This window comes from Streptomyces cahuitamycinicus (assembly GCF_002891435.1).
GTDB classification, from domain to species: Bacteria; Actinomycetota; Actinomycetes; order Streptomycetales; family Streptomycetaceae; genus Streptomyces; species Streptomyces cahuitamycinicus.
Genome location: NZ_POUC01000023.1, coordinates 1 through 40,612 on the forward strand (window position 1 = coordinate 1; position 40,612 = coordinate 40,612).

Here is a 40,612-nt window from a genome sequence, read left to right on the forward strand (position 1 = left end):
GGCGGGGGTGAAGACGTCGTCGCGGTCGTAGTCGTCGTCCTGGCCGTAGGCGGCGTCGCGGCGGTAGGCGCCGGCCTCGTCGTCGTGAGCGCCCTCGGCCTCCAGGCCGGAGACCTCCAGGGTCGGTTCCTGGCGGCCGCGCTCACCGCGACGGCGCTTGCTGCCGCCCAGCGCGGGAGCGTTCATCGCCCAGCCGGCCGCGAAGCCGCTGCGGAACGACAGGGTGACGTAGGTCTGCCCGACCGCGAAGGCGGCCGCGCCCAGTCCGATCACGACGACCGACGGGATCAGGACACCGACGACGACACCGAGGAACCCGACGAAGGCCAGCAGCCGCCAGCGCAGCCGCGCCTTGTACTGCAGCAGCACCTCGCCCAGCAGCCACAGCGCGACGATGCCGAACGCGATGTAGAGGACCGCCCAGCCCATGTACGCCCCTCTCCCAGTGGCCGCTACGCAGTGTGTCGTATACCGGCGCGAACGGTCTAGGCCTGCGCTGAGTGGTGCAGGCCAAGGTTTTCGTAGATTTCCAGTGTCGCGGTGGAGTTGTTGAGCGTGATGAAGTGCAAGCCGGGCACCCCCTCGGCGAGCAGCCGCGCACAGAACTCCGTGGCGAATTCGATACCAATGGAGCGTACAGCGGCCGGATCGTCTTGTGCTGTGAGGATCCGCTCTTTCAGGGCGGCCGGGAACGCGGCGTTGGTGAGCGAGCCGATCCGCTCCAGCGTCTTAACGCTCGCGATCGGCATGACCTCGGGGATGATCGGGGTGTCACAGCCGGCGGCCGAGACCCGGTCGCGCAGCCGGAGGTAGTCCTCCGGCTGGAAGAACATCTGCGTGATGGCGTAGTCAGCGCCCGCCCGGCACTTGTCGATGAAGTGGCGGACGTCGGTGTCCCAGTCGAGGGAGCGCGGGTGCATCGCCGGGAAGGCGGCGACGCCCACGCAGAAGTCGCCGGACGCCTTGATCAGCTCGACGAGTTCGGCGGCGTAGGCGAGGCCCCGGGGGTGGGGCACCCAGTCGCCCATGGGGTCGCCGGGCGGGTCGCCGCGCAGGGCGAGCATGTTGCGGATCCCGGCGTCGGCGTACTGGCCGATGATGTTGCGCAGATCGGCCACCGAATGGTCGACCGCGGTGAGGTGGGCGATCGGGGTGAGGGTGGTGTCGGAGGCGATCGCCTCGGTCGCCTTGACCGTGCCCGCGCGGGTGGAACCGCCCGCGCCGTAGGTCACGGAGACGAAGTCGGGCGCCACCGCCTCGACCCGGCGCAGCGCGTTCCACAGGTTCCGCTCGCCCTTCGGGGTCTTGGGGGCGTAGAACTCGAAGGAGTACGTCGTCTTGCCGGCCGCGAGCATGTCGCGGACGGTGCGAGCGTGGTCCGACCTGATGGATGCGGTGCCGAGGGCCATACCGGCAGGTTAGCCAGGGGAGGTCGGTCCCCCAACCGTGGACCGGGATTTGACCGGATTGTCCCCTTGTTGTCCATCCCTTGGACAACGGTCTCGGCTAGACCTCCCGCAGCCGCTTCGCGAACTCGGCCGCCGCGGCCCCCGGGTCGTCGGCCTCGGTGATCGCCCGTACGACGACGACGCGCCGGGCGCCCGCCTCCAGGACCTGGTCGAGATTGCCGAGGTCGATGCCGCCGATGGCGAACCAGGGGCGGTCGGTGCCGAGGGCGGCGGTGTACCGGACGAGGTCCAGGCCGGGCGCGTGGCGGCCGGGCTTGGTGGGGGTCGGCCAGCACGGCCCGGTGCAGAAGTAGTCCACGCCCTGCTGGACGGCGGCCGCGGCGGCCTCGGACTCGGCGTGGGTGGAGCGGCCGATGACGACGTCGTCGCCGAGGAGCGCGCGGGCCGCGGGGACCGGGAGGTCGCCCTGGCCGAGGTGCAGGACGTCGGAGCCGGCGGCGTGCGCGACATCCGCCCGGTCGTTGACCGCGAGCAGCTTGCCGTGCCGGGCACAGGCGTCGGCGAAGACGGCCAGGTGCTCCAGCTCCTCACCGGCCTCCATGCCCTTGTCACGCAACTGCACGATGTCGACCCCGCCGGTCAGTACGGCGTCGAGGAACGCCCCGAGGTCGCCCTGCCGCTTGCGCGCGTCGGTGCAGAGGTAGACCCGGGCGTCGGCGAGCCGGGCCCGGGCGGCGGCGGTGCCGGTCATGCGTGTCCCCCTGGGTGTCGTGGTGTGCGGGCCGGTGGGCCCGCATGTGCGTCGGCGGCGTGCGGGAGCGCCCGCGGAGGCCGGCGGCGCGCGGCGCGGGAGCGGCCCTGTCCCGCCGCGAACGCCTCGGGCACCCTACGCCTGCCTACGGTTCCCGCCAGGTCTCCGGTGGCAGTGGTCCCGCGGCTCCCCCGGGAGCGTGCACCGCCCTGACAAGCGCGGACCACGCCTACGGCGGCGCGCACCACCCTGACAGGCGCGATCCACCCCGGGCCGTGGCCCCTCGGGCCACGGCCCCCACTCGGGCGGTTGTTCAGGTCCGGCCCCGCTCACACGGCACCGGACGGTTGGCCGGTCGAGGCCGGGTCAGACCGCAAGCGCCTGGGCGCGGCGCTTCACCTCCGTGCCGCGGTTCTCACTGAGCGCCTGCGCGGGGGTGCCGGGCAGGCTGGGGTCGGGGGTGAAGAGCCACTCCAGCATCTCTTCGTCCGTGAAGCCGTCGTCCCGCAGGAGCGTCAGGGTCCCGGACAGGCCCTTGACGACCTTGTCCCCGTCGATGAAGGCGGCGGGGACGTGCAGCGCGCGGTTCTCACCGCGGCGTACGGCGATGAGCTGGCCGTCCTTGACCAGCTGCCGCACACGCGTCACCTCGACGCCGAACTGTTCGGCGATGTCGGGGAGGGTGAGCCAGGCGGGGACGAGAGCATCGATCTTTGCGTCAATCTCGGTCACGGAAACCAGCCTGCCATCTGCCACTGACAGTCGGAAGCCGACCCGGTCCACGAGAGCGGACGCGCCGGACCCGGAAGCGCCGCCCGGGTGGCTCCACGAGGGCGCCTGAGCTCAGGCCGTCGCCGCCTTCATGGGCCTGGCCGGATCCGCCAGCAGCACCGGATTCATCGCGGTACCCGACTCGATCAGGCGGCGGCCCTGCGCCAGGTCCCGGGGCCGGCCCACCGCCAGCAGCGCGACCAGGCGCTCACCGCGCAGCCAGCAGACCGTCCAGGCCGGTCCTGTGGGATCGCCCCGCCACAGGATCGTGTCCGCGGCCGCGTGGTGCCCGGCGTACTGGACGAACCGCCCGAACTGCTCGGACCAGAAGTACGGCACCGGGTCGTACACCGCCGGGGTCTCCCCCGTGGCCCGGCCGACGATGTTCACGGCGACCGTGCGCGGCCCCTGGAGGGCGTTGTCCCAGTGGTGGACCAGCAGGCGCTCGCCGTAGCGCCCCGAGGGGAAGGAGGCGCAGTCGCCGACGGCGTACACGTCCGGCACGGACGTGCGCAGATGCTCGTCGGCCACGATCTCGCCGTGCGCACCGAGCTCGATCCCGGAGCCGGCCAGCCAGGCCGTCGCGGGGCGGGCCCCGATGCCGACGACGACCGCGCCCGCGGGCAGCCGCGATCCGTCGTCCAGGAGTACCGCGCCCGGCTCGACGCGTTCCACGCGCGCCTGCGTCCGCAGGAGCACGCCCGCGTCGGCGTACCAGCCGGTCATCGGGGTGGCGACTTCGGCGGGCAGCGCTGCGGCGAGCGGCCGTTCCGCGGCCTCCACGACGGTCACCGCGCAGCCCGCCTCGCGCGCGGCCGTGGCGAACTCCGCGCCGATCCAGCCCGCGCCGACGACCACGATGTCGTGCCGCCGGGCGAGCACCGGCCGCAGCCGCTCGGCGTCGTCCAGGGTGCGCAGCAGATGCACGCCGGGCACGCCCTCCGCGCCGGGCAGCCGGATCGGTTCGGCGCCGGTCGCGACGACCAGGACGTCGTACGGCACGGGCCCGTCCGCGGTGTCGAGCTCGTGGTCGCCCGGGCGCAGGCCCAGCACCTCGCAGCCAAGCCGCAGTTCGACGCCGAGGGCTTCGAAGTCGATGTCGAAGGCGGAGCCCTCGGACTTGCCGAGCAGCACGGCCTTGGACAACGGGGGCCGGTCGTAGGGCTGGTGAGGCTCGGCGCCGAGCAGGATCACTTCGCCGGGGAAGCCCCGCTCGCGCAGGGCGACGGCGGTCTGCACCCCGGCCATGCCCGCACCCGCCACCACGACGCGCCGCGGCGCGGACGAACCTGGTTCCTGCGTCTGCTCGCTCACCTGATCACCATAGACACCTGACGAATTGTCAGTCAGTCCTCATACGCCGTGACCTGCTCCACAACGCTCGTGCCGCCGCCCTGCCCGGACTCCCACTCCCAGGTCTCCTCCAGTCGCACCCGCCCGTCGGGCAGCTCCACGACCGCCGACACGCAGTGCCCCGAGGAGGTGGTCCCGTCCCGCTTCAGCTGGACGTACCGGAAGTCCAGCCGGTCACCTTCACGGGTACCCACGAGGTGCCCGCGTACGACATCGCCGCCCGCGTACTCGGCCCAGATCTCGCCCTCCCGCTCGTGGTACGTGAAGCGGGTGCGGGTGCCCACCTGGCCCGGTGCCTGGTCGGCGACCGGGGCGAGGACGAGACCGTCGAGGGATCGGGGCATGGACGGAGGCTCCCTTACTGCGGCACGGGGCATCGGGCTAGGGTGGCCAACGTAAAGCACTCGCGGGAGCCCGGACGCACCGGGCTGAGAGGGAGGCTGGCGGCCTCCGACCGTACGAACCTGATCCGGGTCATGCCGGCGAAGGGAGGGGCTGGACGCCCATGTCGCCCACGTCCACATCGTCAGACGTCCTGGTCGTCGGGGGCGGGATCATCGGCCTGGTCACGGCCTGGCGGGCCGCGCAGCGCGGGTTCGCCACGGCCGTCGTGGATCCCGAGCCGGGCGGCGGGGCCGCGCAGGTCGCGGCCGGCATGCTGGCCGCCGTCACGGAACTGCACTACGGCGAGCAGACCCTGCTCGGCCTGAACCTCGCCTCCGCCCGGCGCTACCCGGACTTCGCCGCCGAGCTCACCGAGCTGACCGGCCAGGACCTCGGCTACCGCCGCTGCGGCACGCTCGCCGTCGCGCTGGACGCCGACGACCGGGCCCATCTGCGCGAACTGCACGCCCTGCAGCAGCAGTCGGGCCTGGAGTCGCAGTGGCTGTCCGGGCGCGAGTGCCGGCGCCTGGAGCCGATGCTCGCGCCGGGCGTGCGCGGCGGGCTGCGGGTCGACGGCGACCACCAGATCGACCCCCGGCGGCTGGCCGGTGCCCTGGTCGCCGCGTGCGAGCGGGCGGGCGTGGTCTTCCACCGGGTGTGGGCGCAGCGGCTGACCGTCGTACGGGACCGGGTCACGGGTGTCGTCCTGGCCGACGGGACCGCGGTGGCCGCCGGGCAGGTGGTGCTCGCCGGAGGCAGCCTCAGCGGGCGGCTCGACGGTGTCCCGGAGGACGTGCTGCCTCCCGTGCGGCCGGTGAAGGGGCAGGTCGTACGGCTGACGATGCCGCCGCGGCACGAGCCGTTCCTGAGCCGTACCGTGCGCGCGGTCGTGCGCGGCAGCCACGTCTACCTGGTGCCGCGCGAGAGCGGCGAACTCGTCGTCGGGGCCACGAGCGAGGAGCTCGGCTGGGACACCACCGTGACCGCGGGCGGTGTGTACGAGCTGCTGCGGGACGCGCACGAACTGGTGCCGGGCATCACCGAGCTGGCGCTCACCGAGACCCGGGCCGGGCTGCGGCCCGGCTCCCCCGACAACGCGCCCCTGCTCGGCCCGACCGGCCTGGAGGGCCTGCTGCTGGCCACCGGGCACTACCGCAACGGCGTCCTGCTCACGCCGGTGACCGGCGACGCCCTGGCGTACGCCCTGGCCACGGGCGAACTCCCGGAGGAGGCCCGGCCCTTCACCCCGAAGCGCTTCAGCACCACCGCACTCACGGAGCAGCCCGCATGAACATCTCCGTCAACGGGGAGCCCCGGGACGTCCGGCCCGGCACCGCTCTCGACACCGTCGTGAGGTCGCTCACGGCCTCGCCCTCGGGGGTGGCCGCCGCCCTCAACGAAACCGTCGTCCCGCGCACGCGGTGGTCCGCCACCCCCCTCTCCGAGGGAGACCGCGTGGAAGTCCTCACAGCCGTCCAGGGAGGCTGACCATGGCCGACGATCCGTTTGTCCTCGGCGGTACGTCCATCACGTCCCGTCTGATCATGGGCACGGGCGGGGCGCCCAGCCTCGACGTGCTGGAGCGGTCGCTGGTCGCGTCCGGGACGGAGCTGACGACGGTCGCCATGCGCCGGGTGAACGCCTCGGTGCACGGCTCGGTGCTGTCCGTCCTCGACCGTCTTGGCATCCGGGTGCTGCCCAACACGGCGGGCTGCTTCACCGCCGGCGAGGCCGTCCTCACGGCCCGCCTCGCGCGCGAGGCCCTCGGCACCGACCTGATCAAACTGGAGGTCATCGCCGACGAGCGCACGCTGCTGCCCGACCCCATCGAGACGCTGGAGGCGGCCGAGACGCTGGTCGACGACGGGTTCACGGTGCTGCCGTACACCAACGACGACCCGGTGCTGGCGCGGAAGCTGGAGGACGCGGGCTGCGCGGCGATCATGCCGCTGGGTTCGCCGATCGGCTCCGGCCTGGGGATCCGCAACCCGCACAACTTCCAGCTGATCGTCGAGCACGCGCGCGTGCCGGTGATCCTGGACGCCGGTGCCGGTACGGCGTCGGACGCTGCGCTGGCGATGGAGCTGGGGTGTGCGGGTGTGATGCTCGCCTCGGCGGTGACGCGGGCGCAGGAGCCCGTGCTGATGGCCGAGGCCATGCGGCACGCGGTGGAGGCGGGGCGGCTGGCGTACCGGGCCGGGCGTATCCCACGGCGGCATTTCGCGGAGGCGTCGTCCCCGACGGAGGGAATGGCCGCCCTGGACCCGGAGCGGCCCGCTTTCCGATAAGGCGCGGGACACACGTCACAGGTCGGCTGCAGTCCCGCCGCGAAATCAGGCGGGGCGACGGGGCTGTCGGTCGTGGCTCGTACACTCGCCTGCGTGGACACGACCCTTCAGGACCCCTTGGTCGGGCAGGTGCTCGACGGCCGGTATCGCATCGACGCGCGGATCGCGGTCGGCGGGATGGCCACGGTCTACCGGGCCGTGGACACCCGGCTCGACCGGGTCCTCGCGCTCAAGGTGATGCACCCCTCGCTCGCGGTCGACGCCTCGTTCGTCGAGCGGTTCATCCGCGAGGCGAAGTCCGTGGCCCGGCTGGCCCATCCGAACGTGGTGCAGGTCTTCGACCAGGGCACCGACGGCTCGTACGTGTACCTGGCGATGGAGTACGTGGCGGGCTGCACCCTGCGCGACGTGCTGCGCGAGCGCGGTGCCCTCCAGCCGCGCGCCGCCCTGGACATCCTGGAGCCGGTGCTGGCCGCGCTGGGCGCCGCCCACCGCGCCGGGTTCGTGCACCGCGACATGAAGCCCGAGAACGTCCTCATAGGGGACGACGGCCGGGTCAAGGTCGCCGACTTCGGTCTGGTCCGGGCGGTGGACACGGTGACGAACACCACCGGCACCGTCCTCGGCACGGTCTCGTACCTCGCCCCGGAGCAGATAGAGAACGGCACCGCCGATCCCCGCGTCGACGTGTACGCGTGCGGCGTGATGCTGTACGAGATGCTGACCGGCGACAGGCCGCACGACGGGGACTCCCCCGCCGTCATCCTGTACAAGCACCTCCACGAGGACGTCCCGCCGCCCTCGGCGTCGGTGCCGGGGCTGGCGTACGAGCTGGACGAGCTGGTCGCCTCGGCGACCGCTCGCAACCCCGAGTTGCGCCCGTACGACGCCGTGGCGCTGCTGGCGCAGACGCGTCAGTCGCGCGAGAGGCTCGGCGCGGACCAGCTGGACGCGCTGCCTCCGCAGGCGGTCACCCTGGAGCACGACAACGCCGACGACCGTACGAGTGTGATCCCGCGCTCGCTGACGGTGCCGCGCCTGCTGCCCGTCGACGAGGACGCCGAGCCGGAGGTGCTCCGCACCAGCCTGCTGGAGACACCGCCTCCCCCACCACCCGGGCGGCGCCTGCCGCGGCGCGGCGTCGTCTCGATCGTCGTCACCCTGCTGCTGGTCCTCGGCGTCGGCGCGGGCCTCTGGTACGTCAACTCCGGCCAGTTCACCAAGGTTCCGCCGTTGCTGTCGAAGACCGAGGAGCAGGCCAAGGACCAGCTGGAGGAAGCCGGGCTCAAGGTCGGCGAGGTCAACCACGCCCACAGCGACACCGTCAAGCGCGGCACGATCCTGGGCATGTACCCCGAGCCGGGTGCTCGTATCCGCCTCCACGGCTCCGTGTCGTTCACCATCTCGGACGGCCCTGAGACCGTGCGAGTGCCCGCCCTCGCGGGCCGGGAGCTGGAGGAGGCGCGGTACCGGCTGGGGGAGGACGAGCTGGTGCCCGGCATGGTCACCCGGGAGTTCAGCGAGGAGGTGCCGCGGGGCTCGGTGATCTCCGCGCGCCCGGCGGACGGCACCAAGGTGCGTACGGGTACGGCTGTCGCTCTGGTCGTCAGCAGGGGTGCCCGCATCGACCTCCCCGACGTCACCGGTGACGACGAGGCCGACGCCCGGGCCGAGCTGAAGGAAGCCGGCCTCAAGGTGAAGATCGCCACCGAGCGGGTCAACTCCTCCGAGTACGACAAGGGCCAGGTCGTCCGGCAGGCGCCGAAGTCCGGCGGCCCGGCGGCCGAGGGCGACACCGTGACGCTGACGCTGTCGAAGGGCCCCGAGATGGTCGAGGTCCCTGACGTGGTCGGCGACAGCGTCGAGGACGCCACGCGGGCGCTGGAGGGCGCCGGGTTCCAGGTCGACGAGGACCGCGGTCTGCTCGGCCTGTTCGGCGACGAGGTCAAGAGCCAGTCCGTCGACGGCGGCGCGACGGCGCCCAAGGGCTCGACGATCACCATCAAGATCAGGTGAGAGGCGCGGGCGGCGGCCCGTGGACGGGGCAGGGCCGGACGCATGACACCCTGAACGGGTGAACAGTCAGCTGTCCGGCCCCTCCCGCAACCCCGTGGGCGGCCACGTCCCCGTGGCCGGCGGGCTCCATTCCGTAGGCCTGTCGTACGCCCGTGACCTGAGGGCGGAGGCCGTCCAGGTCTTCGTCGCCAACCCGCGCGGCTGGGCCACGCCGACCGGAAACCCGAAACAGGACGAGGCGTTCCGCGCCGCGTGCGCGGCCGAGTCGGTCCCGGCCTATGTGCACGCCCCCTACCTGATCAACTTCGGCTCGCACACCGAGGCGACCGTGGAGCGGTCGGTGGAGTCGCTGCGGCATTCGCTGCGGCGCGGGCGCGAGATCGGGGCGCTCGGCGTGGTCGTGCACACGGGCAGCGCGACCGGTGGCCGGGAGCGGTCCGTGGCGCTGAAGCAGGTACGGGAGCACCTGCTGCCGCTGCTGGACGAGCTGACCCACGACGACGACCCGTTCCTGCTGCTGGAGTCGACGGCCGGGCAGGGCGCCTCGCTGTGCTCGCGGACCTGGGACTTCGGCCCGTACTTCGAGGCGCTGGACGCCCACCCGATGCTCGGCGTGTGCCTGGACACCTGTCACATCTTCGCCGCCGGGCACGACCTGACCGGCCCGAGCGGCATGCAGCAGACGTTGGACCTGCTGGTGGACACGGTCGGCGAGGGCCGGCTGAAGCTGATCCACGCCAACGACTCCAAGGACGTGGTGGGCGCCCACAAGGACCGGCACGAGAACATCGGTGTCGGCCACATCGGCGAGGACCCGTTCCGTGCCCTGATGACCCACCCCGCGACCGAGGGTGTGCCGCTGATCATCGAGACGCCGGGCGGCAAGCAGGGGCATGCGGCCGACGTGGAGCGGCTGAAGAAGCTGCGCGAGGGCTGAGCGCGACGGCGACGACCGGGCCCGTCAGAGGCCGGGGCCGTCCCCGGGCTCCTCCTGGTACGAGTAACGCTGCTCCTGCCAGGGATCGCCGACGTTGTGGTAGCCGCGCTCCTCCCAGAAGCCCCGCCGGTCGGCGGTCATGTACTCCACGCCGCGCACCCACTTGGGGCCCTTCCAGGCGTAGAGGTGGGGCACGATCAGGCGCAGGGGGAAGCCGTGTTCGGCGGTGAGCAGTTCGCCGTCCTTGTGGGTGGCGAAGAGGACCTGTTCGTCGGCGAAGTCGGACAGCCGCAGGTTGGAGCTGAATCCGTACTCGGCCCACACCATCACATGGGTGACGTCGGCGGCGGGCGGGGCGAGGTCGAGGAGCGTGCGCGCGGGGATGCCGCCCCACTCGGCGCCCAGCATGCTGAACTTCGTCACGCAGTGCAGATCGGCCACCACGGTGGTGTGGGGCAGGGCCGTGAGCTCCTCGTGGGTCCAGCAGTGCTTGCCGCCGCCGGCGGTGGCGCCGAAGACCCGGAACTCCCAGCGCTCGGGCCGGAACTTGGGGACGGGCCCGTAGTGCGTGACCGGCCAGCCGCGTTGCAGCCGCTGTCCCGGGGGCAGCTCCGGCTGCGTCGCTCCTGCTGGATCGCGCCCTTCTCCCGATTGGTGTTCCAGCGGCTGACCCATGACTCCATCCTGACAGACCTCGGGTGATGCCCCTGACCGGGCCCACCGCGAAAAAGGACAAACTCAACTAAGCATGCCCTTACTTAGTAAGTGGAGACTTACTGGACGATCTTCTTCACCAGTGGAATCATGCGGCGCAACCTGCCAGTTCCACCGCGTGGAAGGAGCCTCTGCGATGCAGGGCGACCCCGAGGTCCTCGAATTCCTCAACGAGCAGCTGACCGGCGAGCTGACGGCGATCAACCAGTACTGGCTGCATTACCGGATCCAGGACAACAAGGGCTGGACCAAGCTCGCCAAGTACACGCGTGAAGAGTCCATCGATGAGATGAAGCACGCGGACAAGATCACCGAACGCATTCTCATGCTGGACGGCCTGCCCAATTACCAGCGGCTCTTCCATGTACGGGTCGGCCAGACGGTCACCGAGATGTTCCAGGCGGACCGGCAGGTCGAGGTCGAGGCCATCGACCGGCTCAGGCGCGGCATCGAGGTGATGCGCAGCAAGGGCGACGTCACGTCCGCGAACCTCTTCGAGTCGATCCTGGAGGACGAGGAGCACCACATCGACTACCTGGACACGCAGCTGGAGCTGATCGACAAGCTCGGCGAGGCGCTGTACCTCGCGCAGCAGATCGAGCAGCCCAGCTAGAAGCGCTGTCCGGACAGCCCGGCCCTGCCGTCAGGCGGCGTCTTCCAGCTCCGTGAGCACCTGCTCGCCCCGGTCGGCCAGTTCGCGGCGCGGGCAGGCTCCCCTGCCGAGGATGGCCTGGATACGGCGCACACAGGACCCGCAGTCCGTGCCCGCCTTGCAGGCGGAGGCTATCTGGCGGGGAGTGCAGGCGCCGCCGTCCGCGTGCTGCTTGACCTGCTGCTCGGTGATCCCGAAGCAACTGCAGATGTACACGCGGTTCACCTCCGACGGGTCGTTGTCAGGTGTGCCGTCCCCGTTGACCGGTGAGGCTAACCTAACCTTACCCGTCGGGTCCGGAGCGCAAAAGTGGAGAGGGGCGCGGATCGTGTGATCCGCGCCCCAGTCCATGCCCCGGTAACAGGCGGCCCCGTCACTGGCCCCTGTACGTCACTGGTCCCTGTACATCTCGGCCACGAGGAACGCCAGGTCCAGCGACTGGCTGCGGTTGAGCCGCGGGTCGCAGGCCGTCTCGTAGCGCTGGTGCAGATCGTCGACGAAGATCTCGTCGCCGCCGCCCACGCACTCGGTGACGTCGTCGCCGGTGAGCTCCACGTGGATGCCACCCGGATGGGTGCCGAGGGCCTTGTGGACCTCGAAGAAGCCCTTGACCTCGTCGAGCACGTCGTCGAAGCGGCGGGTCTTGTGCCCGGAGGCCGCCTCGTAGGTGTTGCCGTGCATCGGGTCGGTGATCCAGGCGACGGTGGCACCCGAGGCGGTGACCTTCTCCACCAGCTCGGGGAGCTTGTCGCGGACCTTGTCGGCGCCCATGCGGACGATGAACGTCAGCCGGCCCGGCTCCCGCTCCGGGTCGAGGCGCTCGATGTACTGCAGAGCGTCCTCGGCGGTGGTCGTCGGACCCAGCTTGATGCCGACGGGGTTGCGAATCTTCGAGGCGAACTCGATGTGCGCGTGGTCCAGCTGCCGGGTGCGCTCACCGATCCACACCATGTGGCCGGAGACGTCGTACAGCTGCCCGGTGCGCGAGTCGACCCTGGTCAGCGCGGACTCGTAGTCGAGCAGCAGCGCCTCGTGCGAGGCGTAGAACTCGACCGTCTTGAACTCCTCCGGGTCGGTCCCGCAGGCGTGCATGAAGTTCAGCGCGTTGTCGATCTCGCGCGCCAGCTGCTCGTAGCGCTGCCCCGACGGGGACGACTTCACGAAGTCCTGGTTCCAGGCGTGCACCTGGCGCAGGTCGGCGTAGCCGCCGGTGGTGAAGGCGCGCACGAGGTTCAGCGTGGAGGCGGACGCGTGGTACATCCGCTTCAGCCGCTCGGGGTCCGGGATACGCGCGGCCTCGGTGAAGTCGAAGCCGTTGACGGAGTCGCCGCGGTAGGTCGGCAGCGTCACGCCGTCGCGGGTCTCGGTCGGCTTGGAGCGCGGCTTGGAGTACTGGCCGGCGATACGGCCGACCTTCACGACCGGCACGGACGCGGCGTACGTGAGCACGGCGCCCATCTGGAGCAGCGTCTTCAGCTTGTTGCGGATGTGGTCTGCGGACACCGCGTCGAAGGCCTCGGCGCAGTCGCCGCCCTGGAGGAGGAACGCCTCTCCCTTGGCGACGGCCGCCATCCGGGCGCGCAGCTGGTCGCACTCGCCCGCGAAGACGAGCGGCGGATACGACTCGAGGTCCGCGATCACTGCGCGCAGAGCCTCGGTGTCGGGGTACTCGGGCTGCTGCGCCGCGGGCAGGTCTCGCCAGGTGTTGCCAGCGGAGGCGCTGGTCTTAGCGTTCACGGTCACGACCTCAACATTACGGGGTCGTGTGGGACGTCCTGACTCATGACCAGCAATTGAGACACCCCGAACACTCCTCGGTCATGGGGTAGGGTGCGTCGCATGTTCGCGCACTCGACCCAGACCTGGTGGTGGACCGCTCATCCGGCGGCCCGCTGACTGCGCGTACACAAGACTTCGCGAAGGCCGCCCGAGGGGCGGCCTTCGGTGTTTCCCGGGGTCCGTTCCTCTCTCACCGAGATGGAGCACGGACCCATGAACCTGCTCGGCTTGCTGGACGACCCCCGTCCGTTCGCCCTGCTGCGCCGCCGCACCCCGGGCCACGACCACGAGCTGGTCGAGGTCCTCATCGGCCCGGTCACGCCGCACGACCGCCTCGCCGACCTCCCCGACCGGAGCCTCGCGCTGGTGCCCTTCCGGCAGATCCGCGAGCGCGGCTTCGACGTCCGCGACGACGGCACGCCCCTGCTGGCGCTCACGCCCCAGGAGTCGTACGACGTCCCGCTGGCCGACGCCCTGAAGCAGCTCCCGGCGCACGACGTGCGCGTCGGGAACGGCGGCTTCGACGTCGCCGACGACGAGTACGAGCAGATCGTCGGACAGGTACTGCGGGAGGAGATCGGGCGGGGCGAGGGCGCGAACTTCGTGATCCGGCGGACGTACGAGGGAGAGATCCCCGGGTTCGGGCGGGCCGACGCGCTGGCCCTGTTCCGCCGGCTGCTGGAGGGCGAGCGGGGGGCGTACTGGACGTTCGTGGTGCACACCGGGGAGCGCACGCTGGTCGGGGCCAGCCCCGAGGTGCACGTGCGGATGTCCGGCGGCACGGTCGTCATGAACCCGATCAGCGGCACCTACCGCTACCCCGCCGAGGGGCCCACGCCCGAGCACCTGCTCGGCTTCCTCGCCGACGGCAAGGAGATCGAGGAGCTGTCGATGGTCGTCGACGAGGAGCTCAAGATGATGTGCACCGTCGGCGACATGGGCGGGGTCGTGATCGGGCCCCGGCTGAAGGAGATGGCGCACCTCGCCCACACCGAGTACGAGCTGCGCGGGAAGTCCTCCCTGGACGTGCGGGACGTGCTGAGGGAGACGATGTTCGCGGCGACCGTCACCGGCTCGCCCGTGCAGAACGCCTGCCGGGTCATCGAACGGCACGAGGCCGGGGGGCGGGGCTACTACGCGGGCGCGCTGGCCCTGATCGGCGGGGACTCCGGCGGCGCCCAGACCCTCGACTCCCCGATCCTGATCCGCACCGCCGACATCTCCTCCGACGGGCGGCTGCGCGTTCCGGTCGGCGCCACGCTGGTGCGCGGGTCCGACCCGCGGAGCGAGGTCGCGGAGACCCATGCGAAGGCGGCGGGTGTCCTGGCGGCCCTGGGGGTTCGGCCCGGAAGGCCGCGTGAGGAGTCCGTGCGGCCGCGGCTGGCCGACGACCCCAGGGTGCGTGCGGTGCTCGACGGACGCCGCTCCTCGCTCGCGCCCTTCTGGCTGCGGATGCAGGAGCGCTCCGCGGAACTGACCGGACATGCCCTGGTCGTCGACGGCGAGGACACCTTCACTGCGATGCTCGCGCACGTGCTGCGCGCCGGCGGCCTGGAGGTGAGCGTGCGGCGGTACGACGAGCCGGGGCTGCGGGAGGCGGTGCTCGCACATGAGGGGCCCGTCGTGCTCGGGCCCGGTCCGGGCGACCCGTCCGACCTCGCCGACCCCAAGATGCGCTTCCTGCGCGGCCTCACCGCCGAGGTGATCCGGAGCGAACGGCAGGGCGTGCTGGGGGTGTGCCTCGGGCACGAGCTGATCGCGGCCGAGCTGGGGCTGGACATCGTGCGGAAGGAAGTGCCGTACCAGGGGGCGCAGACGGAGATCGAGCTGTTCGGGCGGCGGGAGACCGTCGGCTTCTACAACAGCTTCGTGGCGCGCTGCGGCGACGAGGAGGCGGCCGGACTGTCGGCGCGCGGGGTCGAGGTCGCACGCGCCGCCAACGGGGAGGTGCACGCGTTGCGCGCTCGCGGGTTCGCGGGAGTGCAGTTCCACCCCGAGTCGGTGCTGACGCTGAACGGCGCGGCGGTGGTGCGAGAGCTGGTGGCGCAGGTGCGGGGCACGGGCGCGCCCTCGGTCTGACCCGGTCCGGTCGGGGCCGCCCGGCCCCGACCGGCACCGGGGGCCAGGCGGTCGGCCGAAGAACCCCCCGACCGCCCGACCCACACCGGGCACCGGGCACCGGGCCGCCAGCCCAAGAACAGACCGACCGCCCGACCCGCTTCTGGCGCCGGGCCGTCAGCCGAAGAACACCCCGACCTCCTCGTACAGCGCCGGATCCACCGTCTTCAGACGGGACGTGGCGTCCGCGATGGGGACGCGGACGATATCGGTGCCGCGCAGGGCGACCATCCGGCCGAAGTCGCGGTCGCGGACGCAGTCGATGGCGTGCAGCCCGAAGCGGGTGGCGAGCCAGCGGTCGAAGGGGCTGGGGGTGCCGCCGCGCTGGACATGGCCGAGGACCGTGGTGCGGGCCTCGTTGCCGGTGCGCTTCTCGATCTCTTTGGCGAGCCACTCGCCGACCCCGGACAGCCGGACGTGCCCGAAGGAGTCCAGTGACCGGTCCTTGAGGACCATGTCGCCGTCCCTCGGCATCGCCCCCTCGGCGACGACCACGATCGGCGCGTACGACGCCCGGAACCGGGAGGTCACCCAGGCGCACACCTGCTCGACGTCGAAGCGCTGTTCGGGGATGAGGATGACGTTGGCGCCGCCGGCCAGGCCTGAGTGGAGCGCGATCCAGCCGGCGTGCCGGCCCATCACCTCGACGACCAGGACGCGCATATGGGACTCGGCGGTGGTGTGCAGCCGGTCGATGGCCTCGGTGGCGATGCCGACGGCGGTGTCGAAGCCGAAGGTGTAGTCGGTGGCGGACAGGTCGTTGTCGATCGTCTTCGGCACGCCCACACAGGGCACGCCGTGCTCGTCGGAGAGGCGGGCGGCCACGCCGAGGGTGTCCTCGCCGCCGATGGTGATCAGCGCCTCGACCTCCAGCTCGGCGAGAGTCCGCTTGATCCGGCGGATGCCGTCCGTCACCTTCAGCGGGTTGGTCCGCGAGGAGCCGAGGATGGTGCCGCCGCGGGGCAGGATGCCGCGCACGGCGGGGATGTCGAGACGGACGGTGGCGTTCTCCAGGGGCCCTCGCCAGCCGTCCCGGAAGCCGGTGAAGTCATAGCCGTACTCCTGCACGCCCTTGCGGACGATGGCCCGGATGACGGCGTTGAGGCCGGGGCAGTCGCCGCCTCCGGTCAGTACTCCGACGCGCATGGAACAGTCCCTTCGCCGCAGGTGCCTGACGAAGGGTCAGTGTGACGGGCGCCTCACTCGTCGTCGAGGCCGCGCTCTATCGCGTACCTGACCAGTTCCACGCGGTTGTGCAGCTGGAGCTTGCCGAGGGTGTTCTGGACGTGGTTCTGGACCGTGCGGTGGGAGATGACCAGGCGTTCGGCGATCTGCTTGTAGCTCAGGCCCTTGGCGACCAGCCGCAGCACCTCGGTCTCGCGGTCGGTGAGCCGGGGCGCCTTGGGTTCGTCGGTGTCGGGGGCCGGGGCCGGTTCGGAGGCCAGGCGGCGGTACTCGCCGAGGACCAGCCCGGCGAGGCCGGGGGTGAAGACCGGGTCGCCGACGGCCGTGCGGCGGACCGCGTCCTGGAGCTCGCCCGTGGAGGCCGACTTCAGCAGATAGCCGGTCGCGCCGGACTTCACGGCCTCCAGGACGTCGGCGTGCTCACCGCTCGCGGACAGCACGAGAACGCGCAGCGCGGGGTTGTCGCCGACGACCTCCTTGCAGACCTGGACTCCGGGCTTGCCGGGCAGGTTCAGGTCGAGCACGAGGACGTCGGGCGCGGCGGCCTTGGCCCGCCGTACGGCCTGGTCGCCGTCGCCCGCGGTGGCGACCACCTCGAAGCCCGACTCGGCCAGGTCGCGGGCGACGGCGTCGCGCCACATGGGGTGGTCGTCGACGACCATGACTGTGATCGGGTCCCGCCGGTCCCCGGTGGTGTCCGTCATCGCTGCTCCGCCTTCCCCCGTGTGTTCGTCTGTTCCTTCGGTACCTTCATCTCGACCTCCGTGCCCTGTCCCGGCACCGAGACGAGCTCCGCGCTGCCGCCGAGGTCGCTCAGCCGGCCGCGGATGGACAGGGCGACGCCGAGCCGCCCCTCGCCCTCGGCCTGGACGAGCCGCCCCTCCGGGATGCCGGGGCCGTCGTCCCGCACGGTGACGATCACCTCGTCCGGCTCGTCCTCCACCAGGATCCACGCGCGGGCGTCCTCCCCGGCATGCCGGCGGACATTGTCCAGGGCGGCCCCGACCGCCGCGGCCACCTCCCGGGCGGCGGCCGGCGCCAGCGGCACGGGCGCGCCGGGCTCGGCGAGACTGACCCTGGCCCCGGCGTAGGGCGCGAGCAGGGCGCGCAGGTCGACGGGGCCGCTCGGCTCGGGCTCCTCGTCGACGGCCCGGACGACCGCGCCCTCGGTGGTGTCCTCCGAGATCCGGGAGACGGGCACGAGACCGCCCGAGACCAGGGTGCGCAGCGCCACCTCCTGCTCACCGGCCATCCGGCCCAGTTCGGCCGCCTCTCCCCCGAGTACGGCCCCGCGGCGCTGCACCATCGCCAGCACCTGGAGCACGCTGTCGTGGATGTCCCGGGCGAGGCGCTCCCGCTCCCTCGTGGCGGCCTCGATCTCCAGGGCGCGGGCGAGGGTGCGCTCGGAGGCGCGGGCGACCTCGACGACGTAGCCGATGGCGATGGAGGCGATGCAGACCAGGATGACGTTGTGGACGGTGTCACGGGCCGGGCTGCCGCGCTCGATCAGGTTGGCGACGGCCACGAGGCCGGAGGCGAGGGCCGCCCAGCGCCAGCCGCCCTTGATGGCGAAGGCGAGAACGGCGCCGGCCGTCCATATCGACGGAAGCGTCGGGCCGCCCGACTGGATCCGCTCGTGGGCGTCGGCGACGGGCGTGAGCAGGATGCCCACGACGGCGATGGTGAGGTCGGCGGCGAGGAACCGCTTGGTGCAGCGGGCGGCGTTCGCGACCCGGGGCAGCGTGGCCAGGGTCCAGGTGCCCAGCACGGCGTAGTAGGCGACGGCGATCCAGGGGCGGGGGAACTCGTCGTGGGCGGTGGCGAACAGGCCGACCGCGTACAGCATCGTCAGCACCCGGTAGGCGGTGAGGGCACGCCACAGCGGCTGCTCGACCGACATCCTCATGACTCGCTCACGCCTGGCCATCTCCCCCGCCCCCCGACCGAAGCCCCGGCTAGGGCTCGGTCCGCCGCCGCTCCGCCTGCGCTTCCTTCTCCTACGCTTCCTTCTCCTGCGCTTCCTGCGCCTGCTTTTCCTGCTCCTGCTTTTCCTTCTCAGCGCGTTCCTTCTCGGCCCGCACGAGAGCGGCCTTGGCCGCCTTCTCGGCTTCCTTCTCCGCCTTCGCCGCTTCCGTGAGCTGCCGCTTCATGGCCGTGGCGTACATGTCGACGTACTCCTGGCCGGAGAGGTTCATGATCTCGTACATGACCTCGTCGGTCACCGCGCGCAGCACGAAGCGGTCGTGCTCCATGCCCTGGTAGCGGCTGAAGTCCAGGGGCTTGCCTATCCGGATGCCGGGCCGCATCAGCTTCGGCATGACCTTCCCGGGTGGCTGGATCTTCTCCGTGTCGATCATCGCGACGGGGATGACCGGCGCGCCGCTCGCGAGCGCCACGCGCGCGAGGCCGCCCGGCTTGCCCCGGTAGAGCCGTCCGTCGGGCGAGCGCGTGCCCTCCGGGTAGATCCCGAACAGCTCACCGCGCTCCAGCACGTCGATGCCGCTCTTGATGGCCGCCTCACCCGCGCCACGCGCACCGGAACGGTCCACGGGCAGCTGCCCGACCCCCTTGAAGAAGGCGGCCGTCATCCGGCCCTTCACGCCGGGCGTGGTGAAGTACTCGGCCTTCGCGATGAAGGTGACCTTGCGGTCGAGGACGGCGGGCAGGAAGAAGGAGTCGGAGAACGACAGGTGATTGCTCGCCAGGATCGCAGCGCCCTCGGCGGGTACGTTCTCCAGGCCCTCCACCCAGGGTCTGAAGGCGAGCTTCAGCGGACCCCCGATGGTGACCTTCATCGCGCCGTACAACAACCGAGTGCCTCCTGTATGTGTCGGTCAGACCCTAACCCGGAGCGCTGTCAAAGGCGCCGACGGCCCTGGTCGGTGTCAGTGCGGTCGCGTACGGTGAAGGTCCCGCGCACGACGCGCGAACCCCTTCCATGACGTTCCGTGACATTTCGTGATCGTGCCAGTCCCTTCCCACGACCAGGAGGCCGAAGGTGCCGGTCCTAGCCGGAGCCGAGCCGTTCCACCACGAGGGCGGAGAGGTCGCCGTCCTCCTCTGCCACGGCTTCACCGGATCACCGCAGTCGCTGCGCCCCTGGGCGGAGCACCTCGCCGAGCACGGCCTGACCGTCTCCCTGCCGCTGCTGCCCGGGCACGGTACGCGCTGGGAGGACCTGCGGATCACCGGCTGGCAGGACTGGTACGCGGAGGTGGACCGCGCGCTGCGTCTGCTGTGCGAGCGCCACGAGACGGTCTTCGTGGCCGGTCTGTCCATGGGCGGCGCGCTGGCCCTGCGGCTGGCCGCCAAGCACGGCGACGCCGTGCGCGGTGTCATGTTGGTCAATCCCGCGAACAAGGTGCACGGCCTGGCCGCGCACGCCCTGCCGGTGGTGCGTCACCTCGTCCCCGCGACGAAGGGCATCGCCAGCGACATCGCCAAGCCGGACGGCAGGGAGCTCGGCTACGACCGGGTGCCGCTGCACGCGGCGCACTCGCTGCGGCAGTTCTTCCAGGCCACCGACCGCGAGCTGCCACAGGTCACGCAGCCGGTGCTGCTGATGCGCAGTCCGCAGGACCATGTGGTGCCGCCCGCCGACTCCGCCCGGATCCTGAGCCGCATCTCCTCGACGGACGTGAAAGAGGTCATCCTGGAACAGAGCTACCACGTCGCCACGTTGGACCATGACGCGGACCGTATTCACGAGGAGAGCCTCGCGTTCATCGGCCGCATCTCGTCCGCCCTCGGCAAGGAGCCCGGGCTCGGCAAGGAAGGGACGACCGCAGGTGGCTGAGCACGACTCCGACCGTGAGGGCCGGGAGCCGGAGGAGAAGGGCGTCCCCTTCGACGAGGAGGCCGCCTGGGCGGCGATCGTCGCCGGGTACGGCGAGGAGCCGCCGGACCCGCCGGGCGCCAAGCCGTTCAAGTCGATCGAGGACCTGGCCCTGCCGGCGGCCGGGACCAACGACGCCGGGCTCGACGGCGACCGGGGCGACACGGCCGTGAAGTCCGGGGACACCGTCAAGCCGGCCGAGCCGCAGAAGGCCGGGGAGCCCGGGGAGCCCGGAGACAAGGGCGTGAAGCCGCTGGGCGGCTCCGTCTCGTTCGCACCCGGCGTCGGCCCGCGCGACTACACCACGCCCGAGCCCGCCGAGGACGACTTCGACGAGGACGACGAGGGCCACTTCGTGCCCCCGGAGCCGCCTCCGCTGCCCACCGCCGACCCCACGGCCAAGTTCGCCTGGCTCGGCGTGCTCGGCGGGCCGGTGCTGCTCCTGCTGGCCGTGCTGCTCGGCTGGGACATGACCTGGTGGCTGGCCACGCTGGGGATCGGCGGCTTCGTCGGCGGATTCGCGACGCTGGTGATGCGCATGCGTACGGACGACGAGGAGGACGACGACCCGGGGCGGGGCGCGGTCGTCTAGGCGGCGGGGACCCTGAGGGCGGCCAGGACCGGAAGGTGGTCCGTGGCCGCCCTCAGGTCTGCGTCGGACACTCCCGGCTGCCCGACCGGCACGCCGCAGCCCAGCACCTCGATGCCCTTCGTCGTGAAGATCGCGTCGATGCGCTGGTAGGGGTCGGCGGGTGTCCAGGTGTGCTCGCCGCCCCAGGGGGCCGCGGCCCGGCAGTCCGTCAGTCTGCCGGCCAGCCGTCGGAAGGCCGGGCCGTCGGGGCGTTCGTTGAGGTCGCCGCCGGCGATCATGTGCTGCACACTCATTCCGGCGAGCCGGTCCAGCAGCATGCCGGACTGCTCGTAGCGCTCGTCCTTCTGGAGGGACAGGTGGCAGCTGAGCACGCCGAGGCGGGCGCCGGCGATGCGGACGACCGCGGTGGCGAAGCCGCGGCGGTGCAGGCCGGGGGTGGGGGGCAGGAGGATGTCCTCCGTGCGTTCGACGCCCACCCGGAGCGAGCTGAGGATCGCCGGGCCCGTGGTGGTGGCGCCGCCGGTGACGGTCACCAGGTCGGAGGCGAGGGCCAGGCGGGCGAGTTTCTTGCGCCAGCGGAAGAAGCGGGGGGCTTCCTGGATCAGGACCAGGTCGGGCTCGCAGGCCTTGATGACGCGGGCCAGGGCGGCGGTGTCGTCGCGCATGGAGCGGATGTTGTAGCTGAGGACCCTGATGACCGCGGAACCATCGGGTTCCGTACGGGAGTTGGGGAGCAGCGGCATGTGATCAATTTACGCCCAAAGGGGCGGGGCGCGGGGATGGTGCGCGAGTGCCGGTCGCACGTGCTCGATCGCGCAGTTCCCCGCGCCCCCGGGGCGCGCACCCTGACGGCGCTTACATGATCGGGTCGGGCTCGCGGGCCAGGTCGGCCGCTCCGACCAGGCCCGCCTTGTTGCCCAGTTCCGCCGCGCGGACCTCGGCCACCGGGCGCCAGTTGCCGCCGACCAGCCAGCGCTTGTAGGACTTGCGGATCGGGCCCAGAACCAGTTCGCCCTCGTCGGAGAGGCCGCCGCCGACGATGAACGCGGAGGGGTCGAAGAGGGAGGCCAGGTCGGCGAGGCCCGCACCGACCCAGCGGGCCAGTTCGCGGTAGGAGTCGACGGCGACCCGGTCGCCCTGGCGGGCGGCCATGGAGATGTGCTTGCCCTCGATGCCCTCGGGCGTGCCGTTGCCGAGGCCGAGCAGGATCTCGGCGTTCTCGGGGGTGGCGTTGGCGCGCTGCTTGGCGTACCTCACCAGTGCCCGGCCCGACGCGTACTGCTCCCAGCAGCCCTGGGAGCCGCAGCCGCACAGCAGGCCGTCCGGCACCATGCGGATGTGCCCGAACTCGGCGGCCACACCGAAGTGCCCGCGGCGCAGCTTGTTGCCGATGATGATGCCGCCGCCGAGGCCGGTGCCGAGGGTGATGCAGATGACGTTGCGGTGGCCCTTGCCGGCACCGAACTTGTACTCGCCCCACGCCGCCGCGTTGGCGTCGTTCTCCACGACCACCGGGAGGCTTACGCGGGCCTCGACCTTCTCCTTGAGCGGCTCGTTGCGCCAGTGGATGTTGGGCGCGAAGTAGACCTCGGAGCGCTGCCGGTTCACGTAGCCGGCGGCACCGATGCCCACGCCGACGATGTCGTGACCGACGCGTGCGCCGTCCACCGCCGAGGCGATGGCGTCCACGATGCCCTCAGCCGTGCCCGGGGTCGGCACCTTGTGGGTCGAGAGGATGTTGCCTTCCTCATCGACCACGCCGGCCGCGATCTTCGTGCCGCCGATGTCGACGCCGATGGTGAGTCCCATGAATCCCTCAGTTTCGGTCGAGCCCCGCTACGGATAACGGTACCCGAGGCCCTGCCGTCGGGTCGGCGTCGTCCGCACGGTGGGCACCCCCGGGCGCCGCACCGGGACCCCGCTCGGCCGGGGCCGGGGACTCAGTCCAGGTCGATGCGCTCCCCGGGACCGGCGTCGTCGTCGCCGTCCCGGCGTCCGCCCTGCTCACGGGGGTCGTCCTGATCGTCGCGGCCGGTCCAGCGGCGCTCTTGGGCCTGGACGGCGGAACGGTAGGCGGCGAGGAGTTCGTTACCGGCCGCCGCCAGGTGGTCGAAGACGTCCGGGTTGCGCTCGATGACGGGTTCCACGGCGTCCTTGGCCTGCTGGACGACCTGCCGTACGACCTGTTGCGCCGCGGGCCCCGCGACCGCGCCGAGCAACGGGGACTGCACGCCGGACAGCTTCTCCGCGAGGGTGTCGACGAGCTTCTTCAGCTCGTCGGCCGCGGAGCCCGGGGGCGTGCCGTACTGGGTGCGGCGGCGGGCCTTCTCGGCCTGGAGGTCCTCGGCGCACGCGGTCGCCCAGGCGTCGGCGTCGCTCGCCCGTACCTCGTCCGCGGCCTCTTCGCGGGCGGCGCCGGACGGGGGGAGCTCTTCGCTCATGACGGACTCCTGACTACGGTTCGTCCCTACGACGTTACCCGAACGGGCGTACCGCGTTCACGGGCCGGGGCCACCCGTTTTCCCCCGGTCCGGTACCCGCTGCCTCACGGGTTCCGCGGCCACAGCCCGGGGTCGGGTACGAAGCGGATCCGCAGCTCGCCCTCGTGCAGGGCGGCTCCGTCGACGGTGCAGCGGCGCAGTGCGGAGGGCAGCGGGACGATCCGGCGGAACCGCCCCGCCGTGACGACGAGTTCGTCGCCGCGTCGGACGAGGTCCAGTTCCTCGCGTATGGCGCCGGGCAGCGGGATCTGCCAGACGAGGACGCCGTCGTCGGCGAGCCGGTCGGTCACGGGCCAGTCGGCCGCGGGGGGCGCCGGCTGGACGCCGGGCACGGTGAGCGCGGTGAGGTCGTCGGTGCCGCGCGGGTCGTGTCCGAGGTGGGGGGCGGTGCGGACGTCGTACGACTCCCGCCAGTCCTCCAGCGTCTTGCGCTGCTGGGCGACGGGGCCGGCGAGCCAGGTGTCCGGGGACGCCTCGGGCAGGACGCGGTTGGCGATCACGACGTCGGTGCGCAGACCGCGCAGGGCGAGGCCGAGGGCGGCGGTGCGCAGCGCCTCGGCACCGGCCGGGCCGGGCTCGGCGACCAGGCGTACGACGGTGTCGCGGTCGGCGACGACGGCTTCGACGGCGGCCAGTTCCAGGTCCCAGCGGCCGGCCGTCTCGTAGAGCCACTCGGCGGGCATGGGGACGCCGGCGAGGCGGCCCAGGACGGGGCGCAGGGCGCGGGCGGCCTGCCGTTCGGCCGGGAGCAGCCGGCGCAGGTAGCGGCGGAGTTCCTCGGGCAGGGCGAGGAGGGCGAGGGCCTGCGGGGCCGGGGGGAGGTCGACGACGAGGGTGTCGTACTTCTCCGACAGCGCGGCGTCGCGCAGGGCGCGCAGCAGGGCGAGTTCCCCGGCGCCGGGCAGGGGTGTGAGTTCCTCGGGGTCGAGGCGGGAGGCGCCGAGGAGGTCGAGGGCGGTGGAGGCGCGCTCCTGGAGTGCGGTGAGGTCCCTGCGGAAGTCCTGGGCGGCGTCGGGCCTCCAGGCGGTGAGCCGGGGTGCCGCCTGGACCGGGGCCGGGCCGGTCCGCACGCCCAGTGCGGCACCGAGGGTGTCCGTGCGGTCGGTGCCGAGGACGAGGGTGCGGGTACCCCCGGCCGCCGCGGCCAGGGCGGTCGCGGCCGCGAGGGTGGTACGGCCGCTGCCGCCGGGGCCGGTGATCAGGATGGTGCGCATGGGGTTGAACGGTAACCGAGACGCCCCTCAAGGGGCGCCGAACCGTGCACGCCCCTCAAGGCGGGCGGAGCCGTGGACGCCCTCAAGGGGCGCGGAGCCGTGTTGGACGGGTTGCTCCGCCGCGTGGGCGCGCGACCAGCCGCGCGGGGCCCGCTCCCGGCACCGCGGGCACCCCTTGCGTCGCGGCTCTACTTGCCAGATTCCACGCGCTTCTTCAGCCCCGCGAGCGCCCGGTCGATGATGACCTTCTCCGCCTTGCGCTTGATCATGCCGAGCATGGGGATCTTGACGTCCACGGTCAGTACGTACGTGACCTCCGTACCGCCAGCGCCGGACGGCTTGAGGATGTACGAGCCGTCGAGGGAGCGCAGCATCTGGGACTTCACCAGCGTCCAGGACACCTCGTTCTCGCCGGTCCAGGTGTACCCGAGGATCTGGTCGTCCTTGATCGCGCCCGCGTCCATGACGAGGCGGACCTGCTCGGCGCGGCCCTGGGCGTCGGTCTTGAGGACCTCCGCCTCCTTCACCTCGCCGGTCCAGTCCGGGTAGCGGCCGAAGTCGGAGATGACCGCCATGACGTCGGCCGGGGCGGCCTCGATGGTGATGCTCGAGCTGGTGTGTTCCGCCATCGCCGTGGCTCCTCCAGATACGGGCCGGTAAGACGTCGTCCTGCGCACGTGTGTGCAGCGTGAAGGCTACCGCGCACGGGGCCCGCGGATCTCACCCGACCTGGGACGTCCTCACCACTCCAGCGCCCACGGGGTCCCGGTCGAGGCGAAGTGGCCCACGTTCACACACTCGGTCGCGCCGATCCGCATCCTTCTCACCAGCGGCTGGTGGATGTGCCCGAAGAGGGAGTACCGGGGCCGGGTGCGGCGGATGGCGTCCAGCAGGGCCCGGCTGCCGCGCTCGAAACGGCGGGCGACGGTGTCGTAGACCAGCTCGGGGACCTCGGGCGGGATGTGCGTGCAGAGCACGTCGACCTCGCCGATCGCCTCGATCTTCGCCGCGTACTCCTCGTCACTGATCTCGTACGGCGTCCGCATGGGTGTGCGCAGGCCGCCGCCGACGAAGCCGAAGACCCGGCCGCCGATCTCGACGCGCTCGCCGTCGAGGACGGTCGTCCCGGGGCCCGCGTACTCCCGCCACAGGGCCGGCATGTCGACGTTGCCGTAGGTGGCGTACGTAGGAGAGGGGAACGCGGCGAACAGCTCGGCGTACTGCTTGCGCACCGCCTCCTCGACCACCGTGGCGCGGTTCTCCTTGAGGCCGGCCCACAATTCCGCCCCGAACACCCGGGCCTCCTCGAAGCGGCGGGCGGTGCGCAGCGCGACGATGCGGTCGGCGTTCTCGACGCCGAACAGGTCGGGGAAGATCCCGCGCGAGTGGTCGGCGTAGTCGAGGAAGAGGACGAGGTCGCCCAGGCAGATCAGGGCGTCGGCGCCCTCGCCGGCCCTGGCCAGGTCGCGGGCGTTGCCGTGGACGTCGCTGACCACGTGGACGCGCGTCCGGTGGTTTCCGGCTGGTGTGGGTGCCATGACGATCAAGCGTAGGTCGAGCGTGGCCCTTGTGAACAGTGGCGGTCCTACCTGCGGTTACTGGCCAGTCAGTTTGCTCGTGGACTACTGTGCGCGATGGAATACCCAACTGTGTGACGCAGCGAACATCTCGACGCGACCCCCTGTCGCAGAAGCCATACCGGCGGGTAACGTCCGGGCAGTCCAGTCGTGCTCTGCATTTCAACAAGTGAATGCCGGAGCACCTCCCCGAGCCTTGGACCGCACCGTCGCAGCACACACCGTCGTGGCGCCGGCGCCCTATGAGGAGCAGCAGTCTTGCGCGAGTTCAGCCTTCCGGCTTTGTACGAGGTCCCTGCGGACGGAAATCTGACCGACATCGTCCGCAGAAACGCCGCGCAGCACCCGGACGTCGCCGTCATCGCCCGCAAGATCGGCGGCAGCTGGCAGGACGTCACGGCCACCACCTTCCTCGCCGAGGTGCACACGGCGGCGAAGGGACTGATCGCCGCCGGCGTCCAGCCGGGCGACCGGGTGGGGCTGATGTCCCGCACCCGTTACGAGTGGACGCTGCTGGACTTCGCCATCTGGAGCGCGGGCGCGGTGACCGTGCCGGTGTACGAGACCAGTTCGCCGGAGCAGGTGCAGTGGATCCTCGGCGACTCGGGCGCGACCGCCTGCGTCGTGGAGTCGCAGGCCCACTCGGCAGCGATCGAGTCGATCCGCGACGGACTGCCGGCGCTCAAGCACGTGTGGCAGATCGACGGCGGCGGCCTGGACGAACTGGGCCGGCTCGGCCAGGACGTCACGGACGAGACGGTCGAGGAGCGCAGCTCGATCGCCAAGGCCGACGACCCGGCGACCATCGTCTACACCTCCGGCACCACCGGCCGCCCCAAGGGCTGTGTGCTCACCCACCGCAGCTTCTTCGCCGAGTGCGGCAACATCGTCGAGCGGCTGCGTCCGCTGTTCCGCACCGGGGAGTGCTCGGTGCTGCTCTTCCTGCCGCTCGCGCACGTCTTCGGCCGGCTGGTTCAGATCGCCCCGATGATGGCGCCGATCAAGCTGGGCACGGTCCCGGACATCAAGGACCTCACCGACGAGCTGGCCGCGTTCCGCCCGACGCTGATCCTCGGTGTGCCGCGCGTCTTCGAGAAGGTCTACAACTCGGCGCGCGCCAAGGCCCAGGCCGACGGCAAGGGCAAGATCTTCGACAAGGCCGCCGACACCGCGATCGCCTACAGCAAGGCGCTGGACACCCCCTCGGGTCCGTCGTTCGGTCTGAAGATCAAGCACAAGACGTTCGACAAGCTCGTCTACAGCAAGCTCCGGGCGGTCCTCGGCGGCCGGGGCGAGTACGCCATCTCCGGCGGCGCCCCGCTCGGCGAGCGCCTCGGGCACTTCTTCCGCGGCATCGGCTTCACGGTCCTGGAGGGCTACGGCCTGACGGAGTCCTGCGCGGCCACCGCGTTCAACCCGTGGGACCGGCAGAAGATCGGCACGGTCGGGCAGCCCCTGCCCGGTTCGGTGGTGCGGATCGCCGACGACGGCGAGGTGCTGCTGCACGGTGAGCACCTGTTCAAGGAGTACTGGAACAACCCCGGCGCGACCGCGGAGGCGCTGGCGGACGGCTGGTTCCACACCGGTGACATCGGCACCCTCGACGAGGACGGCTACCTCCGGATCACCGGCCGCAAGAAGGAGATCATCGTCACCGCCGGCGGCAAGAACGTCGCCCCGGCCGTGATCGAGGACCGTATCCGGGCGCACGCGCTGGTCGCGGAGTGCATGGTGGTGGGTGACGGGCGGCCGTTCGTGGGCGCGCTGATCACCATCGACGAGGAGTTCCTCGGCCGTTGGTGCTCCGACCACGGCAAGCCGGCGGGTTCCACCGCGGCGTCGCTGAGCGAGGACCCGGACCTGCTGGCCGCGATCCAGGCGGCGATCGACGACGGCAACGCCGCGGTGTCGAAGGCGGAATCGGTGCGGAAGTTCCGCATTCTGTCCTCCCAGTTCACGGAGGAGTCGGGCCACCTGACGCCCTCGCTGAAGCTGAAGCGGAACGTGGTGGCGAAGGACTACGCGCACGAGGTCGAGGAGATCTACGCCAAGTAGTACGCGAACGGCGTCATGGCGCGGTGTCCTCGGCGAGGACCCGCGCCATCGTGCGTTCGGCGAGCGCGGTGATGGTCACGAAGGGGTTGACCCCGAGCGACCCGGGCACGAGCGAGCCGTCGGTGACGTACAGCCGGGAGTATCCCTTGACCCGCCCGTAGTCGTCCGTCGCCCGGCCCAGCACGCAACCGCCCAGCGGGTGGTAGGTGAAGTCGTCGGCGAAGACCTTGCTCTTCGAGCCGAACAGGTCGTACCGGTAGATCGTCGCGTTGGCCGCGTTGATCCGGTCGAACAGTTTCCTGGCCATGGCGACGGAGACCGCGGAGTGGGCGGCCGTCCAGCCGAGCCGGAGCCGGTGCGAGCCGGTGTCGTAGGAGAAGGACGCCCGTTCCGGGTTCCTGGTGATCGCCAGGTAGAGGCTCACCCAGTGCTCCAGGCCCGTCGGCAGCGGGGCGATCTCGGCGAACACCGGGTTGGCGGTGTTCGCCCAGTCGTCGATGCCCATGACCGGCATGGTCGACTGGTTCGCGCCGACCGTGTCCCACAGGTGGTTGGCCCGGCCGAGCATCACGTTGCCGTTGGTTCCCCAGCCGGCCCCGACACTGCCGTCGAGCGCGGGCAGGGTGCCCGTCTCCCGGGCTCGCAGCAGCAGTTCGGTGGTGCCGAGGCTGCCGCCGCCGAGGAAGAGGTACGTGCAGCCGTACTCCTTGGTCTCGACGACGCGGCCGGTCTCGTCGATGCGGTCGGCGGTCAGGACGTAGGTGCCGTCCGGCGCGCGGCTGATCGCGCGCACCTTCTCCAGGGTGTGGACGGTGACCTCGCCGGTGCCGAGCGCGGTGGCGAGGTACGTCTTGTCGAGGCTGCGCTTGCCGTGGTTGTTGCCGTAGATGACCTCGCCACCGAGCGCCGACTTCGGGGCGGTGCCGGCCGCCTCGCGCCGCATGTGGCCGAAGTCGTAGACGCTGGGCACGAAGGTGGTCCGCAGGCCGGCCTTCTCGGCGTGCTTGCGGGAGACGCGGGTGAAGCGGTACCACTCCGTCGACTCGAACCACGCCGGGTCGACGGTGTTCACTCCCAGGGCGGCCCGGGCGCGCGGGAAGTACGTGCCGTACATCTCGTCGGCGTCGACCGTCGGGAACTGTTCGGCGAAGTACGGCCGGGGCGGGGTGACCGCCATGCTTCCGTTGACCAGGGAGCCGCCGCCGACGCCCCGGCCGACGTACACGGACATGTGGTCGAAGTGCACGCGGTCCAGGACGCCGGGGTAGCGGCCGATGTCCCGGTTGACGACGTCCAGCCAGAGAAAGGTGCCGAGGGGGGCCTCGGTGCGGTCGCGGAACCACATGGAGCGGTGGTCGGGTGCGCTGGTGGTGCAGAAGATCTCGCCGTCCGGGCCGGTGGTGTTCCAGAGGCGGCCCATCTCCAGGACGATCGTGCGGATGCCGGCCTGGCCGAGGCGAAGAGCGGCCACGGCGCCGCCGTAGCCGGAGCCGACGACGATGGCGGGGGCGGTGTCGACTGCGTCGGGCTGGGCGGCTCGGGCGCTTTCGAGGCCGATGCGGGTGAAGCCGAGGGTGGCCGCGGTCTGCAGGGCTGCCATGCCCAGGATGCGACGTCTTGTCAGGTGACGATGCGTCAGGTTAGATGTCATGGGCGCAGCATCGGCGGATTTTTGGGTTCCGCCTAGTGGGGGTGCCGCTTGATCGTTTGACGGCGAGTGCGGGTCGTTCGTGGTTGATCGCGCACTTCCCCGCGCCCCAAGAAGGCAAACCGCACTACAGCAAGCTTTCGAGGTGCTCCGCCAGCAGGTCCCAGCGCCACTTCTCCTCGACCCACTCCCTGCCCCGCTCCCCCATCCTGCGGCGCAGCTCGGCGTCGCCGAGGAGGACGGTGATGCGGTCGGCCGCTTCCTCCGGTGAGCCGCCCCTCACCACCCAGCCCGTCTCGCCGTCCAGCACCGCGTCCGGGGCGCCGCCCGAGTCACCGGCCACGACCGGCAGGCCCGTCGCGGAGGCCTCCAGGTAGACGATGCCGAGGCCCTCGACGTCCAGGCCGCCGCGCCGGGTGCGGCAGGGCATCGCGAAGACGTCGCCGGCGCCGTAGTGGGCGGGCAGCTCGGACCAGGGCACGGCGCCGGTGAACCGTACGGCGGGGGCGACGCCGGTCTCGTGCGCGAGGCGCCGCAGGTCCTTCTCACAGGGACCGCCGCCGACGATCAGCAGGACGGTGTCGGGCTCGGCCGCCAGGATGCGCGGCATGGCCCGGATCAGGGTGTCCTGGCCCTTGCGGCGGACGAGCCGGGAGACGCAGACCACGACCGGGCGGTCCGTCAGGCCCAGCCGCGCCCGCACCTCCTCGCCGCCCGAGCCGGGGTGGAAGGTCTTCTCGTCGACTCCGGGCGGCAGCTGCGCCATCCGTGCGGCCGCCTCGGGCGTCAGGGCGGAGGCGATGCGCGAACGGGTGTACTCGCCGAGGTAGGTGATCGTGTCGGTGGACTCCCCGATCCGCCGCAGCAGCTGCCGGGCGGCGGGCAGCTGCGCCCAGCCGGCCTCGTGGCCGTGCGTGGTGGCGACCAGCCGCTCGGCACCCGCGGCGCGCAGGGTCGGCGCCATCAGACCGAGTGGGGCCGCCGCCCCGAACCACACCGAGGTGCAGCCGTGCTCCCGCAGCAGACCGGCGGCCCGCCGGGTGGCAGCCGGCGTGGGCAGCAGCATGGTCGTACGGTCCCGTACGACGGTGAAGGGCTGCTCGGCGTCGAAGGCACGGGTCGCCTCGACGCCTTCCGGGGTCCGCTTCCAGGTCGAGGCGTACACGACCAGCCGCTGCGGGTCCAGCCGCAGCGCCATGTTGTGCAGGAACGCCTGGATGCCCCCGGGCCTGGGCGGGAAGTCGTTGGTCACGATCAGGGTCTTGCGCACGCCGCCGACCCTACCCAACGGCCCTCACCCCCGTACGCCGCGGCGAGTGTGGCACGCTCACAGCTGACGGGCCCATCATGGCCCGATCAACACCGCGCGCGAACGGGCAGGGATCACGTGATGACGACGGGCACGAGGCGGTCCCTGGCATGGCTGCCGGTGGTCTGGTGTCTCACCAGGCTGTTGCTGCTGCTGTTCGTCCTGAAGGTGTACGTCTTCCCGGGCCCGGACGTCACGAGCGACGTGCACGTGATCTACCGGGGCTGGTACGAGGTCCTCAGTACCGGAACCTTCCCTCTGCGCGATGTCACCTGGCAGTACCCGCCCGCCGCCGCGCTGGCGATCCTCTCCCCCGGCCTGCTGCCCTTCCTGGACTACGGGACCGCGTTCTTCGTGCTGGTCTGCGTCACCGATCTGGCCGTGCTGGCCCTGATGACGTACGCGGGACGCCGCCCGGGCCGCTCGCTGCGCGGCGCCTGGGTGTGGGTGATCGGCGTGCCGCTGCTCGGCCCGACGGTGTACGCCCGCTACGACGTGATGGTCACGGCGGTGGCCATGGCCGCCCTGCTCGCGGGGGTCCGGCACCCGAAGGCGCTGGGGGCCCTGGCCGCCTTCGGCGCCCTGCTGAAGATCTGGCCGGCGATGCTGCTGCTGGCCGCCCGCAGCCGCAGCGCCTGGGTGTCCGCCCTGGTGACGGGCATCGTGGTGACGGGTGCGTTCGCGCTGGCCATGCCGGGCGCGTTCGCGTTCCTGACCTTCCAGCGCGACCGGGGCACCGAGGTGGAGTCGCTGGGCGCGCTGGTCTTCCACGTCGCCCGGCACTTCGGCTGGCAGGGCGAGGTGAGGCTGAACTACGGCTCGATCGAGTTCCTCGGGCCGTACGTGAGCGAGGTGAGCACGGGCGCGCTGTTCCTGACCGGGGCGGCCTTCGGCTGGCTGGTGCTGTGGCGGCTGCTGGCCCGGCGCTTCGAGGAGCACACCCTCGCCGACGCGGCCTTCGTCGCGGTGCTGATGTTCACCACCACCAGCCGGGTGATCAGCCCGCAGTACATGGTGTGGCTGGTCGGGCTGGCGGCGGTGTGCCTGTACTTCCCCGGGAGCAGGATGCGGCTCCCGGTCGTCCTGGTGCTGGTGGCGTGCTTCGTGACGGTGCTGGAGTTCCCGTTCTACTTCGCCAGCGTCGTCGCCGGCGACGGCCTCGGCCTCACCCTGCTGTTTTTGCGCAACGGCCTCCTGGTGGCCGCCGCGCTCCTCGCGGCCCGCGCCCTGTGGCGCGCGACGGTGCCGCGCACCCTCCCCGCTCCCGTGCCCGCTCAGCCCGTCCGTACCGACGAGACCGCCGTCTCCTCCTGAACCGGGTCCCGCCGGAACAGCAGCCCCGCCGACGCGCACTGCGCGGCAGCCGCGAGCGCCATCGCGAGACACACCCCGGGCAAGCCGAGCCCCGCGAGGGCGTACGCGAGTCCCAGCTGGACGGCCGTCCCGAGCAGGGTCACCCGCAGCAGCGCCGAGGCCCGCCCGCCGCCCTCGAAGACCCCGCCGAGCGCGATGAGACAGCCCAGCAGCACCAGGTAGGGCCCGACGCAGCGCAGGAACAGCACGCCCTCGCCCGCGACCTGGGGCCCGGCGCCGAAGGCGGCCATGATCCAGGGGGCGGCGACGGCCAGGAGCACGGCCGCGGCGAGTCCGACGGCGCCGGAGAGGAGCACGGCCTGCCGCCCGATCGCCCACCGGGCGTCCTGACCGGCGCCCCGCGTGTGCGCGGTGTGGATGGAAGCGGCCTGGCGGACGGCGTAGAAGGCCATGGTCGCCACGTACATGACCTTGTAGGCGATCGCGTACGCCGCCACCGCCGTCACCCCGAGCCGCGCCACGATCGCGACCAGGACCAGGGCGCCGGTCTGCCGCACGGTGAAGTCGGCGGACATGGGCAGGCCGGTCCTCAGCGTGCGCCGCAGGGAAACGTCGAGGGACTCGCCCGGTTCGGCCCGGCGGGCCGCGCGGAGCAGGGTGGTGCGCCGCAGCGCGAGGAGTCCGGCCCCGAGCGCCGCGCACCGGGCCAGCACCGTCGCGGCGGCGGCGCCCGGGACGCCGTAGAGGTGGATGAAGAGCGGGTCGAGGGCCAGGATCAGGCCGTTGGCCAGCAGGGCGAGGCGCATCGGGGTGCGGGTGTCGCCGGTGCCTTTGAGGATGCCGTCGACGAGCTGCTGGGCGAAGAAGACGGTCAGGCCCGGCATGGAGAGCGTGAAGTAGGCGACGGCGAGCGGGAGGGCGGCGCTGTCGGCCCCGCCCAGCACCAGCCGGGCGAGCGGTTCGCGCCCCAGCAGGCCGCAGGCCACCACCAGCGGTGTCACCAGCGCCCACAGCGCCCATCCGCCGCGCACCGCGGCCCGTACCGCGGCGGGGTCGCGGGCACCCCGGGCGTGGGCGACCAGCACGGTCGTACCGGAGCCGAAGACCAGGGCGATGCCGAGCAGCACGTTCTCCGTGGTGGTCGCCACGGCGACGGCGGCCACGGCCGGTCCGCCCAGCCGGGCGACCCAGACGGTGTTGATGATCCCGGCGGCGACGGAGGCGAGGAGCGAGAAGTAGACGGGTCGGGCGAGCAGCACGAGCTGTTCGCGATGGGTGTTCACGGTGACGGTCCCCCCTGAGTCCTGATGACCCCCGATGCGGCATACCTCGGTCGGAGCCGACGCGATCCGGGTTACATCTATTCGAGCTAGCTCGGATCGATGTATCGCGGATCGAGGTATCTCGGTAAGAGGTAGCATGCACTCTGACCCGCCCGCAAGGAGGACCATGCTGGAGCTGTCGATCCTGGGCTTCCTGGCCGAGGAGCCCCTGCACGGCTACGAGTTGAAGGACCGCATCAAGGCGCTGACCGGGCATGTCCGTCCGGTCAGCGACGGCGCGCTCTACCCGGCGATCACCCGGCTGACCACGAAGGGGCTGCTCGACCAGCGCACCGAGCCGGGTGCGAGCGCGGCCCCGCGCCGGATCCTCGCCCTCACCGTCAAGGGCCGGGAGGAGCTGCTGGCGCGTCTGCGCGACCCGAGGCAGACGGAGATCACCGACCACGTCCGCTTCAACACGGTCCTCGCGTTCCTGCGCCACCTGCCCGACCGGCACGAGCAGGCCGCTGTGCTGCGCCGCCGGCTGGACTTCCTTCAGACGCCGACGAGCTTCTTCTACGACTCCGGCAAGCCGGTCCGCGCCGAGGAGGCGGACGACCTGTTCCGCCAGGGCATGTTGCGTGTGGCCCGGGCGACGGGCGAGGCCGAACGGGGCTGGCTGCGGGAGGCCATCGAGCTGCTCGACCGGCCGGAGTGAGGCCGCGGCAGGTCCGGTCGAGAGGCTCGACCCGCCTGAGTGAGCCACGGCGGGTCCGGCCCCGCGTCAGCCGTCAGCCCAGCTGCTCCCGCAGGTAGGCCCGCCACTGTTCCGTGAAGGCCTCCGGCGTAGTCCCCAGAACCTTCCGCATGGCGTCCTCCACCGCACCCGGGCGTTCCCGGTGCTCCCCGACGGCCCGGTAGAAGTCGCCCAGCCGGGCCTCGCCCCAGCGGTCGGCGATCAGCCGGCACGCCGTCCAGCCGCTCTCGTAGGAGCGGGCCAGCCGGCTCGCGTCGCCGGTGAAGCCGAAGTCCTCGTCGTCCGGGAGCGCGGTGGGGACCCGGCCTGCGTCGACCGCCCGGGACAGTTCGGGCGCGGCCTCGGTGGGGGTGCGGCCGGTGGCGCGGTAGCCGACCCAGTCGGCGTACCCCTCGGACAGCCACAGAGGGGTGGCGGCCGTGGTGCGGGCGCGGGTGGCGACATGGGTGGTCTCGTGGGTGACGACGACCTGCTCGCCGAGACCGCCGAGGAGCGCGAACGCGTCCGGGTTGACGATGATCCGGTCCGCCGACGCCCGGTCCCGCGCACCCGTCTCGCCGGTGGTGACCGCCGCGATCCCGCGGTAGGCGGAGGCGGGCGAGCCGAGCAGCCCCGCCATCCCCTCCAGTGACCTCGGCACGAGCACCACGACCCGCCGGCTCCATCGCGTGCCCCAGGCGTCCGACACTGCGGGCACCGCACGGTCGGCCAGGTCCGCGAAGTCCCGCAGCGCCTGCCCGGACTGCCCGACGCCGAGCACCAGGCTGTACCGGCCCCGGACGAGGTGCACCGCCCCCTGGTCCCAGAGCTGCTGCGCGGACTTCTCGGCCGGCCGGTCGGTGTCGACGGCCCACTTCCCGTCCGCTCCCCGGCTCAGCCGCAGGGTGCGCCCGGCGGTCACCGGAGCCCGGTCGTAGCCGGCGACGCGGTAGCGCAGTTCGGCGTCGGCGGTGGCCGTGTCGCCGGTGCGGCGCAGTCCGGTCACCCGGTACGACCAGGCGGCCACGGGCACCGAGCGCAGTCTGGCCAGATCCGTCCCCGTGCCCGTCCGTTCGTAGGCCCGCTCGTCGCGGTCCAGGACGGCTGCGGCCCGCCGGTCCAGGAGCCGCTGCACGTCGGCCGTGGCACTGTCGACGGCAGGCCGCCCGCCGCACCCGGTCAGGGCGACGAGCAGCACGACGAGCGCCACGAGCACGGACCCCGACCTTCGACCAGCCACGTTCCCGATCGTACGGGCGCCGGGCCGCCCCGGTCAGACCCTGGTGACCGACGAGACGGGCATCATCCCGACCGGGTCGTAGCGCACGGGCGCGCCGGGGTAGGGCGCGTGGATGACCTGGCCGTTGCCCATGTACATCCCGACGTGGCTGGCGTCGCCCCGGTAGACGACCAGGTCACCGGGGCGTGCCTCGGACAGCGGGATCTGCCGGCCGGCGTACCGCTGGGCCTGCGAGGTGCGCGGCAGGGAGACCCCGGCCTGCGCGTACGACCACTGCATCAGACCCGAACAGTCGAAGCCGGAGGGTCCGTTGGCGCCCCAGATGTAGGGCTTGCCGAGGGCGCTGCGGGCGGCGGCGACGGCGGCGGACCCGCGTCCCGAGGCGGCGGTGGCGCTGCCGGGGCCGGGCAGGTCGCCGCGGCCGGAGCGGGAAGCCCTGCCGTAGGCGTCGCGTTCGGCCTCCGGCAGGGAGTTGAGCAGCCGTCGGGCCGTGGCGAGTTTCCGCTCGACGGTCTTCTTGTGCGCGGCGACGGCCTTGCGGCTCCTGTCCAGTTCGCGGAGCTTCTCGGCGGCCTCCTCGCGTTCCTGGGCGAGTTCGCGCATGGCGTGCCGGAGTTCCTTCAGCTCACCGGCCTGGTGGGCGGTGAGGCGGTCGAGCCGGGACGCGTGGTCGAGGTAGTCGTCCGGGTCGTCGGAGAGCAGCAGGACGAGGGACGGGTCGATGCCGCCCTCGCGGTACTGGGCGCCGGCGAGGGAACCGAGGGAGTCGCGCAGGGAGTTGACGCGCTGCTGCCCGCGGGCGATGCGGTCCCGGGCGGTGCCGACCTCCTCGCGCAGTTCGTCGGCGCGTTCGTCGGCCGCGTTGTACGCCTCGGTCGCCTTCTCGGCCTGCTCGTAGAGCCGGTCCACCGTGGCCCGGGTGTCGTCGTGCGGTGCGGCGGCGGCCGGGACCGCGCCCACGGCGGCGGCCGCGACGGACAGGAAGCTGACCGCGGCACCGGCGCCCCGGTCGAACCCGGACGGTGCAAGGCGGCGATGGGACCCCACGGGAAGCCGCTCTCCTTCCGCTGGCGGACTGGAACGCGGCAGACAGTAGCCCCGCGACGGGGGGCCGCCAACGGCCATCCGTGGGTATTCGGCACGGCGCCCCGCCGCTGACGCAGGTCAATGGCGGGGCGTGGGCTCACTCGGGCTGTTGCGATTCGCCCGAACGGCGGACACCGTGTCCTGATCTTGAGAACGCCGGAAGTCTCCGGGGGATGGCGCCAGGGGTCGGGATCAGACCCGGACGCCGAACATGAACGGGCCGCCGATGGTGTCCATCGACTCGTAGCGGACGACCGTGCCGGTGCGCGGGGCGTGGATGATCTGCCCGTTGCCGGCGTAGAGGCCCACGTGGTGCAGGTCGTTGAAGAAGAAGACCAGGTCGCCGACCTTGAGCTGGCTGACCGAGTAGATCTTGGTGCCGGCTCCGGTCTGGGCCTCGGAGGTGCGCGGGATCTGGACGCCGGCCGCGGCGTACGCCCGGGAGGTGAGGCCGGAGCAGTCGTAGGAGCTCATGCCGGTGGCGCCGTAGACGTAGGGCTTGCCGAGCTGGCTCTGGGCGAAGGCGAAGGCGGCGGCGGCACGGCCCGAGCCGGGCGGGACGTCGACGGTGAGGGCGTCGCGCTCGCTGGTCCGGCTGGCGCGGTTCTGCTCGGCGGCCAGTTCGGCCTTCTGCGCGGCCGTGAGGCTGTTGAGCAGCTTCTGCGCGGAGGAGAGCTTGCCCTGGACTTCCTTCTTCTTCTTGCCGAGTTCGGTCCGGGTGGAGGCGAGGTCCTTGAGCTTCTCGGAGGCCTCGGCGCGTTCCTGGGCGAGTTCGCGCTGCTTCTCCTGGACCTTCTTCAGCGCCTCGACCTGCTGGCTGCTCAACTGGTCGAGGGTGGAGGCCTTGTCCAGGTAGTCCTCCGGGTTGGCGGAGAGGAACAGCTGGACGGAGGGGTCGATGGAGCCGGTGCGGTACTGCGAGGCGGCGGCGAGGCCGAGGCTGTCGCGGAGCTCGTTGAGCTCCTCCTGGCCGCGGGCCACGTTGTCCTGGATGGTGGAGATCTCCTTCTGGAGCTTCTCCTGCTTCTCCTTGGCCCCGTTGTACTTCTCGGTGGCCTGCTCCGCCTCTTCGTAGAGCTTGTCGACCTTGGCCTTGACCTCGTCCTTGCTCGGCTTCTCGCTGGGGGCGGCGTTGGCGGCCTGCGAGCTGAAGGCGACGGCAGCGGCGGCGGCGGTGGTCAGCACGGTCACACGTGCGCGGCTCGGCTGCTTCGGACGACGGTGGGACGCCACGGGTGACAAGCTCCTTCTGGCTCCTCCGCCGTCTCTCCCGATGAGCGATCACCCGAGCGGAGGTTCGGCCCGACCCTAGTGACCTTCCTGTGATCAGTTCAAATCCTCAGATGAAAAATCGCGTCACGGTAGGCCAACTTTTCCCCTGGACTCACTGTTGGTGAGACCCACTTGACGCAACGTGACTCACAGGTCACAGCAATTCGGGCATCACGCCCGGACGTTACGCATGGGGCGTATACCCCCTAGGCCCTCGAAAGGCGCTTGAGGAGCATCGCCGAGGCCACCGGGCGGGCGCCGGCGCGGGCGACGCCGTCGGCGACCTCGCGGTCCGTGGAGGCCACGATGACCGGGCGGCCCGGGGGTTCGGCGCGCACCAGCTGGCGGATCAGCTCGTCGGCGGTGACCCCCGGCTTCGAGAAGAGCACCCGGACGCCGCGCGGCGGCGCCAGCAGCACCGGCGCGGCGAGTTCGGCGCCGTCGAAGACGCAGGTCACCTCGGCGCCGCTCTGCGCGGCCAGTTGGGAGAGCTGCCCGAGCAGCCTGAGGCGCTGCTTCTCCAGCGGCATCTGCGGATAGCCGGTCTTGGTGACGTTGTAGCCGTCGACGACCAGATGGGCCTGCGGCAGCGCCAGCAGCTGGTCCAGGACCTGCGGGTCGTTCTCGGACAGGGCGCGGGCGGCGATGTCCTTCGGGGACATCCGGCCCGGCTCGACGGCGTCGACGGTCTCGGCGGGGCGCACCGACACCGGCGGCAGGGCCAGTTCGCGGCGGAGCCCCTGGGTGGCGTCCAGCAGGGTGTCCAGCAGCAGCCGTACCCGCATGTCCTCGACGCTGCGGCCTTCGCGGGCGGCCCGGCGCGCGGCCTCCAGGGCGGCCTCGGTCTCGCCCAGCCGGGACTTGAGCCGCCGGGTCTCGCTCTCGGCGGCGGACACCTGGGCGTGCCCCTCGGCGCGGACGGCCTCCATCTCGCCCTGCGCCTTGCGCAGGGCGGCCTCGCCGCGCTTGACGTCACTGAGGGCGGCGCGCAGCTTGCGGTGCAGCGACTCGGTTTCCTTTTTGGCCGATTCCAGCTCCGTGCGCAGCCGCTCGGTCTCGGCCCGGGTATGGTCGCGGGCCCGGTCCAGTTCGGCGCGCAGCCGCTCCAGCTCGGCCCGGACCTCGTCGTCGGCGCGCTCGGCGTCGGCCCGCTGGGCCTCCTCGCCGGCGGCGGTCACCTGCTTCACCCAGCCGGGGGGCCGCAGTACGTAGGCCGCGGCCGCCACGTCGAGCGGGTCCGCGGCCGGGGGCGGGGAGCCTGAGTCCAGGGCGCCGGTCAGTTCCGGCTGGGCCTCTCTGAGCTTCTCCCCGATGCGCTGCCGGAACAGCGGATCGGTCTCCAGCGCTGCCGCCATCGCGTTGCCGGCGAACTTCGCCCGGCGGTTCGGTGCGAACCGGGCGTACTGCCGGAGCTGCGCGGGCAGCTCCCCGACGGTCAGCGCGCCGAAGCCGTCGGAGACGATCTGCACGACCCTGCGGCGCACGCCGTCGGGCAGCGGACGGTCGAGCACCTCGGCGGCGCCGTCGTCCGGCCCCCCGCCCGTGGTCTCCGCCATCCGTCACACACCCCAATTCTTGCGGGGCCCTCCCCCACGCTCGACTTCGCTCGAGCGGGGGGACCCCCATCGTCAGGAGCCGGCACCCGGCCTGTCCACGAGTTCCACCTGGTCCACCGCGTTGCACCAGCGGCAGCGCACCGACTCGATGGTCTCACTGAGCACCTCGCGCTCCTCGACCTTCGGCTCTCCGGCCAGGTCGAGGTGGACGTACTCGACGACCTTCGATGAGCGGGTCACGTCGAACCTCGTGAGGTTGCCGCAGAGGGTGCAGCGCCACCGCGTCTCAGCGGTCGGCAGGGGAACCGTCATCGTGACCTGTTCTCTTTCCTTCTAGTGTCCGCGACGCGACCGGCATCCCCGGTGCGTATGGCTCGTAACCCTACGGCCTGGCGAGTACCCGCCGCCCGCGTGTCCACGGCGGCGAGGCGGCCGGGGTGGTTGCGTCCGGCTACGTCATGCTTTGTGTTCATGATCCGCAAGTGGAGTGCGTCGATCGTCCGGGCCGGCAGATCGGTCAGGGGGTCGTCGGCGCCGGTCACGTACTCACTGATCGCGCTGTGCTGCCTTGCCTTCCTGGCCGGGCCCGCCTCGGGCCTGAATCCGGCGTACGGCACGGGCGACGAACTGCTCGCCGTACAGCGGGCCTACTTCCGGCGCTGGGGCGTGATTCCCGCAGAACTGTTCGAAGGGTCCGCGGGGTCGGCCCTCACCCCCGCGACCGCGCTCTTCGTCCACGGCAGCTGGGTGCACCTGCTCGGCAACATGCTCTTCCTCTACGTCTTCGGGGCGATGACCGAGGACCGGATGGGCCGAGTGCAGTTCACCCTGTTCTACGTCTGCTGCGGCTACCTGGCCCTGCTGGGTTACGCCGTCGCCAACGCGGACTCCGAGCAGTCCCTGGTCGGTGCCTCGGGGGCGATCTCGGCGGTCCTCGGTGCGTTCCTGTACCTGTTCCCGCGTGCCCGGGTGACCAGTCTTCTGCCGTTCCTCTTCTTCCTGCCGGTGCGCTTCCCGGCGTGGGTGGTGCTGCCGTTCTGGGCGGCACTGCAGTGGCT

At 71.9% G+C, this 40,612-nt stretch carries 40 protein-coding genes, 1 pseudogene and 1 riboswitch; of the genes and pseudogenes, 14 read left to right on the top strand and 27 right to left on the bottom strand.

Translation table 11 applies throughout. The features are described from left to right. The 6 genes and pseudogenes from C1J00_RS05500 to C1J00_RS05525 all read right to left on the bottom strand — a co-directional run. Positions 1-429, bottom strand: a pseudogene (locus C1J00_RS05500) (hypothetical protein); the annotation flags it as partial. A 56-nt stretch (positions 430-485) separates the two neighbouring features. Further along, positions 486-1,409 (bottom strand): methylenetetrahydrofolate reductase [NAD(P)H], encoded by a 924-nt coding sequence (gene metF / locus C1J00_RS05505; protein ID WP_102907898.1) that lies wholly within the window; start codon positions 1,407-1,409, stop codon positions 486-488. A gap of 97 nt (positions 1,410-1,506) precedes the next feature. After that, positions 1,507-2,160 (bottom strand): thiamine phosphate synthase, encoded by a 654-nt coding sequence (thiE, locus tag C1J00_RS05510; protein WP_102907899.1) that lies wholly within the window; start codon positions 2,158-2,160, stop codon positions 1,507-1,509. 366 nt (positions 2,161-2,526) lie between these two features. Continuing rightward, positions 2,527-2,892: an Rv2175c family DNA-binding protein gene (locus C1J00_RS05515; protein ID WP_031131943.1), complete on the bottom strand. Its 366-nt coding sequence runs from the start codon at positions 2,890-2,892 to the stop codon at positions 2,527-2,529. Between the two features lie 111 nt (positions 2,893-3,003). Then, positions 3,004-4,245, bottom strand: coding sequence for an NAD(P)/FAD-dependent oxidoreductase (locus C1J00_RS05520; protein ID WP_102907900.1), 1,242 nt, complete (start codon positions 4,243-4,245; stop codon positions 3,004-3,006). A 32-nt stretch (positions 4,246-4,277) separates the two neighbouring features. Continuing rightward, entirely contained in the window at positions 4,278-4,628 is a 351-nt protein-coding gene (locus C1J00_RS05525; RefSeq protein ID WP_102907901.1) for an avidin-fold protein, read from the bottom strand. Between the two features lie 52 nt (positions 4,629-4,680). Then, positions 4,681-4,792: riboswitch (TPP riboswitch) on the top strand. On the opposite strand from C1J00_RS05525, the gene thiO reads away from it, so the two are divergent. The 5 genes from thiO (at position 4,790) to C1J00_RS05550 (ending at position 9,909) form a co-directional block, all read left to right on the top strand. After that, positions 4,790-5,959: a glycine oxidase ThiO gene (gene thiO, locus C1J00_RS05530; protein WP_102907902.1), complete on the top strand. Its 1,170-nt coding sequence runs from the start codon at positions 4,790-4,792 to the stop codon at positions 5,957-5,959. It overlaps the preceding riboswitch by 3 nt. Further along, on the top strand, positions 5,956-6,156 hold the full coding sequence (gene thiS, locus C1J00_RS05535) for a sulfur carrier protein ThiS (protein ID WP_102907903.1): 201 nt from the start codon (positions 5,956-5,958) through the stop codon (positions 6,154-6,156). The genes thiO and thiS overlap by 4 nt, the downstream gene beginning before the upstream one ends. Positions 6,157-6,158: 2 nt before the next feature. Further along, positions 6,159-6,956 carry a thiazole synthase gene (locus tag C1J00_RS05540; RefSeq protein ID WP_102907904.1) on the top strand — a complete coding sequence of 266 codons (798 nt, stop codon included), beginning with the start codon at positions 6,159-6,161 and terminating at the stop codon, positions 6,954-6,956. Positions 6,957-7,049: 93 nt separating this feature from the next. After that, positions 7,050-8,972 carry a Stk1 family PASTA domain-containing Ser/Thr kinase gene (gene pknB, locus C1J00_RS05545; RefSeq protein ID WP_180989424.1) on the top strand — a complete coding sequence of 641 codons (1,923 nt, stop codon included), beginning with the start codon at positions 7,050-7,052 and terminating at the stop codon, positions 8,970-8,972. Between the two features lie 58 nt (positions 8,973-9,030). Next, complete coding sequence (locus C1J00_RS05550) at positions 9,031-9,909, top strand: deoxyribonuclease IV (RefSeq protein ID WP_102907906.1); 879 nt, start codon at positions 9,031-9,033, stop codon at positions 9,907-9,909. A 24-nt stretch (positions 9,910-9,933) separates the two neighbouring features. Here the strand turns inward: C1J00_RS05550 and C1J00_RS05555 are convergent, their stop codons facing one another. Beyond that, a complete protein-coding gene (locus C1J00_RS05555) occupies positions 9,934-10,584 on the bottom strand; it encodes a sulfite oxidase-like oxidoreductase (protein WP_102907907.1) in 651 nt (216 codons plus the stop codon). 175 nt (positions 10,585-10,759) lie between these two features. On the opposite strand from C1J00_RS05555, the gene bfr reads away from it, so the two are divergent. Continuing rightward, a complete protein-coding gene (gene bfr / locus C1J00_RS05560) occupies positions 10,760-11,236 on the top strand; it encodes a bacterioferritin (protein ID WP_102907908.1) in 477 nt (158 codons plus the stop codon). A gap of 30 nt (positions 11,237-11,266) precedes the next feature. Here the strand turns inward: bfr and C1J00_RS05565 are convergent, their stop codons facing one another. After that, positions 11,267-11,500 (bottom strand): (2Fe-2S)-binding protein, encoded by a 234-nt coding sequence (locus C1J00_RS05565; RefSeq protein ID WP_102907909.1) that lies wholly within the window; start codon positions 11,498-11,500, stop codon positions 11,267-11,269. Positions 11,501-11,665: 165 nt separating this feature from the next. Further along, positions 11,666-13,018: a class II 3-deoxy-7-phosphoheptulonate synthase gene (locus C1J00_RS05570; RefSeq protein WP_102907910.1), complete on the bottom strand. Its 1,353-nt coding sequence runs from the start codon at positions 13,016-13,018 to the stop codon at positions 11,666-11,668. Between the two features lie 96 nt (positions 13,019-13,114). On the opposite strand from C1J00_RS05570, the gene C1J00_RS48060 reads away from it, so the two are divergent. Together C1J00_RS48060 and C1J00_RS05580 are read left to right on the top strand one after the other, a co-directional pair. Continuing rightward, positions 13,115-13,171, top strand: a complete 57-nt coding sequence (locus C1J00_RS48060) for a trp operon leader peptide (RefSeq protein WP_078625594.1) — start codon at positions 13,115-13,117, stop codon at positions 13,169-13,171. 96 nt (positions 13,172-13,267) lie between these two features. After that, entirely contained in the window at positions 13,268-15,133 is a 1,866-nt protein-coding gene (locus tag C1J00_RS05580; RefSeq protein WP_102907911.1) for an anthranilate synthase family protein, read from the top strand. Positions 15,134-15,289: 156 nt separating this feature from the next. Here the strand turns inward: C1J00_RS05580 and C1J00_RS05585 are convergent, their stop codons facing one another. The 4 genes from C1J00_RS05585 to C1J00_RS05600 form a co-directional block, all read right to left on the bottom strand. Continuing rightward, positions 15,290-16,318 carry a 6-phosphofructokinase gene (locus C1J00_RS05585; protein ID WP_102907912.1) on the bottom strand — a complete coding sequence of 343 codons (1,029 nt, stop codon included), beginning with the start codon at positions 16,316-16,318 and terminating at the stop codon, positions 15,290-15,292. 53 nt (positions 16,319-16,371) lie between these two features. Further along, positions 16,372-17,061, bottom strand: coding sequence for a response regulator (locus C1J00_RS05590; RefSeq protein WP_102907913.1), 690 nt, complete (start codon positions 17,059-17,061; stop codon positions 16,372-16,374). Beyond that, on the bottom strand, positions 17,058-18,284 hold the full coding sequence (macS, locus tag C1J00_RS05595; protein ID WP_102907914.1) for a MacS family sensor histidine kinase: 1,227 nt from the start codon (positions 18,282-18,284) through the stop codon (positions 17,058-17,060). Before macS ends, C1J00_RS05590 begins: the two co-directional genes overlap by 4 nt. Before the next feature lie 70 nt (positions 18,285-18,354). Then, entirely contained in the window at positions 18,355-19,152 is a 798-nt protein-coding gene (locus C1J00_RS05600; protein WP_102907933.1) for a lysophospholipid acyltransferase family protein, read from the bottom strand. Between the two features lie 203 nt (positions 19,153-19,355). Here C1J00_RS05600 and C1J00_RS05605 point away from each other — a divergent pair, with 203 nt between their 5' ends. Both C1J00_RS05605 and C1J00_RS05610 read left to right on the top strand, forming a co-directional pair. Next, positions 19,356-20,153, top strand: a complete 798-nt coding sequence (locus C1J00_RS05605) for an alpha/beta hydrolase (protein WP_102907915.1) — start codon at positions 19,356-19,358, stop codon at positions 20,151-20,153. Next, positions 20,146-20,784, top strand: coding sequence for a hypothetical protein (locus C1J00_RS05610; RefSeq protein ID WP_102907916.1), 639 nt, complete (start codon positions 20,146-20,148; stop codon positions 20,782-20,784). The genes C1J00_RS05605 and C1J00_RS05610 overlap by 8 nt, the downstream gene beginning before the upstream one ends. Here C1J00_RS05610 and C1J00_RS05615 read toward each other — a convergent pair. The 6 genes from C1J00_RS05615 to C1J00_RS05640 form a co-directional block, all read right to left on the bottom strand. Further along, positions 20,781-21,527 (bottom strand): endonuclease/exonuclease/phosphatase family protein, encoded by a 747-nt coding sequence (locus C1J00_RS05615; protein ID WP_102907917.1) that lies wholly within the window; start codon positions 21,525-21,527, stop codon positions 20,781-20,783. The genes C1J00_RS05610 and C1J00_RS05615 overlap by 4 nt on opposite strands. Before the next feature lie 112 nt (positions 21,528-21,639). Continuing rightward, positions 21,640-22,593 (bottom strand): ROK family glucokinase, encoded by a 954-nt coding sequence (locus C1J00_RS05620; protein WP_102907918.1) that lies wholly within the window; start codon positions 22,591-22,593, stop codon positions 21,640-21,642. A gap of 131 nt (positions 22,594-22,724) precedes the next feature. Continuing rightward, the gene (locus C1J00_RS05625; protein WP_102907919.1) at positions 22,725-23,225 is read right to left on the bottom strand and encodes a DUF5304 domain-containing protein; all 501 of its coding nucleotides are present in this window, start codon (positions 23,223-23,225) and stop codon (positions 22,725-22,727) included. A 104-nt stretch (positions 23,226-23,329) separates the two neighbouring features. Then, positions 23,330-24,499 (bottom strand): ArsA family ATPase, encoded by a 1,170-nt coding sequence (locus C1J00_RS05630; protein ID WP_102907920.1) that lies wholly within the window; start codon positions 24,497-24,499, stop codon positions 23,330-23,332. Between the two features lie 188 nt (positions 24,500-24,687). Then, complete coding sequence (locus tag C1J00_RS05635; protein ID WP_102907921.1) at positions 24,688-25,128, bottom strand: SRPBCC family protein; 441 nt, start codon at positions 25,126-25,128, stop codon at positions 24,688-24,690. A 111-nt stretch (positions 25,129-25,239) separates the two neighbouring features. Further along, positions 25,240-26,037, bottom strand: a complete 798-nt coding sequence (locus C1J00_RS05640; RefSeq protein ID WP_102907922.1) for a metallophosphoesterase family protein — start codon at positions 26,035-26,037, stop codon at positions 25,240-25,242. A gap of 297 nt (positions 26,038-26,334) precedes the next feature. On the opposite strand from C1J00_RS05640, the gene C1J00_RS05645 reads away from it, so the two are divergent. Further along, positions 26,335-28,131, top strand: a complete 1,797-nt coding sequence (locus C1J00_RS05645; RefSeq protein ID WP_102907923.1) for an AMP-dependent synthetase/ligase — start codon at positions 26,335-26,337, stop codon at positions 28,129-28,131. A gap of 13 nt (positions 28,132-28,144) precedes the next feature. On the opposite strand, the gene C1J00_RS05650 is transcribed toward C1J00_RS05645, so the two are convergent. Both C1J00_RS05650 and C1J00_RS05655 read right to left on the bottom strand, forming a co-directional pair. Next, a complete protein-coding gene (locus tag C1J00_RS05650; protein WP_500691468.1) occupies positions 28,145-29,782 on the bottom strand; it encodes a GMC oxidoreductase in 1,638 nt (545 codons plus the stop codon). A 124-nt stretch (positions 29,783-29,906) separates the two neighbouring features. After that, the gene (locus C1J00_RS05655; protein WP_102907925.1) at positions 29,907-31,049 is read right to left on the bottom strand and encodes a glycosyltransferase family 4 protein; all 1,143 of its coding nucleotides are present in this window, start codon (positions 31,047-31,049) and stop codon (positions 29,907-29,909) included. 117 nt (positions 31,050-31,166) lie between these two features. On the opposite strand from C1J00_RS05655, the gene C1J00_RS05660 reads away from it, so the two are divergent. Further along, the gene (locus tag C1J00_RS05660) at positions 31,167-32,402 is read left to right on the top strand and encodes a glycosyltransferase 87 family protein (protein ID WP_102907926.1); all 1,236 of its coding nucleotides are present in this window, start codon (positions 31,167-31,169) and stop codon (positions 32,400-32,402) included. Here the strand turns inward: C1J00_RS05660 and C1J00_RS05665 are convergent. Then, entirely contained in the window at positions 32,363-33,685 is a 1,323-nt protein-coding gene (locus tag C1J00_RS05665; protein ID WP_102907927.1) for an MATE family efflux transporter, read from the bottom strand. The two genes, C1J00_RS05660 and C1J00_RS05665, sit on opposite strands and share 40 nt — an antisense overlap. 166 nt (positions 33,686-33,851) lie before the next feature. On the opposite strand from C1J00_RS05665, the gene C1J00_RS05670 reads away from it, so the two are divergent. Then, a complete protein-coding gene (locus C1J00_RS05670; protein WP_102907928.1) occupies positions 33,852-34,382 on the top strand; it encodes a PadR family transcriptional regulator in 531 nt (176 codons plus the stop codon). A 73-nt stretch (positions 34,383-34,455) separates the two neighbouring features. On the opposite strand, the gene C1J00_RS05675 is transcribed toward C1J00_RS05670, so the two are convergent. The 5 genes from C1J00_RS05675 to C1J00_RS05695 all read right to left on the bottom strand — a co-directional run bounded on the left by C1J00_RS05675 (position 34,456) and on the right by C1J00_RS05695 (position 39,866). Beyond that, positions 34,456-35,640, bottom strand: coding sequence for a hypothetical protein (locus C1J00_RS05675; RefSeq protein WP_102907929.1), 1,185 nt, complete (start codon positions 35,638-35,640; stop codon positions 34,456-34,458). 33 nt (positions 35,641-35,673) lie between these two features. Continuing rightward, the gene (locus C1J00_RS05680; protein ID WP_102907930.1) at positions 35,674-36,687 is read right to left on the bottom strand and encodes a C40 family peptidase; all 1,014 of its coding nucleotides are present in this window, start codon (positions 36,685-36,687) and stop codon (positions 35,674-35,676) included. Between the two features lie 231 nt (positions 36,688-36,918). Then, complete coding sequence (locus C1J00_RS05685) at positions 36,919-37,959, bottom strand: C40 family peptidase (protein WP_102907931.1); 1,041 nt, start codon at positions 37,957-37,959, stop codon at positions 36,919-36,921. A gap of 245 nt (positions 37,960-38,204) precedes the next feature. Then, on the bottom strand, positions 38,205-39,554 hold the full coding sequence (locus tag C1J00_RS05690) for an NYN domain-containing protein (protein WP_102907932.1): 1,350 nt from the start codon (positions 39,552-39,554) through the stop codon (positions 38,205-38,207). Positions 39,555-39,626: 72 nt separating this feature from the next. Then, on the bottom strand, positions 39,627-39,866 hold the full coding sequence (locus tag C1J00_RS05695) for a hypothetical protein (RefSeq protein ID WP_003989675.1): 240 nt from the start codon (positions 39,864-39,866) through the stop codon (positions 39,627-39,629). A gap of 159 nt (positions 39,867-40,025) precedes the next feature. Here C1J00_RS05695 and C1J00_RS05700 point away from each other — a divergent pair. Then, the coding region (locus C1J00_RS05700; RefSeq protein WP_102907934.1) for a rhomboid family intramembrane serine protease at positions 40,026-40,612 on the top strand (587 nt) is incomplete at its 3' end.

Excerpts from the sequence above, each read along its gene's own strand:
- metF (WP_102907898.1), bottom strand. The coding sequence starts at position 1,409 with ATGGCCCTCGGCACCGCATCCATCAGGTCGGACCACGCTCGCACCGTC.
- thiE (WP_102907899.1), bottom strand. The coding sequence starts at position 2,160 with ATGACCGGCACCGCCGCCGCCCGGGCCCGGCTCGCCGACGCCCGGGTC.
- C1J00_RS05525 (WP_102907901.1), bottom strand. The coding sequence starts at position 4,628 with ATGCCCCGATCCCTCGACGGTCTCGTCCTCGCCCCGGTCGCCGACCAG.
- thiO (WP_102907902.1), top strand. The coding sequence starts at position 4,790 with ATGTCGCCCACGTCCACATCGTCAGACGTCCTGGTCGTCGGGGGCGGG.
- thiS (WP_102907903.1), top strand. The coding sequence starts at position 5,956 with ATGAACATCTCCGTCAACGGGGAGCCCCGGGACGTCCGGCCCGGCACC.
- C1J00_RS05540 (WP_102907904.1), top strand. The coding sequence starts at position 6,159 with ATGGCCGACGATCCGTTTGTCCTCGGCGGTACGTCCATCACGTCCCGT.
- C1J00_RS05555 (WP_102907907.1), bottom strand. The coding sequence starts at position 10,584 with ATGGGTCAGCCGCTGGAACACCAATCGGGAGAAGGGCGCGATCCAGCA.
- bfr (WP_102907908.1), top strand. The coding sequence starts at position 10,760 with ATGCAGGGCGACCCCGAGGTCCTCGAATTCCTCAACGAGCAGCTGACC.
- C1J00_RS05580 (WP_102907911.1), top strand. The coding sequence starts at position 13,268 with ATGAACCTGCTCGGCTTGCTGGACGACCCCCGTCCGTTCGCCCTGCTG.
- C1J00_RS05585 (WP_102907912.1), bottom strand. The coding sequence starts at position 16,318 with ATGCGCGTCGGAGTACTGACCGGAGGCGGCGACTGCCCCGGCCTCAAC.
- C1J00_RS05590 (WP_102907913.1), bottom strand. The coding sequence starts at position 17,061 with ATGACGGACACCACCGGGGACCGGCGGGACCCGATCACAGTCATGGTC.
- macS (WP_102907914.1), bottom strand. The coding sequence starts at position 18,284 with ATGGCCAGGCGTGAGCGAGTCATGAGGATGTCGGTCGAGCAGCCGCTG.
- C1J00_RS05600 (WP_102907933.1), bottom strand. The coding sequence starts at position 19,152 with ATGAAGGTCACCATCGGGGGTCCGCTGAAGCTCGCCTTCAGACCCTGG.
- C1J00_RS05615 (WP_102907917.1), bottom strand. The coding sequence starts at position 21,527 with ATGCCGCTGCTCCCCAACTCCCGTACGGAACCCGATGGTTCCGCGGTC.
- C1J00_RS05620 (WP_102907918.1), bottom strand. The coding sequence starts at position 22,593 with ATGGGACTCACCATCGGCGTCGACATCGGCGGCACGAAGATCGCGGCC.
- C1J00_RS05625 (WP_102907919.1), bottom strand. The coding sequence starts at position 23,225 with ATGAGCGAAGAGCTCCCCCCGTCCGGCGCCGCCCGCGAAGAGGCCGCG.
- C1J00_RS05630 (WP_102907920.1), bottom strand. The coding sequence starts at position 24,499 with ATGCGCACCATCCTGATCACCGGCCCCGGCGGCAGCGGCCGTACCACC.
- C1J00_RS05635 (WP_102907921.1), bottom strand. The coding sequence starts at position 25,128 with ATGGCGGAACACACCAGCTCGAGCATCACCATCGAGGCCGCCCCGGCC.
- C1J00_RS05640 (WP_102907922.1), bottom strand. The coding sequence starts at position 26,037 with ATGGCACCCACACCAGCCGGAAACCACCGGACGCGCGTCCACGTGGTC.
- C1J00_RS05650 (WP_500691468.1), bottom strand. The coding sequence starts at position 29,782 with ATGACATCTAACCTGACGCATCGTCACCTGACAAGACGTCGCATCCTG.
- C1J00_RS05670 (WP_102907928.1), top strand. The coding sequence starts at position 33,852 with ATGCTGGAGCTGTCGATCCTGGGCTTCCTGGCCGAGGAGCCCCTGCAC.
- C1J00_RS05690 (WP_102907932.1), bottom strand. The coding sequence starts at position 39,554 with ATGGCGGAGACCACGGGCGGGGGGCCGGACGACGGCGCCGCCGAGGTG.
- C1J00_RS05695 (WP_003989675.1), bottom strand. The coding sequence starts at position 39,866 with ATGACGGTTCCCCTGCCGACCGCTGAGACGCGGTGGCGCTGCACCCTC.